At 61.5% G+C, this 55,698-nt stretch carries 58 protein-coding genes (1 of these 58 only partly in view); 37 read left to right on the top strand and 21 right to left on the bottom strand.

Annotated elements, in window-relative coordinates:
• From queE to DOM57_RS05760, 5 genes are all read right to left on the bottom strand, one after another.
• Positions 1-119: the beginning of a 7-carboxy-7-deazaguanine synthase gene (gene queE / locus DOM57_RS05780; protein ID WP_110648282.1), read on the bottom strand. 541 nt of this gene lie to the left of the window's left edge; the window shows 119 of its 660 coding nt (coding positions 1-119); its start codon is at positions 117-119; its stop codon lies off the left edge, out of view.
• 27 nt (positions 120-146) lie between these two features.
• The gene (gene queC / locus DOM57_RS05775) at positions 147-833 is read right to left on the bottom strand and encodes a 7-cyano-7-deazaguanine synthase QueC (protein WP_110648281.1); all 687 of its coding nucleotides are present in this window, start codon (positions 831-833) and stop codon (positions 147-149) included.
• A 9-nt stretch (positions 834-842) separates the two neighbouring features.
• Positions 843-1,913: an asparaginase gene (locus tag DOM57_RS05770; RefSeq protein ID WP_110648280.1), complete on the bottom strand. Its 1,071-nt coding sequence runs from the start codon at positions 1,911-1,913 to the stop codon at positions 843-845.
• Entirely contained in the window at positions 1,903-2,526 is a 624-nt protein-coding gene (locus DOM57_RS05765) for a CBS domain-containing protein (protein ID WP_110648279.1), read from the bottom strand. The genes DOM57_RS05770 and DOM57_RS05765 overlap by 11 nt, the downstream gene beginning before the upstream one ends.
• A gap of 73 nt (positions 2,527-2,599) precedes the next feature.
• On the bottom strand, positions 2,600-3,100 hold the full coding sequence (locus DOM57_RS05760) for a hypothetical protein (protein WP_110648278.1): 501 nt from the start codon (positions 3,098-3,100) through the stop codon (positions 2,600-2,602).
• A gap of 381 nt (positions 3,101-3,481) precedes the next feature.
• On the opposite strand from DOM57_RS05760, the gene fliD reads away from it, so the two are divergent.
• The 21 genes from fliD (at position 3,482) to DOM57_RS05655 (ending at position 25,276) form a co-directional block, all read left to right on the top strand.
• Positions 3,482-4,816, top strand: coding sequence for a flagellar filament capping protein FliD (fliD, locus tag DOM57_RS05755; RefSeq protein ID WP_110648277.1), 1,335 nt, complete (start codon positions 3,482-3,484; stop codon positions 4,814-4,816).
• A gap of 18 nt (positions 4,817-4,834) precedes the next feature.
• Positions 4,835-5,245: a flagellar export chaperone FliS gene (gene fliS, locus DOM57_RS05750; RefSeq protein WP_110648390.1), complete on the top strand. Its 411-nt coding sequence runs from the start codon at positions 4,835-4,837 to the stop codon at positions 5,243-5,245.
• A 5-nt stretch (positions 5,246-5,250) separates the two neighbouring features.
• On the top strand, positions 5,251-5,631 hold the full coding sequence (locus DOM57_RS05745) for a flagellar protein FliT (RefSeq protein ID WP_110648276.1): 381 nt from the start codon (positions 5,251-5,253) through the stop codon (positions 5,629-5,631).
• Positions 5,628-6,854: a flagellar hook-length control protein FliK gene (gene fliK, locus DOM57_RS05740; protein WP_110648275.1), complete on the top strand. Its 1,227-nt coding sequence runs from the start codon at positions 5,628-5,630 to the stop codon at positions 6,852-6,854. The genes DOM57_RS05745 and fliK overlap by 4 nt, the downstream gene beginning before the upstream one ends.
• Positions 6,847-7,128: an EscU/YscU/HrcU family type III secretion system export apparatus switch protein gene (locus DOM57_RS05735; protein WP_110648274.1), complete on the top strand. Its 282-nt coding sequence runs from the start codon at positions 6,847-6,849 to the stop codon at positions 7,126-7,128. The genes fliK and DOM57_RS05735 overlap by 8 nt, the downstream gene beginning before the upstream one ends.
• Positions 7,129-7,464: 336 nt before the next feature.
• Entirely contained in the window at positions 7,465-7,797 is a 333-nt protein-coding gene (gene flhD, locus DOM57_RS05730; protein WP_110648273.1) for a flagellar transcriptional regulator FlhD, read from the top strand.
• 3 nt (positions 7,798-7,800) lie between these two features.
• On the top strand, positions 7,801-8,385 hold the full coding sequence (gene flhC, locus DOM57_RS05725; RefSeq protein ID WP_110648272.1) for a flagellar transcriptional regulator FlhC: 585 nt from the start codon (positions 7,801-7,803) through the stop codon (positions 8,383-8,385).
• A 239-nt stretch (positions 8,386-8,624) separates the two neighbouring features.
• Positions 8,625-9,512, top strand: a complete 888-nt coding sequence (motA, locus tag DOM57_RS05720) for a flagellar motor stator protein MotA (protein ID WP_110648271.1) — start codon at positions 8,625-8,627, stop codon at positions 9,510-9,512.
• Complete coding sequence (gene motB, locus DOM57_RS05715) at positions 9,509-10,423, top strand: flagellar motor protein MotB (protein WP_110648270.1); 915 nt, start codon at positions 9,509-9,511, stop codon at positions 10,421-10,423. Before motA ends, motB begins: the two co-directional genes overlap by 4 nt.
• Before the next feature lie 53 nt (positions 10,424-10,476).
• Positions 10,477-12,588, top strand: coding sequence for a chemotaxis protein CheA (gene cheA, locus DOM57_RS05710; RefSeq protein WP_110648269.1), 2,112 nt, complete (start codon positions 10,477-10,479; stop codon positions 12,586-12,588).
• The gene (locus DOM57_RS05705; protein WP_110648268.1) at positions 12,585-13,085 is read left to right on the top strand and encodes a chemotaxis protein CheW; all 501 of its coding nucleotides are present in this window, start codon (positions 12,585-12,587) and stop codon (positions 13,083-13,085) included. Before cheA ends, DOM57_RS05705 begins: the two co-directional genes overlap by 4 nt.
• A 224-nt stretch (positions 13,086-13,309) precedes the next feature.
• Complete coding sequence (locus DOM57_RS05700; protein ID WP_162619455.1) at positions 13,310-14,941, top strand: methyl-accepting chemotaxis protein; 1,632 nt, start codon at positions 13,310-13,312, stop codon at positions 14,939-14,941.
• A gap of 115 nt (positions 14,942-15,056) precedes the next feature.
• Complete coding sequence (locus tag DOM57_RS22525; protein WP_110648266.1) at positions 15,057-17,216, top strand: methyl-accepting chemotaxis protein; 2,160 nt, start codon at positions 15,057-15,059, stop codon at positions 17,214-17,216.
• A gap of 14 nt (positions 17,217-17,230) precedes the next feature.
• Positions 17,231-18,118 carry a CheR family methyltransferase gene (locus DOM57_RS05690; RefSeq protein ID WP_110648265.1) on the top strand — a complete coding sequence of 296 codons (888 nt, stop codon included), beginning with the start codon at positions 17,231-17,233 and terminating at the stop codon, positions 18,116-18,118.
• A gap of 7 nt (positions 18,119-18,125) precedes the next feature.
• A complete protein-coding gene (locus DOM57_RS05685) occupies positions 18,126-19,193 on the top strand; it encodes a protein-glutamate methylesterase/protein-glutamine glutaminase (protein ID WP_110648264.1) in 1,068 nt (355 codons plus the stop codon).
• 70 nt (positions 19,194-19,263) lie between these two features.
• Entirely contained in the window at positions 19,264-19,653 is a 390-nt protein-coding gene (gene cheY, locus DOM57_RS05680) for a chemotaxis response regulator CheY (protein ID WP_110648263.1), read from the top strand.
• A 19-nt stretch (positions 19,654-19,672) separates the two neighbouring features.
• Positions 19,673-20,332, top strand: coding sequence for a protein phosphatase CheZ (gene cheZ / locus DOM57_RS05675; RefSeq protein WP_239496130.1), 660 nt, complete (start codon positions 19,673-19,675; stop codon positions 20,330-20,332).
• A gap of 169 nt (positions 20,333-20,501) precedes the next feature.
• Positions 20,502-21,674 carry a flagellar biosynthesis protein FlhB gene (gene flhB / locus DOM57_RS05670; protein WP_110648262.1) on the top strand — a complete coding sequence of 391 codons (1,173 nt, stop codon included), beginning with the start codon at positions 20,502-20,504 and terminating at the stop codon, positions 21,672-21,674.
• On the top strand, positions 21,671-23,755 hold the full coding sequence (flhA, locus tag DOM57_RS05665; protein WP_110648261.1) for a flagellar biosynthesis protein FlhA: 2,085 nt from the start codon (positions 21,671-21,673) through the stop codon (positions 23,753-23,755). Before flhB ends, flhA begins: the two co-directional genes overlap by 4 nt.
• Positions 23,756-23,933: 178 nt before the next feature.
• The gene (locus DOM57_RS05660) at positions 23,934-24,335 is read left to right on the top strand and encodes a flagellar protein FlhE (protein WP_162619454.1); all 402 of its coding nucleotides are present in this window, start codon (positions 23,934-23,936) and stop codon (positions 24,333-24,335) included.
• A gap of 242 nt (positions 24,336-24,577) precedes the next feature.
• Positions 24,578-25,276 (top strand): RNA polymerase sigma factor FliA, encoded by a 699-nt coding sequence (locus tag DOM57_RS05655; RefSeq protein WP_110648259.1) that lies wholly within the window; start codon positions 24,578-24,580, stop codon positions 25,274-25,276.
• A 47-nt stretch (positions 25,277-25,323) separates the two neighbouring features.
• Here DOM57_RS05655 and DOM57_RS05650 read toward each other — a convergent pair whose 3' ends face one another.
• From DOM57_RS05650 to DOM57_RS05640, 3 genes are read right to left on the bottom strand one after another with little or no spacing between them, the layout of a single operon-like run.
• Positions 25,324-25,950, bottom strand: coding sequence for a PqiC family protein (locus DOM57_RS05650; protein WP_239496129.1), 627 nt, complete (start codon positions 25,948-25,950; stop codon positions 25,324-25,326).
• Entirely contained in the window at positions 25,947-27,599 is a 1,653-nt protein-coding gene (pqiB, locus tag DOM57_RS05645; RefSeq protein WP_110648258.1) for an intermembrane transport protein PqiB, read from the bottom strand. Before pqiB ends, DOM57_RS05650 begins: the two co-directional genes overlap by 4 nt.
• Positions 27,592-28,947 carry a paraquat-inducible protein A gene (locus DOM57_RS05640; RefSeq protein WP_110648387.1) on the bottom strand — a complete coding sequence of 452 codons (1,356 nt, stop codon included), beginning with the start codon at positions 28,945-28,947 and terminating at the stop codon, positions 27,592-27,594. Before DOM57_RS05640 ends, pqiB begins: the two co-directional genes overlap by 8 nt.
• Positions 28,948-29,227: 280 nt before the next feature.
• On the opposite strand from DOM57_RS05640, the gene DOM57_RS05635 reads away from it, so the two are divergent.
• Entirely contained in the window at positions 29,228-30,202 is a 975-nt protein-coding gene (locus DOM57_RS05635; RefSeq protein ID WP_420820217.1) for a calcium/sodium antiporter, read from the top strand.
• A gap of 12 nt (positions 30,203-30,214) precedes the next feature.
• On the opposite strand, the gene DOM57_RS05630 is transcribed toward DOM57_RS05635, so the two are convergent.
• The 4 genes from DOM57_RS05630 to DOM57_RS05615 form a co-directional block, all read right to left on the bottom strand.
• Complete coding sequence (locus tag DOM57_RS05630) at positions 30,215-31,147, bottom strand: ArsA family ATPase (protein WP_110648256.1); 933 nt, start codon at positions 31,145-31,147, stop codon at positions 30,215-30,217.
• A gap of 11 nt (positions 31,148-31,158) precedes the next feature.
• Entirely contained in the window at positions 31,159-32,388 is a 1,230-nt protein-coding gene (locus tag DOM57_RS05625) for a multidrug effflux MFS transporter (protein WP_204352880.1), read from the bottom strand.
• A gap of 181 nt (positions 32,389-32,569) precedes the next feature.
• The gene (locus DOM57_RS05620) at positions 32,570-32,845 is read right to left on the bottom strand and encodes a cory-CC-star protein (protein WP_204352879.1); all 276 of its coding nucleotides are present in this window, start codon (positions 32,843-32,845) and stop codon (positions 32,570-32,572) included.
• Positions 32,842-34,581 (bottom strand): carbon starvation CstA family protein, encoded by a 1,740-nt coding sequence (locus tag DOM57_RS05615; protein ID WP_110648254.1) that lies wholly within the window; start codon positions 34,579-34,581, stop codon positions 32,842-32,844. The genes DOM57_RS05620 and DOM57_RS05615 overlap by 4 nt, the downstream gene beginning before the upstream one ends.
• Before the next feature lie 427 nt (positions 34,582-35,008).
• Here DOM57_RS05615 and DOM57_RS05610 point away from each other — a divergent pair, with 427 nt between their 5' ends.
• The 4 genes from DOM57_RS05610 to cydC are packed head-to-tail and all read left to right on the top strand — an operon-like array spanning position 35,009 to position 40,820.
• Entirely contained in the window at positions 35,009-36,421 is a 1,413-nt protein-coding gene (locus DOM57_RS05610) for a cytochrome ubiquinol oxidase subunit I (protein ID WP_110648253.1), read from the top strand.
• A 3-nt stretch (positions 36,422-36,424) separates the two neighbouring features.
• On the top strand, positions 36,425-37,426 hold the full coding sequence (cydB, locus tag DOM57_RS05605; RefSeq protein ID WP_110648252.1) for a cytochrome d ubiquinol oxidase subunit II: 1,002 nt from the start codon (positions 36,425-36,427) through the stop codon (positions 37,424-37,426).
• The gene (gene cydD, locus DOM57_RS05600; protein WP_239496128.1) at positions 37,423-39,135 is read left to right on the top strand and encodes a thiol reductant ABC exporter subunit CydD; all 1,713 of its coding nucleotides are present in this window, start codon (positions 37,423-37,425) and stop codon (positions 39,133-39,135) included. Before cydB ends, cydD begins: the two co-directional genes overlap by 4 nt.
• Positions 39,132-40,820: a thiol reductant ABC exporter subunit CydC gene (gene cydC, locus DOM57_RS05595; RefSeq protein WP_110648250.1), complete on the top strand. Its 1,689-nt coding sequence runs from the start codon at positions 39,132-39,134 to the stop codon at positions 40,818-40,820. Before cydD ends, cydC begins: the two co-directional genes overlap by 4 nt.
• Positions 40,821-40,960: 140 nt before the next feature.
• On the opposite strand, the gene DOM57_RS05590 is transcribed toward cydC, so the two are convergent.
• A complete protein-coding gene (locus DOM57_RS05590) occupies positions 40,961-41,887 on the bottom strand; it encodes a nucleotidyl transferase AbiEii/AbiGii toxin family protein (RefSeq protein ID WP_110648249.1) in 927 nt (308 codons plus the stop codon).
• Positions 41,884-42,456 carry a type IV toxin-antitoxin system AbiEi family antitoxin gene (abiEi, locus tag DOM57_RS05585; RefSeq protein ID WP_110648248.1) on the bottom strand — a complete coding sequence of 191 codons (573 nt, stop codon included), beginning with the start codon at positions 42,454-42,456 and terminating at the stop codon, positions 41,884-41,886. The genes DOM57_RS05590 and abiEi overlap by 4 nt, the downstream gene beginning before the upstream one ends.
• A gap of 168 nt (positions 42,457-42,624) precedes the next feature.
• On the opposite strand from abiEi, the gene DOM57_RS05580 reads away from it, so the two are divergent.
• On the top strand, positions 42,625-43,803 hold the full coding sequence (locus DOM57_RS05580; protein ID WP_110648247.1) for an acyl-CoA dehydrogenase: 1,179 nt from the start codon (positions 42,625-42,627) through the stop codon (positions 43,801-43,803).
• Between the two features lie 3 nt (positions 43,804-43,806).
• The gene (locus DOM57_RS05575) at positions 43,807-45,042 is read left to right on the top strand and encodes a CaiB/BaiF CoA transferase family protein (RefSeq protein WP_110648246.1); all 1,236 of its coding nucleotides are present in this window, start codon (positions 43,807-43,809) and stop codon (positions 45,040-45,042) included.
• Here DOM57_RS05575 and csiR read toward each other — a convergent pair.
• Positions 45,032-45,919, bottom strand: a complete 888-nt coding sequence (csiR, locus tag DOM57_RS05570; protein ID WP_420820215.1) for a DNA-binding transcriptional regulator CsiR — start codon at positions 45,917-45,919, stop codon at positions 45,032-45,034. The genes DOM57_RS05575 and csiR overlap by 11 nt on opposite strands.
• 2 nt (positions 45,920-45,921) lie before the next feature.
• On the opposite strand from csiR, the gene DOM57_RS05565 reads away from it, so the two are divergent.
• A complete protein-coding gene (locus DOM57_RS05565; protein ID WP_110648245.1) occupies positions 45,922-47,130 on the top strand; it encodes an AGE family epimerase/isomerase in 1,209 nt (402 codons plus the stop codon).
• On the opposite strand, the gene DOM57_RS05560 is transcribed toward DOM57_RS05565, so the two are convergent.
• Positions 47,122-48,939: a SulP family inorganic anion transporter gene (locus tag DOM57_RS05560; protein ID WP_110648244.1), complete on the bottom strand. Its 1,818-nt coding sequence runs from the start codon at positions 48,937-48,939 to the stop codon at positions 47,122-47,124. The genes DOM57_RS05565 and DOM57_RS05560 overlap by 9 nt on opposite strands.
• Before the next feature lie 181 nt (positions 48,940-49,120).
• On the opposite strand from DOM57_RS05560, the gene DOM57_RS05555 reads away from it, so the two are divergent.
• The 5 genes from DOM57_RS05555 (at position 49,121) to DOM57_RS22685 (ending at position 51,000) form a co-directional block, all read left to right on the top strand.
• Positions 49,121-49,375 carry a type II toxin-antitoxin system Phd/YefM family antitoxin gene (locus DOM57_RS05555; RefSeq protein ID WP_110648243.1) on the top strand — a complete coding sequence of 85 codons (255 nt, stop codon included), beginning with the start codon at positions 49,121-49,123 and terminating at the stop codon, positions 49,373-49,375.
• Positions 49,372-49,626 carry a Txe/YoeB family addiction module toxin gene (locus tag DOM57_RS05550; RefSeq protein WP_110648242.1) on the top strand — a complete coding sequence of 85 codons (255 nt, stop codon included), beginning with the start codon at positions 49,372-49,374 and terminating at the stop codon, positions 49,624-49,626. The genes DOM57_RS05555 and DOM57_RS05550 overlap by 4 nt, the downstream gene beginning before the upstream one ends.
• A gap of 90 nt (positions 49,627-49,716) precedes the next feature.
• The gene (gene mntA / locus DOM57_RS05545) at positions 49,717-50,157 is read left to right on the top strand and encodes a type VII toxin-antitoxin system MntA family adenylyltransferase antitoxin (RefSeq protein WP_239496127.1); all 441 of its coding nucleotides are present in this window, start codon (positions 49,717-49,719) and stop codon (positions 50,155-50,157) included.
• Positions 50,142-50,555 carry a type VII toxin-antitoxin system HepT family RNase toxin gene (gene hepT / locus DOM57_RS05540; protein WP_110648241.1) on the top strand — a complete coding sequence of 138 codons (414 nt, stop codon included), beginning with the start codon at positions 50,142-50,144 and terminating at the stop codon, positions 50,553-50,555. The genes mntA and hepT overlap by 16 nt, the downstream gene beginning before the upstream one ends.
• 319 nt (positions 50,556-50,874) lie before the next feature.
• Positions 50,875-51,000, top strand: a complete 126-nt coding sequence (locus DOM57_RS22685; RefSeq protein ID WP_420820214.1) for a PIN domain-containing protein — start codon at positions 50,875-50,877, stop codon at positions 50,998-51,000.
• Positions 51,001-51,053: 53 nt separating this feature from the next.
• Here DOM57_RS22685 and DOM57_RS05530 read toward each other — a convergent pair whose 3' ends face one another.
• From DOM57_RS05530 to DOM57_RS05520, 3 genes are all read right to left on the bottom strand, one after another.
• Complete coding sequence (locus DOM57_RS05530) at positions 51,054-51,431, bottom strand: flagellar protein FlaG (RefSeq protein ID WP_239496126.1); 378 nt, start codon at positions 51,429-51,431, stop codon at positions 51,054-51,056.
• 282 nt (positions 51,432-51,713) lie between these two features.
• The gene (locus DOM57_RS05525) at positions 51,714-52,211 is read right to left on the bottom strand and encodes a type II toxin-antitoxin system YhaV family toxin (protein WP_110648240.1); all 498 of its coding nucleotides are present in this window, start codon (positions 52,209-52,211) and stop codon (positions 51,714-51,716) included.
• The gene (locus tag DOM57_RS05520; protein ID WP_110648239.1) at positions 52,208-52,543 is read right to left on the bottom strand and encodes a type II toxin-antitoxin system PrlF family antitoxin; all 336 of its coding nucleotides are present in this window, start codon (positions 52,541-52,543) and stop codon (positions 52,208-52,210) included. Before DOM57_RS05520 ends, DOM57_RS05525 begins: the two co-directional genes overlap by 4 nt.
• A 196-nt stretch (positions 52,544-52,739) precedes the next feature.
• Between DOM57_RS05520 and DOM57_RS05515 the strand changes: the two genes are divergently transcribed.
• Together DOM57_RS05515 and DOM57_RS05510 are read left to right on the top strand one after the other, a co-directional pair.
• Positions 52,740-53,033, top strand: coding sequence for a BrnT family toxin (locus tag DOM57_RS05515; RefSeq protein WP_071230225.1), 294 nt, complete (start codon positions 52,740-52,742; stop codon positions 53,031-53,033).
• Positions 53,011-53,235, top strand: a complete 225-nt coding sequence (locus DOM57_RS05510) for a BrnA antitoxin family protein (RefSeq protein WP_083387167.1) — start codon at positions 53,011-53,013, stop codon at positions 53,233-53,235. The genes DOM57_RS05515 and DOM57_RS05510 overlap by 23 nt, the downstream gene beginning before the upstream one ends.
• Here DOM57_RS05510 and DOM57_RS22680 read toward each other — a convergent pair.
• Both DOM57_RS22680 and DOM57_RS05500 read right to left on the bottom strand, forming a co-directional pair.
• Complete coding sequence (locus DOM57_RS22680) at positions 53,181-53,327, bottom strand: hypothetical protein (protein ID WP_162619453.1); 147 nt, start codon at positions 53,325-53,327, stop codon at positions 53,181-53,183. The two genes, DOM57_RS05510 and DOM57_RS22680, sit on opposite strands and share 55 nt — an antisense overlap.
• Before the next feature lie 323 nt (positions 53,328-53,650).
• Complete coding sequence (locus tag DOM57_RS05500) at positions 53,651-54,310, bottom strand: hypothetical protein (RefSeq protein WP_162619452.1); 660 nt, start codon at positions 54,308-54,310, stop codon at positions 53,651-53,653.
• Positions 54,311-55,099: 789 nt separating this feature from the next.
• Between DOM57_RS05500 and DOM57_RS05490 the strand changes: the two genes are divergently transcribed.
• Positions 55,100-55,698: transposase family protein (locus tag DOM57_RS05490; protein ID WP_162619451.1), on the top strand; the 599-nt coding region annotated here is incomplete at its 3' end.

The following is a 55,698-nucleotide window of genomic DNA, read 5'->3' as shown; positions in this document are numbered from 1 at the left end:
CGGTCCTGTTCGCGCCCGGACCACAAATTGCAGCCGGTGAAGCGACAGAACACGCTCGCGCGACCGGTGCGGGCACCTTCGCCCTGAAGGGTATAAAACGCTTCCTTCACGCTATACATGCGTTGTTCTCGGGCCTCGAAAAACGATCAAGGGGTGGCGTAGGGCAAGGGATCGGTCATCCCGAGCGCGGCGAAGGCATTGAGTCGCTCGCGGCAACTGCCGCATTCGCCACAGGCGCGCTCCTCGCCCAGGTAACACGTCCAGGTCCGGGCGTAATCGAGCCCCATCTCGAGCCCTTCGACCAGAATGTCCGCCTTGCTCTTGTGCAGGTAGGGTGCCTCGATCCTCACCGGCTCGAAATTGGCGATGGCAGCGACGTCGTTCATGCGCTCGACGAAGGCCGGGCGGCAGTCCGGATAGAGCACATGATCGCCGCCGTGGGCGCCGTAGAAGCAGACCGGGGCTGCGATGTTCACCGCGTATCCGATCGCCAGCGACAGCAGGATCATGTTGCGGTTGGGCACCACCGTGTCGGCCAGGTTGTCTTTGGCATAATCCGCCTTGGGCATGGCGCGTTCGCTGTCGGTCAGCGCGGAATTGCCGATCAGTTGATGGATGGCGCGAATGTCCACCACCTTGTGCGGAATGTCCGCCTGGCGACAGACGTCTCGAGCGACGTCGAGCTCGCGCGCATGGCGCTGGCCGTAATGAAACGACAGTGCATGAACGGCATAGCCCTCGCGGCGGGCTCGGTGCAATACCGTGTAGGAATCCATGCCGCCGGAGTAGATCACCACGGCGGGAGTGGATCGGGAATCAGTTGTGGGAGTCATGCTGTCAACCTATGGCGTGAAAGCGCCTCTTTCGCCGACCAGCGACATCAGGAATCGACGTCTAAGCTCGTCGTGCGACAACCCTTGAGAAATCAAATGTGTAAGCTTGCAGCAAGCCGCTTCGACGGTCATGTCGTCAGCGGACAGGACGCCGATTTCGTTGAGTGCCTGGCCGTTGGCATAAGTGCCGGGTTCGATCCCGCCGACCGGGCATTGGCTGACGGCGACAAGGATCTTGCCCGCGGCCGCGGCGCCCGCCAGCACGCCGATCAGCGCTTCATCCTCCGGCAGGTTGCCGCTACCCCAGCACTCCAACACGAGCCCTCGTACGTCGTCGTCATCGAGCCAGCGCTCGATCAGGTCGGCTCGCATGCCTGGCCAGAGTGCCAGTCGCAGCACCGCGGCGGGTCGATGCGGCTGAAGGAGTTCGAATCTCGGCGCGCCCTGAGACACCCAGCCCCGAGCGGAATAGAGCACGGGAACGTGATCGACCATTTCGCCCAGTAGCGGCCAGTTGGGACTCTCGAATCCGGCTGCGTCGTGAGTATACCATTTCCGCGCCCGGCAACCTCGCATCAGGCGGCCGCCGAAGCTCAGGCCAACCTCGCGCAGCATCGGCTGGGCGGCAAATGCCAATGCTGCCTCCAGATTGTCCAGCGCATCGCCGCCCATGATGCCGAGAGGCTTCTGGGCCCCGGTCACGACGACCGGCTTGGTCAGCCCCTGCAACTGAAAAGCGAGACTCGAAGCACACCAGGCCAGGGTATCGGTACCGTGCAGCACGACGAAGCCGGCATGGTCGTCGTAGCGCTCGGCAATCAGGCCTGCCAGTGCCGACCAATCCCCCGGCGTCGCGCTACTGGAGTCGATCGGTCGCGGTGACTCCCATAGCGAATAGGCGGGAAGCCGTGCCAGGCGATCGGGAGGGAGCGCCGATAGCGCTGCTTCCAGTCGAGGGCCGAAGCTGGTGGCTGGTGCCAACCCGCGGGGGCTTTCCTGCATCCCGATCGTGCCGCCGGCATAGATGATCAGTATCGAACCGGGGAGAGAGGAGCGACTCGTGGTGGTCTCAGAGGTCATGTCCACGGATGACCTGACAGATCGAGGCGAAGGTGCGGGCTTCCGGCGGGCGGTTGAGATCGACCCCCAGGGCGCGGCTGATATCGGAGGCCGAGATCAGGCCCCGAATACGGGAAGCGCCGCTGCCGTCCGGCTCGGTAACGAGCACGTGCTGGTCGCCGGAAGACTTGAGGGTCTCGACCAGGTCACCGACACTGGCATGAGAGACCTTGGCATAGGAGAGTGAGCGCAGCTCGCTGCGTGGCGTCTGGATCATTTCCACCGTGACTTCGTCACGGCCGATCTGATGCTGCTGCATGGCCAGGGTGATGCGCCGGCCACCGATCAACTCGCGGGCGTTGACGACACCGGTGAAGTCACCGTTCGGGTTGATCAGCATCAACAGGCGAACCCCGGCCTGCTTCATCGTCTCCAGCGCCTGTGCAACGGAGCTGCTGGTGGGTAGTGTGTGCGGCCGGCTGACGCTGAAGTCGGTCACCAGCAGTGCCGCCGAGCTTTCGAGCGTAACGGTTTGCGCCTGGGTCGCCGGCTGCACGATACCGCTGACCCCGTCCAGATTATCGAGGGGCAAGGCCGTGAAATGCACTTTGGAAGGATGAGGCGTATGGGCCATCGCACAATCTCCAGGGACGAATGGTTGGGAGCGCAAGCGGTGAATGCGCTCTGTCGCGGATTACGGACATGGATTACAGGTATTGGCGCAGGTCGCCGCGAACGCTATCCAGGAACGTGATGAAGCGCGTATCGCGCTCGTCGTCGTGGCGATCGGTGCGGCAGCCGAGCGTCATGCTTTTTTGGACCACCAATTCGTCATAGATATCCAATGTGATCTTTTTGGGGCTCTCGGCGGACGGCGTGATGTCGCCTTCCTCGAGGGTGAAGGCCTCGAACAGCGTTGCTCGAACTCGCGTCGTGCCGCCTTCCGCAAGTACCCGGCGAACGAACAGCCAACCTTCGCAGGCCAGGTTTTCACCGCTGTCGCGCCGGCGCTGAAACAGGGTTCGATAGCTGGCGCCTTCTTTGGCGCCGCGGTCCGCCATGCTGCGGTAGGCTTCCGTGACACGGGACGCCATGGCACCGGTCTCCGCCAGCTTGCGCAGGGCTGCCTGGTGTTCGCGCGCCAATTGCTCCTGGCGTTGAAAACGCAGCCACAGACGATAGTTGGCATGAAGGGAGTTTGCGTCCATGTCTTCTCCATAGGGTGACGGATTGTCGAGGATGCTGACAAACGTCACGAGCGATGGCCAGGCAAGGCGAAATCGGCCGAAGAAGCGCAGTTTACAGAGAGTAAATGAGCATTTTGAGGCGGATTTCAACGCCGCATGGGCGAGCGCAGTAGTTTGTCAGCATTCTCATCGGCTGCCTATGATCGCCCATTCGGTCGCTGTCTGACCACCCGCGGTTGCGATTGGCAATCGTCGGCGATGCCAAGAAAATAGGATTTCGCGAACGCTAAAGTTTCCCGGGGTGTCGGCCGATGACCAGATTAGATCATCGAAAGTTCGCCTATTCCGCGTCTTTGGCGGCGAACGGCGTGTTAAAAAGGATACCAAGAACAGAGAGGCAACATGGCTACCATATCGTCCTTGGGAATTGGCTCCGGTCTGGATCTGAGCGGACTGCTCGATCAGTTGGAAGATGCGGAAAACGAGAAGCTCACGCCAATCACAGAGCAGAAAGAAAGCTACCAGACCAAGCTCTCCGCCTTCGGGACCCTGGAGAGCTCACTGAGTTCGCTGCGTGACGCCGTAAGCAAGCTGAGTGATCCGGAGACTTTCACTGCCGTCACCAGTTCCATGACTGGCGATGCCGTTGCCGTCAGCACGACCGGCGAGGCGGTGGCGGGGCGGTATCAGGTCGACGTGACGCAACTGGCTCAGGCACAGTCTCAGGCCTCGAATACGATCTTCGACAGCAAGTCCGATGAACTGGGTATCAGCGGCACGCTGGCCTTATCCGTGGGAGATGGCGATGCCGTCAGCATCGATTATGCTGAAGGTGACTCGCTGGAAGACATCCGCGACGCCATCAATGGGGCGGATGCCGGGGCGAGCGCTTCGATCGTCAACGATGGCAACAGCTATCGCTTGGTACTGACCTCGGAAAAAACCGGCACCGATTCCGAAATTTCCCTGTCTGGCGATACGGATGCCTTTGGATTCTCGACTACCGTCGAGGCCCAGGACGCCCAGCTCACGGTCAATGGTATCTCGATCACCAGCCAGTCGAATACCGTCGAAGAGGCGCTTCAGGGCGTCACGCTGAACCTGACCTCGACGACCAGCGGCGCGGAAACGCTCACCGTGTCGCAGGATACGGAATCCATGACCGAGGCGGTCAAGGCTTTCGTCGATGCCTATAACAGCTTCCAGAGTACCGCCGACAACCTGACCTCCTACGATGCCGAGTCGGATACCGCAGGTACGCTGCTGGGCAATTCCACCATGCGTAGCATCGAGTCGCGTCTCAGAAGTGCACTAAGCTTCGGCACGAGTGACGGCACCTACAATATGCTGTCTGACCTCGGCATCGAGCGACAACTGGACGGCACTCTCGAGGCCGATGACGACAAGCTCAACGAAGCGATCGCGTCCAACAGCGACGCCGTGAGCCAGTTCTTCGCCGGTGTCGACGGTGAAGGTGGTTTTGCCGCCAGTGTCGACGACACCATGGGGACGATCCTCGATGACGGCGGCTTGCTGGAGATCGCGACCGACGGCATCGATGCCACCCTCGAGCGTCTCGACGAGCGCTACACCCGCACGCAGGAGTCGATCACGGCCACGATCGAGCGTTACCGTACCCAGTTTTCGCAACTCGATCAGCTGGTTTCGCAGATGAACTCCACCAGCGATTATCTGACCCAGCAGTTCGAGAGCCTGAACGCGCAACTCAATCAGTGATAGAGCGATGAGAAAATGATGAATACCAGGCGCGGTGCCGGCGCGTATGCAAGAGTCGGTGTTGAGTCCGCGGTCATGTCGGCCGACCCGCATCAGTTGATCGTCATGCTCTTTGATGGCGCCCAGGCTGCCATCAACAGCGCACGACTGCATATGCAGGATGGTAACCGTGCCGCCAAGGGTATCGCCATTTCCAAGGCGATCGACATCGTCAACAATGGTTTGGCGGCGGCGCTCGATCACGAGCGTGGCGGAGAGGTCGCCGACAACCTCGGTCGTTTGTACGACTACGTCGGCCGTCTGCTGCTGCAGGCCAACCTGCGCGATGATGTTACCCAGCTCGATGAGGCCGCCTCGATATTGGAGACCATCGGTTCGGGCTGGCGGGAATTACGGCGCGATCCGGTCAGTCTGGCCGAGGGAGTCTGAGTACCATGGCACAAGCCTTGTCGATCACCGAGCATTACCGCCAATTGCTGGACGTATCGAGTCTGATGCTGTCGCATGCCCGTCGGCAGGAGTGGGAGGCTCTCATCCAATGCGAGGCCCGTTACGTGGTCGAGCTCGATCAGGCGCGCTTGCTCGACGGTCGGCTCGATCCCAGCGAGGCGGAGCGTCATGACAAACTGGCTCTGCTCGAGCAGATCCTCGAACAGGACGCCGAAACACGCCGGCTTCTCGACGCGCGACGAGATGAGCTGAGTCTTCTGATTGGCTCGTCACGCCGTCAGCACGCCTTGGGGCAAGCCTATCAAGGGGGTCACGGAAGCATTGCGTCCAGGCTTCGTTCTGTTCCGACAGATGGACGATCGTGAGTGGCATTACGCCGATTCTCGATACCCTGCTGCACCAGGTACTGGGCAGGCGGGTCGATACACCCGTCACCAAGGATCAGCCGGCCCCTGTCGCTCCGAGCGCATCTTCGGATGCCATACAGCCGGCACGCAGTGACTCGCGACTGCACCAGCAAAGCCAGGGCCGCCTGGGCGAAGCCTCATCCGAGCCGCTTCGTGCCAATGCCAGGGCTGTCGTAACGACAGCCTCGGTCCAGGTAGGGCAGCCCTCGACCCAGACGCATTTGAGTCGTGCGGCCACGGAAATCGCCGAGGTCCTATCGAAGTTTCCGCCGCAGACCGAATCCACGATCAAGCCTTCCGCGCCGTTGCTGCGGGCCACTCCGGCCAGCGCTGAAAGCGTGGCCAACGCACTATCTCGAAGTATTGCCGAAAGCGGTGCTTTCTACGAATCCCATCTCATGCGCTGGGTTGCGGGCAGCTATCCTCGCGCCGCTCTCTGGCGCGAGCCCCAGGCCTGGCTGGCGCTGAGCTTCCAGCCCCTGGCCCCGACCGTTTCGTCGTTGTCTCCCAGCCTTCATGCATGGTCACCGTTCTTACGCTCGGGTGATCAGGTGGCCAAGGGCGATGCTGACGGACAGCAACCAGGCACTGCGCCACGAATCGTCGAGCCATTGACGCCGTCGGCGTTGCAGGGACAGGCGCCGCCGGCAACCTTGCGTCCGTCGAGTCCGTGGCTGACTGAGCGTATCGACTCGTTGCTGTCGTCGGAATCCGCAATGAATGACGGGGGAGAGGCAGCTCCTGCCGGAACGCGGACACACCAGTTGTCGCAACACGCACCTGAATCATTGCAGGCGCTGGTTCGTCAGCAGTTGGAACTTATCGTGTCGCCCAGCGTGCGATGGGAAGGGCAGCTATGGCCGGGCGTGACGTTGACGCTCGTGCTCACCGAGTCAACTGACGAGCGCGTCGACGAGGAAAGCGCTCGCAGGGAAGGGGGCGAACCAATCCCTCACGGGCGCTGGCGTGCCGAACTTCATATGACACTGCCCAGGTTGGGTGAAATCACGATGACGCTGGAGACTGCCGGAGGCGAGGCGTGGCGAATCGCTATCGAGCCCCATCAGGAGGCCTCCCGGGATCCAGTCGCTGCGGGCCTGGCAAGTCTGCAAGAGCGTTTCAAGCAAGGCGGGGTCGCTGTCGACGTCAGTTTGGGCGAGAGGGGCGGCAGCCATGGATGAGCCGAAGGACGCTCGGCGCCGTGCCGTGGCCCTGGCTTACAACGGCGAGCAATCCGGCGCGCCCCACGTCGTGGCGAAAGGATACGGAGATATTGCCGAGCGGATCATAGAGGCGGCCAATGAGGCCGGGATCTTCGTCCATGACGCCCCCGAGCTGGTAGCCCTGCTGATGCAGGTCGATCTGGACCAGCGCATTCCCGAGTCGCTCTATCAGGTCATCGCCGAGTTGCTGGTCTGGATTGGGCAGATCGATAACAATGCAGATACGAAATAGCGTTTAAATGTAAAGGGTGTTTTCAACGATCATGCGCCCTCGGTACACCTTTCGACACAAATAGCCAGTCGACAGGGCTCGTTCCCTTTGTCAGTCCGTCGCAGTAACTTCCCGCCTTGTATTTTTGTTTTCAAAGACTTGCTGTTTCCTGACGGAAGGGCGGCGACGGCGCATGGATTACCATTAGATAAAATTAGTAACAAAGCTTGCTTTTTTTCATCAAAAAGACGCAAACTAGGTCCATCATAAAGATCTGATGTAAGTGCTGGCGCTTACAAACGGACGGAGCATCTGGCTCACAGATGCCAATAAAAATCCATACGCAGGGAACCCAACATGCAACCGAGCAGTCTTCTCGACGACATCCAGGATTTGAATCTCTCTTATCTGTTGCTGGTCCAGCGTCTGTTGAACAACGATCGCGAGTCGGCAATGTTTCGGCTCAATCTGGACGCGGAGATGGCAGACACCATTGCCGAGCTGTCGATCAAGCAGCTGACACAGCTGTCACGTACCAACCAGTTGCTCTGCCACTTGCGTTTCAGCGATGCCAATCAGCTGAAGCTGTTGATCCATAACCCGCGCGCCCAAAGCCTCAGCCAAACCCATGCAGCGCTACTGATGGCCGGCGCCAACCGGGTTTCCGCGAATTCGGCGCAGGGAGAATGAGTCATGGCTGACAAGAGTCTGGTTGGGGAGATGTTGCAGGTACAGCTCGCCATCGAGCTGATCGAGCTGGGCGCGCGCCTGCAGGTGCTCGAAACCGAAACCGCACTGAGCCGGGGGAGGTTGATCAAGCTCTATAAAGAAGTCAAAGGCATGTCCCCGCCCAAGGGCATGTTGCCGTTTTCGGCCGACTGGTTCGTGACCTGGCTTCCCAACATCCATTCTTCGCTTTTCTACAATATCTATCGCCGTTTCAGCGGAGAGTTGGGATGCGAGCGGATGACGGCTTTCGTCAAGGCTTATCGCCTTTATCTCGAGCAGGTCGGTCTCGACGATGCGGAGCCGACCTTGGGGCTCACGCGCGCCTGGACATTGGTTCGTTTCTTCGAGAGCGACCTGCTACAGCTTTCACGCTGCCATAGTTGTGGTGGTGATTTCGTGGCCCACGCCCATAGCCCCGCGCATGACTATGTCTGTGGCATCTGTCAGCCGCCTTCGCGGGCAGGCAAGACGCGCAAGGCCAAGGCCGCAATACGCGAGGCACAGGTCGAGCACGTCGAGCAGGGGCCGCTTCGACGTATGGCCAATTAAGCATTTCAATGCATCGATCAGCGGGCCCGAGCGGCCCGCTTTGCGTTAGGGGCTGTTGCCGTTTCGTGCCCGGCTGCGCCAAAACGGCAACAGTCCCTCGAATCTCTTCCGGAAATGTCTGATTTATCGTCAGTTTTGGTGCCTATTGTTTTTTCTGATACGTCAGACCTCAAGACTCGAAGCCGTACTGCCGATAGAGATAGCAGGTTCGCCATGCATTGTCCGCAGGAGCATGCTTCGTGTTGATTTTCATTGGTTACATCGTCGTCCTCGGTAGCGTGTTCGGAGGCTACGCCGCGATCGGCGGGCACTTGGGGGCGCTACTTCAGCCTGCCGAGTTCATGATGATTGGTGGTGCGGCACTCGGCGCTTTCATCTGTGCCAACAACGGCAAGGCGATCAAGGCCACGCTTCGCTCCTTCTCCAAGCTGAAACGCACCAAGCGCTACAACAAAATGATGTACATGGAGCTGATGGCGCTCCAGTACCGGCTGCTGACCAAGGCCCGGCGTGACGGCATGCTGGCGATCGAGCGAGACATCGACGCTCCGCAGGAGAGCGCCATTTTTGCCGACTACCCGAAAATTCTCTCCGATCCGATGATCATGGCGTTTCTCACCGATTACCTGCGCCTGATGGTCAGCGGCAACATGGATCCGTTCGAGATCGATGCGCTGATGGAGCACGAGATCGAGACCTTTCAGCATGAAGCGGAAGTGCCGGCGCACTCACTCTCCGCCGTCGGCGATGGCCTACCGGCATTCGGAATCGTTGCTGCCGTCATGGGCGTCGTTCACGCCCTTGGTTCGGCCGATCAAGGCGCGGCCATCATGGGGCAGATGATCGCCCAGGCTCTCGTGGGCACTTTTGCGGGCATTCTGTTGGCATACGGTTTCGTGACGCCTGTGGCTCACCACATCAATCTCCAGGTGGGTGAGGCAACCAAGATGCTGCAGTGCATTCGTGTGACCCTGATGGCCAGCCTCAATGGCCTGGCCCCCCAACTGGCAGTCGAATTCGGCCGCAAGGCACTGTTTACCGCTGTGCGTCCCTCGTTCAGCGAACTCGAGGAACATGTGCGTGCCAGCGGTCAAACCCTGAGAAGTACCGGGACGGATAATTCATGAGTGTGGGTGGCGAACGACGACCGATCATCGTCAAACGCAAGCGCGTTCAGAGCCCCGCGCACCATGGCGGTTCCTGGAAAATCGCCTATGCCGACTTCATGACCGCGCTGATGGCGCTGTTTCTCGTGCTCTGGATTCTCTCCACGGTGAGCGAGCACGAGCTCGAGAACATCGCGGAATATTTCCGTACCCCGTTAGCGGTGGCGCTGACGGGCGGCGACAAGAATACGGCGAGCACCAGCGCCATTCCCGGTGGCGGCGATAACCCTACCAAGACCGATGGCGAGGTGCGCCGTATCAACATGCAGGAACAAACCCGTCCTAGCGATGAGCAGCGAAGTCTTCGCTATCTGCGCGACCGCCTCCAGAGCGTGATCCAGAGTGATCCGCAGCTTAGAGAGCTTCGCTCGCAGCTGCGCATGGATTTCTCCCCGGAAGGATTGCGGGTGCAGATCGTCGATAGCGAGAAGCGGCCGATGTTCGAGCTGGGCAGCGATCGACTGGAACCTTACATGCTGACGATCCTTCACCGGATCGCGCCCGTGCTCAATGAAATGCCGAATCCGATCAGCATCAGCGGCCATACCGACAATTTGCCGTACGCCGGGGGCGAGAAGGGCTACAGCAACTGGGAGCTCTCCACCGATCGCGCCAACGCTTCGCGCCGCGAGCTGATTGCCGGGGGATTGTCACCGGACAAGTTGCTACGAGTCGCCGGTATGGGGTCGCGCGTCACCTTGCCGAACACGCGCCCCAGCGATGCGGTCAACCGTCGGATCAGCATCGTCGTGCTCGACAACCGCGCGGCCAGCACGATCGAGCAGCAGGGTGAGATATCGCTGCCGTCGAACGTCAATGCCGCCGATGAAGATTTCGATGCCGCGGGCGTTCGAGGCAATATTACCGGCTGACGCGCCGCGTCACGCCGATTGACTAGGGATCATTCCCACTGGCAGGTGCTGTCATGGACATTTCCGATTTTTACGACACTTTCTTCGAAGAGGCCGAAGAGCTGCTGGCGGACATGGAGCGCCTGCTGCTCGATCTGGATGTCGATGACCCCGACATCGAAGATCTCAACGCCATCTTCCGTGCCGCTCATTCGATCAAGGGTGGGGCGGGTACCTTCGGTTTCACGGTACTCCAGGAGACGACGCACTTACTCGAAAATCTGCTGGATCATACCCGGCGTGGCGAACTCAATCTGCGGCGCGACATCGTCGACACGTTTCTGGAAACCAAAGACATGCTTCACGACCAGTTGGATGCCTACCGCAACGGCAACGAACCCGATGCCGATGCGTTCGAACGCATCTGCCGTGTTCTCCAGCAGATGGCGTTGGAGGAACTCGGCCAAGGCCAGGCAGTGGAAGCGGCCACCCCCGCCGCGCCCGAACCGGAGCCCGAGCCCGAAGCCGTCGATTCGGCACCGTCAGCGGAGTCGAACTCGCAGAGACTCGCCATCACGTTCGTCGGAGTCGGCGACAAGGATCGTGGCTTACTGGTCGAGGAACTTCAGCACTTCGGCCAGGTCATCGCGCAAGCCGGCGACAACGAACGTTACCGCATAGAATTGGAAAGTGCCGAGTCCCGCGACGATATCGAGGCCGTGCTCTGCTTCATCATCGAACCCGAGCAATTGGTCATCGAGCCGATATCCGCACCGGCCGTGATAGCGGAAACCACGACCAGCTCCGAGCCTGCCTCGTCGGGAAGTGGCGGAGCCGGCGATGTTCCGCCTCCAGCGGCGACCGGGACGGCACCGGGCACGTCGCAGGCCGATTCTCCGAAGGCCGAGCCTGCGACCCGGGAAAAAGGCAAGTCCAAACCGGCCGCCAAGCCCGCGAAGGGCGCCGAGTCCAGTACCATTCGCGTTCCCGTGGACAAGGTCGACCAGATCATCAATCTGGTAGGCGAGTTGATCATCACCCAGTCGATGCTGGAGCAGACCGCCAGTGACATGGATATCGTCTCTCACGGTCCGCTGGTCAACGGAATGAACCTGCTGCAGCGCAACGCCCGCGACCTGCAAGAGTCGGTGATGTCGATCCGCATGATGCCGATGGACTATGTGTTCAGCCGCTTCCCGCGGCTGGTGCGCGACCTGGCGGCCAAGCTGGGCAAGGATGTCGAGCTGGTCACCGAGGGCAAGTCGACCGAGCTCGACAAGAGCCTGATCGAGCGCATCATCGATCCGTTGACTCACCTCGTGCGCAACAGTCTCGACCACGGCCTGGAGTCGCCCGAGAAGCGCCAGGCGGCGGGCAAGTCGCCGACCGGCCGGTTGACGCTGTCGGCCCAACATCAGGGCGGCAATATCCTCATCGAGGTCATCGATGACGGTGCCGGACTCAACCGGGAAAAGATTCTCGCCAAGGCGAAGTCCAACGGCCTTGCCGTCACCGACACCATGAGCGACGACGATGTCTGGCAATTGATCTTCGCGCCGGGCTTCTCTACCGCCGAGCAGGTGAGCGATGTCTCCGGCCGCGGCGTGGGCATGGATGTCGTCAAGCGCAACATCCAGGAAATGGGCGGGCATGTCGAAATCTTGAGTCAGCCCGGGCAGGGTACGACCACCCGGATCGTACTGCCGCTGACGCTGGCGATTCTCGACGGCATGTCGATTCGCTGCGGCGGGGAGACGTTCATCCTGCCTTTGAATGCGGTACTGGAGTCGCTTCAGCCCCAGATCGAGGACATCTACTCGATGGCTGGCGACGACCAGCTACTCAAGGTGCGCGACGAATATCTACCGATCATCACTCTGCACCAGGCCCTGGATGTGGCGGGGGCCAAGACCGAGGTCACCGAAGCGATCGCCGTCATCGTGCAGGGGGAAGGCCGGCGTTACGCTCTGATGGTCGACGACCTGATCGGTCAGCAACAGGTGGTGGTCAAGAATCTGGAAACCAACTACCGCAAGGTGCCGGGAATCTCTGCCGCCACCATCCTGGGTGACGGCAGCGTGGCGCTGATTCTCGACATCGCCGACCTGCATCGGCTGGATCGTCGCAAATCACAGCAGCGTCACGAAGAGAAACGTAACTACCTACAAGAGGTATCGCCAGCATGACAACGCAAGCGAGTGCCGCTACTACCGTCAATGACGCGGCAAGCAGTGAGTATCTGGTCTTCTCCCTGGGTGAGGAAGAGTACGCAGTCGATATTCTCAAGGTCCAGGAGATCCGGGGATACGAAAACGTCACCCGGATCGCCAACGTGCCCGACTTCATCAAGGGCGTAACCAATCTGCGTGGCGTGATCGTGCCGATCATCGATCTGCGGCTCAAGTTCAATCTCGCCAAGGTCGAATACGGCGGTCAGACCGTGGTCATCGTGGTCAACGTGGCCGAACGTATCGTCGGCATCGTGGTCGACGGCGTCTCCGACGTCATGAGCCTGACGCCGGATCAGATCAAGCCGGCCCCGGAATTCGGCGTCACGCTGTCTTCGGACTACCTCAACGGTATCGGCAGCCTGGATGATCGCATGCTGGTGCTGGTCGACATCGAAAAGCTGCTCACGCACAACGAAATGCAGCTGATCGAACACACCGCGGAACATGCCTGACGCGTGTAGGAAGGGCAGAGAGAACCGCAGCCCCGGCTGCGGTTTTTTTGTGGTGCGCCGTGGAGTTAGACGTTTTACCGCGCTTATGCGAGAGGGCTTCAGATAACGCTTTCTTTGCCGATAAACCGAGCATCACGTAACGAATGGCGTTAGCGCTTCGACTTCCAGCCAAGCCTGGATTCGAGAAGCGTAGTAATCGATGGCACAACACTGGTGGGCAGACAATGAATTTTCGTGAATGGACGATGCGACGCAAGCTATGGACGATCTTGGTGCTGATGTGGGTGGGGCTGGTACTGGTTGCCGGCTGGTCGCTCTATTCGATGCGTACTTCGATGTTCGACCAGCGCATTCAGAGCCTCGAGTACTTCATCGGCAGCGCCCACCAGCTGGTCGAGTCCTACGTCGAGCGGGCGCAGAGTGGCGAGTTGACCGAGGCGGAAGCCAAGCAGCGGGCATTGCACGACCTCTCCCATTTGAGCTTCGGTAGCGATGGCTATCTGTTCGCCTTCGATTCCAACCAGGCGATCGTGTATCACCCACGCCGCCCACCGGGCGATAGCATGCGCGACTATCAGGACCCGAAAGGTACATACGTCTACCGGGAGATGTCGGCCCTTGCCACGCAACCGGATGGCGGACTCTTGCGCTACGTCTCGCGTCGGGGCGAAGGGGAAAAACTCTACGCCAAGATCGGCTATGCGATGAATGTGCCGGAATGGGACTGGACGCTGGCAACGGGTGTCTACGTCGATGATATCGACGCCGCGCTGTTGTCTCGTCTACTGACCTACCTGGTATTGATCGTTGCCATCGGTGCCACCCTGTCGCTGATCGTCGCCTGGGTGATCCGCAACGTGCTCGGCCGTCTCGGCGGCGACCCCGGCCACGCCCGCGAGAGCATTCAGCGTATCGCCGAAGGGGATTTCACCCGGGCGCTGAGCCTCAAGGCCGGGGACGACAGCAGTCTTCTGTTTGCCATCGAAGGCATGCGCCAGCGGCTTTCCGAGACGTTTGGCGATATCCGTGCCAGTGCCGAATGGGTCAACGTCGGGGCGGGGCAGATCGCCAGCGGCAACCAGGATCTGGCGGTGCGGACCGATCAGCAGTCGTCGGCGATCGTCGAGACGGCCTCGAGCATGGAGCAATTGACCCAGACCGTTCGCCACAATGCCGACAATGCGGAAGCCGCGACACAGGCCGCGACCCAGACTCGCCAACGGGCGCAAGAGGGTGGGGAGATGATGCGCGACGTCGAGTCGACCATGGCGCGCATTCAGGAGAGCTCACGGCAGATGGCCGAGATCGTGGACATGATCGACAACATCGCCTTTCAGACCAATATTCTCGCCCTGAACGCCTCCGTGGAAGCAGCACGCGCCGGCTCGGCCGGTCGAGGCTTCGCCGTGGTCGCCGAGGAAGTCCGCAACCTGGCGAGCCGCAGTGCCGAGGCTTCGCGTGACATTCGTGCCCTGATCGGCAGCTCCGGAGAACAGGTCGACAGCGGGGCGGCGCTGATCGGTCGCGTCGGCAAGGCGATGGAAGAGATCGTGTCTTCGGTCACGAGTGTCAGCGGCCTCATGGAGGAGATCGCCAACGCCTCCCGTGAACAGCGCAGCGGTATCGAGCAGGTCAATCAGGCGATCACCGAGCTCGACCAGGTCACCAGCCAGAACGCGGCGCTGGTACAACAGACCGCCAATGCCTCGCAATCGTTGGTGAGCCAGGCCAAGCATCTCGAAGCGGCTCTCGAGCGCTATCAGGTGGCGCCGAGTGACAGCCGCGATGCCTCGCCTTTCGGCCATTGGCAGCTCTCCTCCCAGGCCGACGCGCAGCTCGACGGCGCGACGGCGTGAATCCTGCCAATGGCGTGCTCAAGTCTGTGGCGAGTCGGCCGATAGCTAGTCATACCGAAGGGCCGGACAACGGCCACGACCAGCCGCGGAAATGCATAACAACAGGGGAGCAGCGATGCGCAACAATCAGCCGGTAATCGACCAGGAGTTCGCGCTGACGGATGAGGACTACCTCATCTCGCGAACCGATCTCAAAGGCAATATCACCTATGCCAACCCGGCCTTCGTCAGAGTCAGTGGCTTTACCCAGGAAGAGCTGATCGGGGCGCCTCATAACATCGTGCGCCATCCCGACATGCCGCCGGCGGCCTTCGCCGATCTTTGGCAGACGCTGCAGAAGGGCAAGAACTGGTCGGGTACGATCAAGAATCGCCGCAAGGACGGGCGTTACTACTGGGTGCAGTCCACCGTGACGCCAATCCTCGAGAACGGCGAGGTTGCCGGTTTCACCTCCGTGCGGGTCAAGCCGTCCGCGCAGGAGCGCAAGCTTGCCGAAACCTACTATCCACGCCTGCTTGCCGGACGCAAGCGCGGCGTGAGACTGGATCACGGCCAGCTGAAGCCTCGTGGCATCGTCGCCGGCGCCAGGCGCCTGAGCCTGCGCTCGCTGAAAGGCCGCCTGATCTCGATGATGGTGCTGGCGCTGCTGGTGTTGGGTGTCAGTGGCGGCGTTTCGCTGTTCGCGTTGCAAGCCGACGGCGATCGTCTGGAACAACTGACCACGAATGGCATGGAAGACCTGGCCCGCCTGCAGAAGATCGACCAACTAATGTCGAAGGGGCGCGGGCTGGTCGACAAGCCGGTGAGCAACCCGATGGCGACCGATCTTGCCCCGGTCAATGACCAGGTCGAGGCGCTGCTGGCCAATCTCCAATCCACCTGGGACAGCTACTACCAGGACCGCGCGGTCAACCAGACGCTGGCTGCCGAAGCCTTCGCCGCCGATCTGGAGCGTTATCGTGAGGAAGGCCTCAAGGCGGTGATGGATGCGCTCAATGGCGGGGATTTCTACCAGTCCTACGTTGCCTATAACGATGTTCTGCAGGCCGACAGCGACAAGGTCAGCGCCGATCTCAACGCGCTGGTCGAGGAAAAACGTCAAAGCGGTGCCGTCATGGCGGAGAATGCCTACGCCGCACAGCGGACCACGATGATGGTACTGATCGGATTGCTGGCCGTCGGCGCGATCCTGCTGCTGTTGCTCGGCCTGACCACGATTCGTTCGACGCTGAAGCCGGTTCGCGAAGCGCTCGACTTCGCCTTGCAGATCGCCGCTGGAAACCTGGGCGCCCAGCTGACTCAGCGGCGTAACGATGAAGTAGGACGCCTGATCGGCGCCCTCAACCGCATGCGTCAGAGCCTTGGCACCATCGTTGGTGATGTCAACGCCAACGTGGCTGTGGTCAAACCGGCCACTCACGATATCGCCAGCGGTAACGAGGATTTGTCATCACGTACAGAGCAGCAGGCGGCATCGCTGGCCGAGACCGCCACCAGCATGGAGCAGATGACCGCCACGGTGAAGCAGAATGCCGACAATGCGCGCCAGGCCAGTCAGTTGGCGGACGGCGCCACCGATACCGTCAGACGCAGTGGCACCATCATGGGCCAGGTCGTCGATACCATGGGTCGAATCACCGACAGCTCACGCAAGGTCGCCGATATCGTCGGTGTGATCGATTCCATCGCCTTCCAGACCAATATTCTGGCGCTGAATGCCTCCGTCGAGGCGGCACGAGCCGGGGAACAGGGGCGCGGTTTTGCCGTGGTGGCCGGCGAGGTGCGCAACCTGGCCAGCCGCAGCGCCCAGGCAGCGAAGGAGATCCGCGATCTGATCGACAGCTCGACCCAGGAAGTCGGGCACGGCGCCGATCTGGTGCGCCAGGCGGAAGGCTCGATCGAAGAAGTCGTCAACGCCGTGACGCGCGTCAACGACATCATCAGCGAGATCTCCGCCGCTTCCGAGGAGCAGACCAGCGGTATCGAGCAGATCAGCCAGGCCGTTGCCCAGATGGACGAAGTGACCCAGCAGAACGCCGAACGCGTGCAGGCGACGGCTTCCTCCGCCGCAGAACTGCGCGCCAGCGTGGAACAGCTGGCTAGCTCGATTGCCGTCTTTCGGTTGGCTGGTAGCGGCGAAGAGCGTGTCGTGGCTGTCGAGACACCATCCATAAGCCAGGAAAACCGTAGGCCACCCGCACCCAAGCCGCTGCTGTCGGCGAACGGCGCGCGCCAGCCGGTGACGGACGATAACGAGGAGTGGGAAGCGTTTTGAAACCCGAGGGTGTCATGTTCGCAGACTCTGGGGAGCCGCACGATAACGCCGCGCGTTTCGCTCGAGACCTCGACTTCACGCCACGCGATTTCGAACGCGTGCGTGAGTTGATCTACCGGCGCGCGGGCATCGTGATGGCCGACAACAAGCGTGAAATGGTCTACAGCCGGCTGGCCAAGCGTTTGAGATTGCTTGGCATGAACCGGTTCAGCGACTACCTGGCGCATCTGGACGCCACGCCCGATTCGCAGGAGTGGGAGGCGTTCACCAATGCATTGACGACCAACCTGACCGCGTTCTTCCGTGAGGCGCATCACTTTCCAGTGCTGGCCGAGGAGATCCGCCAGCGCGGTCCGGGGATCAGGATCTGGTGTGCCGGAGCATCCACCGGCGAGGAGCCCTACTCCCTGGCCATGACCGTGCACGAGACGTTGGGCGCCGCGGCTTCGCAGGTGCGGATCGTCGCCACCGACATCGACACCGAGGCGTTGGCCAAGGCGCGCCAGGGTATTTATACGATGGATAGTGTCGCCAAGCTGAGCGAGGAACGCCGCCGCCGCTTCTTCCTGCGCGGCAGTGGCGCGCGCTCCGGCTTTGCGCGGATACGCCCGGAAATCGCGGCGATGATCGACTTCCGCCCGCTCAACCTGGTGAGCAGAAGTTGGGCTCTCAATGGCCCCTTCGACATTATCTTTTGCCGCAACGTCATGATCTATTTCGACAAAGAAACGCAGACCGAAATTCTGCGCCGCTTTGCTTCCCAGCTGAAACCGGACGGATTGCTGTTCGCGGGACACTCTGAGAATTTCTCGTTCCTGAACCAGACCTTCCGCTTGCGGGGGCAGACCGTCTACGCATTGGCGTCATCATCGTCTCGTGCGATGCCGGGCCACTCGCGCTGAAGGATAGATGATGAAACCCAAGATCAAGGTGCTCTGTGTCGATGACTCGGCACTCATTCGCGACCTGATGACCAAGATCATCGACGCGCAACCGGACATGACCGTGGTCGCCACGGCACCGGACCCCCTGGTGGCGCGAGACCTGATCAAGCGCCACAATCCCGACGTGCTCACGTTGGACGTCGAAATGCCGCGGATGGATGGCCTCGATTTTCTCGAGCGCCTGATGCGACTGCGGCCAATGCCGGTATTGATGGTCTCGTCGCTGACCCGGCGCGGGTCCGAGATCACGTTGCGGGCGCTCGAACTGGGAGCGGTGGATTTCGTCGCCAAACCCGAGGTGGGCATCCGCGAGGGCATGTTCGAGTACGCCGACACGATCGCCGACAAGATCCGTGCCGCGGCCCAGGCCCGGCCTCATCGTCAGGGGCGTATGGCGGAGCCGGCAGCGCCCCGCGAGGCACTCAAGGCGCCGATATTGTCGAGCGAAAAGCTGATCATCATCGGTGCCTCGACCGGCGGCACCGAAGCCATACGCCAGGTGATCGAGCCACTGCCCGCCAACAGCCCGGCGGTATTGATTACCCAGCATATGCCGGGCGGTTTCACGCGCTCCTTCGCCGAACGCCTCAACAAGCTCTGCCGGGTGACCGTCAAGGAAGCCGAGGCCGGCGAGCGGGTGCTGCCGGGGCACGTCTACATCGCGCCGGGAGACTGGCACATGCGTCTGACCCGATCCGGTGCCAACTACGTCATCGCGCTCGACGATGGACCGCCGGTGAATCGCCACCGGCCGTCGGTCGACGTGCTGTTCGACTCCGCCGCCAGTTGCGCCGGGCGCAACGCGCTAGGCGTGATTCTCACCGGGATGGGCAAGGATGGCGCGGCGGGGCTGTTGAAGATGCGTCAGGCCGGCTCGCATACGGTGGCCCAGAACGAGGACAGCTGCGTGGTGTTCGGCATGCCCAAGGAAGCCATCGCCCTGGGCGGCGCTGTCGAGGTGGTGGCGCTTCAGGATATCGCCCAGCACCTGATGCTGCAGATGCACGCCGTGGGACGCGCGCAGCGGGTATAAAGCTTGCGGGTGGGCTGCCGATAACCTCGGCATCGCCCCCCCCCGGATATTGAATCGACGAGGATTGACGATGTCAGACAAGAACATGAGCATTCTGGTAGTGGACGATTTTCCGACCATGCGTCGGATCGTGCGCAGCCTGCTCAAGGAACTGGGGTTCGAGAACGTCGAGGAGGCCGAAGATGGTCAGGAAGCGCTGACCAAACTGCGTGGCGGTGGCTTCGAATTCGTGGTCTCGGACTGGAACATGCCCAATCTCGACGGCCTGGAGATGCTCAAGGAGATCCGCCAGGACCCCGCGCTGTCTTCATTGCCGGTGCTGATGGTGACCGCCGAGGCGAAGAAGGAAAACATCATCGCGGCGGCGCAGGCTGGCGCCAACGGGTACGTCGTCAAACCGTTCACGGCCGCCACCCTCGAAGAAAAACTCAACAAAATTTTCGAAAAACTGGGCAAATAAAGCCTTCGGAGGGTAGATCATGAGCGGTGCCAACCCTCAAGCCGGTATGGCGGACAACGTGGCTCCCGACGATCTCATTCGCCGCATTGGCCATCTTACCCGCATGCTACGCGAGAACATGCGGGAGCTTGGGCTCGATAAGGAAGTGGAAAAGGCGGCTCAGGCGATTCCCGATGCCCGCGACCGTCTCAGCTACGTGGCTTCGATGACCGAGCAGGCCGCCGAGCGTGCGCTCAACGCGATCGATCAGGCCCAGCCGATTCAGAATGCGCTGGAGAGCGATGCCAAGGCGCTGGACAAGCGCTGGGGAGAGTGGTTCGCCGCGCCCCAGGAGCTCGACGATGCCAAGGCGCTGGTCACGGATACCCGGTCCTTTCTGCAGACGGTGCCGCAGCAGACCGGCGCGACCAATGCGCAGTTGCTCGAAATCATGATGGCGCAGGACTTTCAGGATCTGACGGGCCAAGTCATCAAGAAGATGATGGACGTGATCCGCGAGATCGAGCAGCAGCTATTGCAGGTGCTGATCGACAATGCGCCGGATGGGGTCGAACGTCGCGAGCCTTCCGGCCCCAATTCCGGTTCGCTGCTCAACGGCCCGCAGGTCAATCCCAACGCGGCCGATGTGGTGAGCAATCAGGATCAGGTCGATGATCTGCTCGACAGCCTCGGCTTCTGAACCCCGGTATCGCTCTGTCGGTGCCCGGCGATCCGGTTTTCGGGCAATACCGTAGCCACCTCCGGAAATAGCAGGACTAAGTGCCTGCTATTTCCGCGTTTGACCGATCCTCCTCCCGCGCAAAATGTCGTCCACACGATGATGTCCCCGACCGTGGCGGAGTGCGCGCTTGGCCGAACAGAACGACAGTGATCAGGAAAAGACCGAACCGGCGACTCCGAGGCGTATCGAAAAGGCGCGCGAGGAGGGGCAGGTCGCGCGCTCGCGCGAACTGGCGACGTTCCTGCTGCTGATCAGTGGTGTCTTCGGCCTTTGGGTCATGGGCAATAACCTCTATGACGAGTTGGGTCTGGTCATGGAGCAGGCCTTTCTGTTCGATCGCGGCCTGGTGTTCGACAGTGCGCGCATGCTCAGCCATATCTGGTCGCTCGGCCAGCGTACGCTGGTCGCGCTGCTCCCGCTGTTTCTGCTCTTCTCCGTTGCCGCGATACTCGGGCCGACGCTGCTGGGCGGTTGGCTTATCTCGGCGAAGTCGTTGAAACCGCAGTTCGGCAAGCTCAACCCACTCAAGGGGTTGAAACGCATGTTCTCGACCCAGGCGCTGGCGGAGCTGACCAAGGCGATCGCCAAGTCGCTGCTGGTCGGCAGCGTCGGCGTGATCTATCTCTGGTCGCAACGTGATTCCCTGCTCGGGCTGATGGACATGCCGATTCAGCAGGCGCTGGCGACAGCGATGAAGCTGGCCGCACTGGGCTGTGCACTGATCGCGACCTCGATGATCGTGGTCATTCTGATCGACGTGCCGTATCAGCTCTGGAGTCATCACAAGAAACTTCGCATGAGCCGCGAGGATATTCGCCAGGAGCACAAGGAGACCGAGGGCGACCCGCACGTGAAGGGGCGCATCCGTTCCCAGCAGCAGGCGATGGCACGCCGACGCATGATGAGCAAGGTACCCGAAGCGGACGTGATCGTGACCAACCCGACGTACTACGCGGTTGCCCTGAGCTACCAGCAGGACTCGATGTCGGCCCCGAAAGTGGTGGCCAAGGGGGCGGATCACGTCGCCGCGCGCATTCGCGAACTGGGCGAAGAGCACCGGATACCACGACTGGAAGCGCCACCGCTGGCCCGGGCGCTCTATCGCCACGTCGATCTGGAGCAGGAAATCCCGGCCGATCTGTATACCGCCGTCGCCGAAGTTCTGGCGTGGGCGTTCCGGCTCAAGCAGGTGGAGAGCGAAGGCGGAGAAATGCCGCCGACGCCCCGCGATCTGCCCGTCCCGCCCGAGCTCGACGATGCCGGCGAGGGCACGACTGATTCATCCAAGGAGAGTGAATGAACGCGCTCACCCAGTGGTTCGGCCGACGTAACTGGCCGGGCGACTCGCAATTCAAGGTGCTGGCGGGGCCGGTGCTGATCATCATGATCCTGACCATGATGATCCTGCCGTTGCCGCCGTTCGCGCTGGATCTGTTCTTCACCTTCAACATCGCGCTGTCGATCATGGTGCTGCTGGTGAGCATGTTCACCCAGAAGCCGCTCGACTTCGCGGCTTTCCCGGCGGTGCTGCTGTTCTCCACGCTGCTGCGCCTGTCGCTCAACGTGGCCTCGACCCGAGTGGTGCTGATGAATGGGCACGAGGGCGGCGACGCGGCGGGCAAGGTGATCGAAGCCTTCGGGGAATTTCTGATCGGCGGCAACTTCGCCGTCGGTTTGGTCGTCTTCGCCATCCTGGTCGTCATCAATTTCATGGTCATCACCAAGGGCGCGGGGCGTATCGCCGAGGTCGGCGCACGCTTCACGCTCGACTCCATGCCCGGCAAGCAGATGGCGATCGACGCCGATCTCAACGCCGGCCTGATCGGCGAGGAGGAGGCACGGGCCCGTCGCAGCGAGATCAACCAGGAATCCGAGTTCTACGGCTCGATGGATGGTGCCAGCAAGTTCGTGCGCGGCGATGCCATGGCCGGGTTACTGATCATGGTGATCAACCTGATCGGCGGGTTGATCATCGGGGTTGCCCAGCACGGCTTGCCGTTCAGCGACGCCGCACGCACCTATACGCTGTTGACCGTGGGCGACGGCCTGGTCGCACAGATTCCGGCACTGGTGATCTCGACCGCGGCCGGCGTCACGGTTTCCCGCGTCAATACCGATCAGGACGTCGGCCAGCAACTGTTGAGCCAGCTGTTCAACAATGCCCGCGTGATGTTCCTGGCGGCTGGTGTCATGGCACTGCTGGGAATGATCCCGGGGATGCCCAACCTGGTCTTCCTGCTGTTCGCGGTGGTGCTTGGCGCCCTGGGGTGGTGGATGTCGCGGCGTGACCAGCAGCAGGCGGCGCAGGCCGTCGAGGCGAAGGCGCCGCCTGCGGTTCAGGAGACGCCGGAGGCGAGTTGGGACGACGTCCAACTGGTCGATACGCTGGGCCTCGAGGTCGGTCATCGGCTCATCCCGCTGGTCGATCAGCGTCAGAAGGGCGAGCTGCTTGGCCGCATCAAGAGCGTGCGCAAGAAATTCGCCCAGGACGTGGGCTTCCTGCCATCCGTGGTGCACATCCGCGACAACCTGGAACTCGGCCCCAATACCTACGTGATCACGCTCAAGGGCGTCGAAATCGGTCGTGCCGAGGCGTTTCCCGGCAAATGGCTGGCGATCGATCCCGGCCAGGTCTCCGGCGCGATCGACGGCACACCGACCCAGGACCCCGCGTTCGGGCTGACCGCCTACTGGATCGAGACCGCCCAGCGCGAGCGGGCGCAAATCTATGGCTACACGGTGGTCGATGCGAGTACCGTGATCGCCACCCATCTCAACCACCTGTTGCATGAACACGCCGGCGACATGCTGGGCCGGGCCGAGGTGCAGCAACTGCTGGACAAGGTCGCGGAGAAACAGAAATCGCTGGTCGAGGACGTGGTGCCCAAGCTGCTGCCTTTGACCACCGTACAGCGAATTCTGCAGAACCTGCTGGCCGAGGACGTGCCGATCCGCGACATGCACACGATTCTCGACGTGCTGGCGGAATTCGCCCCGCAGCAGAGCGATGCCAACGAACTGACGGCGATCGTCCGCGTGGCCCTGGGCCGGGCGATCACCCAGCAATGGTTCCCGGGACGCGAGCCGATGCATGTGATCGGCCTCGAACCGCGGCTCGAGCAGGTCCTGACCCAGGCGCTCAACAATGGCGGGGCGCTGGAACCGGGGCTGGCGGAAACCCTGATGCAACAGACGGCGGCGGCGGTCGAACGCCAACAGAGCCGCGACGAGCCGACCGTGCTGGTGGTTCAGCACTCGCTGCGGGCGTTGCTGGCGCGCTTCCTGCGGCGCCAGATCAAATCGCTGGTGGTGCTGTCCCAGGCCGAGATCCCCGACGACCGCAACCTGCGCGTCACGACGACGATCGGAGGGGGAGCATGAATGTGAGAACCTGTTTACGATCTCGCGAGCTAGAGCCAACCAAGGCAAAAACACTTGAGGAAAGGACCGGGCTCGCGTACGAGTTTACGGGGGGTAAATGAGCATTCCGAAAGTGTTTTTAACGACGTGTGGCCGACGCGCAGCAGATCGTAGACAGGTTCTGAGGCGCTGGCACGCCTTGATTGCCTGGGTCTGGCTCGCTGCACTCTCGTTCACTGCGTCCGGGCCGGCGCATGCCGCTTCCGGCAGCTGGATGGCAACGCTGCCGCGCCAGACGCTCGCCGCCAGCGAGCGGCCGCTGGAGAGCGCTGCCGTCGCCGCGCCCGCGCACGTCGATGCCGGCGTGATCACGCGGGTGCACTGGTCGTTCACCGTCAGCGCGCCGAATTCGCCCCTCGAGGCATGGCTCTGTCAAGGTAGCCTTTGCGTGGCGCTGTCGAGTACGCAGGGGAAAACCGAACGTTTTCAGGGGCGCTCCGCGACCCAGGCGTTTCGTTTTCGCTTTCGGCGACCGGCCATCACTGCTTCGGGCACGGCGGTCGTCTCCCACGGCCGGCTCATCGTCGATTACGAACACTGAGCTACGGGCTTGCGCCGGCTTCGGGGCGCTGTAAAAGCGGCTACGGGCCACGGGCTACGAGTGGCGGCCAGGAGCGGCGGCAGGCCATGCATGGAAAGGTCGGCTGGCATCGAGACCATAAAAAGGCGAAATAGCCCTTTCGATGCCGGGAATTTGGCCTCTAGCGCTGGTCGTGGCGGGTCATAATGAATTGACTGGCCACGGCTCGCGGTGGCTTTTTCGGTTAATCACGAGGCGATTCGATGTATACCGCACAGGGCAAGATCGATCAGCAGGCACTGATTGAGCAGTACATGCCGATGGTGAGGCGTCATGCGCTCTCGCTACAGGTACGCCTGCCCGCGAGCGTCGAACTCGACGATCTGATCCAGGCGGGCATGCTCGGTCTGCTCGACGCCATGGGCCGTTATGACAATTCGCACGGCGCCAGCTTCTCGACCTACGCCAATCAGCGCATTCGCGGAGCGATGATCGATGAATTGCGCAGTCGCGACTGGATGCCGCGCAGCGTGAGGCGCAATGCGCGCGCGCTCGACCAGGCTGTCGGACGTCTCGAACAGCGTCTCGGACGGGCTCCGGACGAGCGCGAAATCGCCCAGGAGATGGGCGTTACCCGGGATGAGTATCATCGGCTGCTGGCGGATGCCAACAACGGCTTTCTGCTGGCCTACGACGAAAGCGATAGCGAGAACGGCGTCGGGGCCGTCAGCGAAGGCGGCCCGCCGTCGCCTTTCGAAGCGTTGCTCGACGACGACAATCGCGAGCGTCTGATGGCGGCGATCGAAGCCTTGCCGGAGCGGGAAAAGCTGTTGTTGGGTCTGTATTACCAGGAAGAACTCAACTTGAAGGAGATCGGCGCGATTCTCGGCGTCAGCGAATCCCGAGTCTGCCAGCTCCACAGCCAGGCCGTTTCACGCCTGCGCGCCCGTCTCGTCAACTGAAGGTTGCCGGGCACGCCGCGATATGGCGGCGTCCCGGCACGCTGCCGCTAACTTCCCAACGTGTCGCTGTCGGCGGTTCTGATACCGTCGGCGATCTGCTCGCCGACGCGCTCCCAGACTTCCCCCAGCGTGCGCACGAGCGCCGGATAGCCGTCTTCGCCGAGCGCTCGAGTGACATCGAAGCGGCGCTGAGCGAGCAGGCGATTGCCGTCATACAGCTGCCACTCGCCGGAAGCGACGGCCCGACCATCGTAGCGACCCTGGAACTGGTCGACGCTGATGCTCAGTCGCCAAGCATCGGCGTCGCCCTGGCCGCTGCCCAGCACCGTGACCCGGGGTAGATTGGCCGTCAGCGACTGGCGCAGGCGTCGCGTCAGCTGTTGGCCGAGGTCTTCCGCCCACAGATTCCGATTGGCGGCGTTGAGCTCGATGTCGCTCAGTTGCATGACGATACCTTCCTGATCCAGGTAGATCGCCACTTCCACCGGACTCACCCGCAACTGGCGCGGATGCAGCGCGCCGGCATCGGATGCGCGCTGGACGCTCGGTTCGGGCAGGGTGTAGCGGCTGGCCGGCGTCGACTGGCCGGCGCAGCCGACCAGGGCCACGGCGCCGGCGGCCAACAGTAGAACGGTGGCGCCACAGCGGCGCCAGCGGGTCGTCGGTGACATCATTGCGGTGCCCTCGGCAGGGGATCGGCTTGGACTTCACGATCGAAGATCAGTGCGTTCGGCTGCTCGCGCAGGGTGCGCGCGACCGGCTGCAGGTCCCGCATCAGCACTTCCAGCTGCTTGAGCGTGTCGTTGAGCTGGCGGTAGCCGGAGGAGCCGGACGAGAAGCCGTTCAAGGTGTTCTGCAACTCCCGCAGGGTATCGTTCATGCTGGCGGGCAGTTGCTGTGTCGCCGGGTCCGAGACGAGCGCGTTGACCGACTCGGCAATCTGGCGGACCTGTTCGAGCGTCTGCTGCGAGGTCTGCATGGTCTCGTCCAGGCGGTCGAGAATCGGCTCGACCTGAAGGTCGTTGAGCTTGTCGAGCAGATTCGACACTTTCTGCTCGATCTGTGCGAAGCCTCCGGAGGTCGTCGGGAAGACCGGTTTCCCCGCGAATTCGAGCGGCTCGTAAGGGGCGGCATCGTCGTTGAAGCTCAGATCGACGAATAGCGCGGCAGTCAGCAAGTTGCCCGTCTTGAGCGTGGCGCGCAGGCCATAGTCCTGGAACATTTTTTCGAATCGCTTGCGGACTTCCTGCTCGTCGATCTCCTGATTGATCGCTTCACCGCTCTCCAGGCGCTGGGGTTCGATGCGAATCAGCACTGGAATCGCAAACTGGGCCAGGGTGTCGGGCTGCGGTGCGGTGAAGTGCCAGGGCACGGAGACCACGGTACCCACGCGCACGCCGCGATACTCCACCGGCGCGCCGCGGCTTAGGCCGCGCACGGTATCGTCGACCAGCAACACGTACTCGATGTACTGATCGTAAGTGCCTTCGCGGGCGCTCTCTTCGCTGTTGTAGAGGGTGTAAGTGGCGTCCTGCTTGGCCGGCTTGCCTGCGGCGATGTCCTCGGGCACGCCGAAAGTCACGCCGCCGCTGATCAGCGTCTCGAACGAATCCAGATTGACGCTGACCCCCTCGGAGTTGAGCTGCACGTCGATACCGGAGGAGCTCCAGAAACGGGTGGTATCGGTGACCAGGCTATCGTAGGGCGCCTGGATGAACAGACGATGGCGCATCTCCTTCTTGTCCGGATCGAAGTCGGTGCTCTCGACGCGGCCGACGGTATAGCCCTGATAGGTGACCGGGTCGCCGGCGCTCAGCGAATTGCCCACCTGGCTGACCAGGTTGATGCGCAGTCCCGGGGCATCGGGCGGCGCCACCGGCGGCTGGTCGAGCACGTCGAAGCTGGTCTGCGCCTCGTCGCTATCGCCGGGGGCCAATTGGATGTAGGCACCGGAAAGCACCGTGTTGAGTCCGCTGACGCCCTCGCGTCCGATACGCGGCTTGACCACCCAGAAGCGTGAGCCCTGGTTCAGCATGCGTTCGGCATCGCGGGACATGCGCGCGGTAATCACCGTATGGGAAAGGTCGTCCGACAGGCGTACGGCCTCGACATGGCCGACCTCGACGTTGCGCGTCTTGATCAGCGTCTTGCCGGCTTCGATGCCTTCGGCGTTGTCCATGTTCAAGGTGATCAACGGCCCGCGACTAGAGATATTGTCCCAGACCATCCAGGCGCCGATCAGCGCAGCCAGCAACGGCACGATCCAGATCGGCGAAAGGCGCGATTGGGACAGGCGCTTGGCGCGCTGCATCGAATCAGACATCGTCGACTTCCTTGACGGGAGAGAAGGGGGATTGCCGCTTGAGCGAGGCCGGCATCCTCGGCTGGACATCGTGGCTGTCCCAGATCAGCCGGGCATCGAAGCTGTTGGCGGCGAGCATGGTGACGACCACCACCGCCGCGAAGGCGAGTGCCGCCGGCCCGGGCGTGATCGACAGCAGCGATCCGGCATGCACCAGCGCCACCAGGATCGCCACCACGAAGACGTCGATCATCGACCAGCGCCCGATGAACTCGGTGATGCGGTAAAGCTGGAGCCGCTTGTGGCGATAGCGTGGCTCGTCCTGGCGCTTGACGACGATGCACAGCCACGCCAGGGCAAACACCTTGCCGATGGGGACCACGATACTGGCGGTGAAGATGACCAGGGCAATCGGCCAGTCGCCGTGACCGAGAAAGATCATCACCCCGCCGATGATGGTCGAAGGGGATTCGCTGCCCAGCGACGTCGTGGTCATGATCGGATAGAGGTTGGCCGGGATGTACAAAATGGTGGCCGCCAGCAGCAGGGCCCAGGTTCGCTGCAGACTGTGCGCTTCGCGAAAGCGCAGGCGTTCGCCGCAGCGTCGGCAGCGACCGCGGCCGAAGTGGCTCAGGCGGTTGACCAATCCGCAGGTGGGGCAGCCGGCCAGACCCTGTTCCGCGGCGGGGCGACCGATCTCGCTGTCGGCGGGAGCCAGCGGCTCGCCGGCCAGCGAAAACCACATCCAGTCGGTATCCAGCGAGCGCGTGGTCCACAAAAGCAATAGCGCGTAAGCGCAGAAGGACCAGAAAGAGAGCCCCAGATCCACCGATGCCATGCCGGCGATCTTGATCAGACTGACCAGCGCGCCGATGACGAAGACATCGGCCATCATCCACGGCGACAGGTGCGCCAGGGCGCGAGCGATCTGACGGCTGCGCGGCAGCGGCTTGCGCCTCGACAGCCCGACATGCAGCCAGATCACGGCCAGCAGGTAAAACACCGGCAGCACGACGATCGTCAAAAGCACCAATATGCCGACGAAGGGCTCGTGAAAATCGATCAGGCTGATGGCAGTGTCGGTCAGTTGGATCGAATTGCTGACTCCCCGTGCCTCGAAACGGATGAACGGAAAACCGATCGCCGCGAGCAGGGCAATCAGCGCCGTGATGGCCAGCGCCAGGCTACGCTGCGCCGGGCGGTGGTGACGGCGGCTCAGGGTATGACCGCAGCGCGGGCAACTGGCACGCTCGTGTGCCCGCAACGGCGGTAACGCCACCAGCAGATCGCATTCGCGACAGGCCCGCAATCGACGTCGCGTTTTACGCGGGGTTGCATAGCGGGGGCGATTTGCCGTGTCGTCAGCGATGTCGTCAGAGGGATGGGCCAAGAAAGCTTCCTTCGAAAACACGAGCCATGTTGCTCATATACATACATTCTTGCATGTTTGTCGAGTGGAGCGTACCGGCACCATTTGCATGGCTCTAGGTCCAGCCGCTTGGATACTATAGTAAGTGAACCGCTGGATGCCGGATAAATACAATCGTTTACCGAAATTTTAGCGGACTTTGAAGCAGCCGATTAAGTGCTGTCTTTTTGAATCATATTTGCCGTTTCGAATCTTTGCATAAGGAGAGCCTAGCGTGATGATGGCGTTGGTGGCCATAGTGGCCGGTTTGATCGTATTGGTGTGGAGCGCCGACCGTTTTGTGGATGGCGCTGCGGCCACTGCAAGACATCTCGGTTTGCCACCGCTGTTGATCGGAATGTTGGTCATCGGTTTCGGAACATCGGCACCGGAATTGATGGTTTCGGCACTCGCGGCAATCCAGGGTAACCCGGGGCTGGCGCTCGGCAATGCCTACGGTTCCAACATAACCAATATTGCACTCATCGTGGGAGTGGTGGCGCTGACCAGTCCGTTGCTGGTTCATTCGCAGGTCATTCGCCGAGAATTGCCAGTGCTCGGCGGTGTGACGCTGCTGTCGTTATGGTGTCTGCATGACGGCACGATTTCGCGTTGGGATGCCAGCGTACTGCTGCTGGTACTCGCGGGAGTGCTGACTTTCAGCATCATCCGCTCGCGTCGGCAGGGCGCGGATGCCCTGGCCTCCGATGTCGACGCGGACATGGCGGGAGAGTCGATGTCGCTGACACGTGGCCTGACCTGGACGCTCATCGGTTTGGTGCTGCTTATCGTGAGTTCACGCCTGCTGGTATGGGGGGCCGTCAGTGTCGCTGAAGCTTTCGGTGTCAGCGATCTGGTCATCGGCCTGACCGTTGTCGCCATCGGCACCTCGTTGCCGGAATTGGCCTCGTCGATCAGTGCCGTACGCAAGAACGAGCATGATCTGGTGCTGGGTAACGTGGTGGGCTCGAATCTCTTCAACACGCTCGCGGTAGTGGGGCTGGCTGGTGTCATCCAACCGATCGATATCGATCACGAAGTCCTGGTTCGGGACTGGCCGGTCATGGCGGGGCTCACCTTGCTGCTGCTGGTTTTCGGTATCGGCCTCAAGGGACAGGGACGCATCAATCGCCTGGAAGGCGGCGCGCTGCTACTGAGCTTCATTGCTTACACGAGTTGGCTGGTGATGAGTGTCATCGCGACCCGCGGTGGCTGAACCGCCAGTTGATCAGCCGGCCCTGGCAAGTGGCGCCAGGGCACTCCTGAGCGGTGTCAGGGCCGCGATGCTGTCCGGGGCGCGGGCGAGATGATCCAGGACGAAGCATCGGCGATCGCTGAAGTGGCTCGTCAGGCGTTCGATCCAGGGGCGTTGTTGTTCGCGCCAGCCGCGCAGCCACTCGCCGTCGACGGCGGCGGGCAGGCATTTGTTGATCGCCACGCCGAGCACGGGCAGGCCGTTGTCCTCGAGAAGGTGCCGGGTGCGTTCGGTCTCGTGCACCGGCAAGGGTTCGGGGTTGGCGACCAGTAGGATGGCGCTGTGCCGCGCATCGGTGAGCCGCTCGCGTACGGCTGCCAGTCGGCCCCGCCGGCGCATCAATACCTGCTGAATCGGATCGTCGACCACCTCGCCGTCGCCCAGCCAGGACTGATAGTCGCTGCGTACCTTGCGTCGACGCTCGAGCAGGCCGTCGACCCATGCGCCCATGATTTCCGGCAGTGCCAGCAGGCGGATGGTATGCCCGCCTGGTGCGGTATCGAAGATCAACTGGTCGTAGTCGGCATCGCGGTCGAGCAGCAGCGAGGTCAGCGCATCGAACAGTGCCGCTTCCTCGGTGCCCGGTGCGTGGCGTGCCAGATCGAGCTGACGATAGACCTGCTGGCTCCGTTCACCATTGACCCAGGGGCGCAGGTTGGCCTTGACCTCGTCGAGATAGCGAGTGGTCTCACGCTCCGGGTCGAGCTCGATTACATCCAGATTGGCGGCTGCCCGCGTGGCCTGGCCATCCAACCGGCGCTCGAAGATATCGCCCAGGTTATGGGCCGGATCGGTGGAGACCAGCAGCGTGCGCTGGCCTTTCTCGGCACAGTTGAGCGCATGCGCGGCGGCACAGCTGGTCTTGCCAACGCCGCCCTTGCCACCAAAGAAGAGGGTATGGGCCATGTGCCTTGTCCCTAGCGGGATGTCTGAGGATCGTACCGCAGCGCGCTGCGTAGCGCGATCTGGCCGATGATGGCAGCGCTGATCAGGACGATCGCCGCCGCCAGCGCGGGATTGTCGCCCAGGCCTGCCAGTGCCGTGCACAGCGCGCCGATACTCATCTGCGCACAGCCGTAGAGTCCCGCCCCGGACCCCACCACCTTCGGATTGACGCCGATCGCCAGCGTCAGCGCGGTGGGGCCGACCATGCCCACCCCGAGAGTGAACAGCAGCATCGAGGCTTCCAGCGTCCATGCCGTCGCCCAGCCGGCCAGCACCACGATCAGCAGCGAAGCCGAGCCGAACAGGCTGAGCAGGCTGGCGGACAGCATCAGACGCGCCATGCCCAACCGGCGGATCGTGCGGTTGGTGATGAAGTTGCCCAGCGAGATGCTGACGATCAGCAGCGACAGATAGAAGGCGACATGCCCGGGTGGCTCGCCGAGTTGATCGACGAAAATGAACGGCGCCGAAGCGATGAAGGCGAACATCGCCGTCGTTGCGCAGCCTCCGCCGATGGCGTAGCCGATGAAGGCGGGGGAGCGCACCAGCAAGCGATACTCGTGTCCCAGCCTGGGCAGGTCGAGACGTCCCTGGATACGGCCGGTTTCCGGCAGCAGCCGCCATACGAACAGCAGGTTGCACAGGCCCATCACGCTGAGCAGCAGCAGGATCGAGCGCCACCCGAGGGTGTTGGTCAGCAGGCTGCCGACCAGCGGCGCCATGGCCGGGCCGATGGCGACGACCAGATTGAGGATCGCCAGCCGCTGGACCGCTGCGTCCGGCGCCGAGGTATCGCGGATCATGGCGCGTCCCAGCGCCAGTCCGGCGCAGCCGCCGAATGCCTGCAACAGGCGCGCGACGATCAGTACCTCGACGCTCTGGGCCTGCCAGGAGACGACACCGGCGATGCAGTAGATCGCCATCCCCGCCATCAGCGCCGGTCGCCGGCCGACCGCATCCGAAAGCGGCCCGTAGAACAGCTGACCGGCGGCCAGACCCAGGATGTAGAGGCTGATGGTGAGTTGCATCAGCGATTTGTCGGCATCCAACTCGCGCCCGGCGACCGGCAGCGCGGGTACGAAGATGTGCATGGCCAGGGTACCGGCCAGTGTGATGGCCACCAGCATCCAGAGGGCGGGTACGGCGCGTGGTTCGTCGCTTTCGAGGGGCGTGGCGTCGGTCGACGAGGCGGGTTTGGTCACTGAGCTCCTCATCAGAAAAGGGGAAAGAGCAGGGGCTGTCATTCACGCCGAAACGGGAATGGATGACAGTCTCTAGCATGCTGATGATTAAGACCTTATGCGAAATGAAGAGCCATGACTAGTTGGCCAAACCGCTAATACCGGTATTGGCGGGCCGACGAAGATGCGTGAAGCTGCGGTTTCAACAGCAGCGGAAACTGTCCAGCGGGGAGCGTGCCATGCCCTGGCGCAGATGCCATTGGTGAAAGCGTTCCAGCATCTGCGGATAGAGCTCCAGCGTCATCGCGCTGACGGGATTGGGAATGCCCATCATGTCGCAAAAACAGAGCAGCATGAACAGATCTTCTTCGTCCTGCAGCTCGCGGGCGATCTCACGCTGATGCGGCAGGCGCAGCACGCGGTCGTAGCCCTCGACCGCGCGCCGGACCCACACGAGCGGCGCGGCGTGGCGAATCACGGGTGGGTCTCTTTGGGAACCGGCGCAAACGGCTGGCGAAAGCTGCGACCGGCCTCGAGCAGAATCCACAGCGTGAACACCAGGATCAGGCTGCCGAACGCGAACAGCAGCAGATTACGATCGCCGCCGGCGAAGCCCGACCAACTGAAGACCACCTGCTGGGTCATCGCCCACAACGTCATCACCAGCAGGAACAGCATCGGCGCCAGGGTGAAGACCACCGGCCGTCCCTGGCGCTTGAGCCAGACCGAAACCAGCATCAGCGTGATCCCGGCGAGCAACTGGTTGCTGGTGCCGAACAGCGGCCACAGCAGGTAGCCGCCGGAGCCGAAACCTTTGGGCCCTTCCGGCAGGATCACCAGCGCCGCGCTGGCGAGTACCGCGATGCTGGTGGCGACGTGTTTGCGCGCCAGTACCGGCATGCCGTAGTCGACGCCCAGCTCGGCGATGATGTAGCGCATCAGCCGCACCGCGGTATCGAGGGTGGTTGCGGCGAAACTGACCACAATGACCGCGACCACGGTGGCGCCCATGCTGGGCGGCAGGCCGAGGTTGCCGATCAGGTGACCGGCGCCCTGGACGAAAGAGGTCAGGCCGTTGGCGGCGGCGGCGCTGAAGCTGGAGTAGGTGGCGGTGAAATCGCCGGTGGTGGCGAACAGCGTGCCGACCGCGATGATCGAGATCAACGCCAGCATGCCTTCGCCCAAGGCACCGCCATAGCCGATGAAGCGTGCCTCGGTTTCGTTGTTCAGCTGCTTGGAGGTGGTGCCGGAGGCGACCAGGCCATGGAAGCCGGAGATTGCGCCGCAGGCGATGGTGATGAACAGCAGCGGCATGAAGCTGCTATCGGCGTTGGCGTTGAAGGAGGGCGCGGTCATCGTCGGCGCGCCGATCAGCAGGCCCGCATACAGCAGCCCCAGGCCGACCACCAACTGGTGCGCGTTGATGTAATCGCGGGGTTGCAGCAGCATCCACACCGGCAATGTCGAGGCGACATAGACGTAGGTCATTAACACCGCGATCCAGCACAAAAACGCCAGCGCGGTGGCGCTCATGCCGAAGGCGCCGCCACCCTCGCCGCCGAAGGCACCGACCAGGTCGACTTGCAGCCAGCTCACCTCGCTGGCCAGCATGGCGGTGCCGTACATGACCGCCAGTGCCACCAGCGATGGCCACAACATCGAGCCGGAATGGCGATAGACCCGCAGTCCGATCCATACCGCCAGCGGGATCTGGATCATGATCGACAGTACGCTGGCGGGGAAACTGACGAACAGGTTGGCGATCACCCAGGCGAAGACCGCGTTCACCATCAGCACCAGGATCAGGATGATGAAGATGAACAACAGCTTGGCGCGCTGACCGATCAAGCGATTGGCCAGGGTGCCGACGGAGTGGCCCTGATGGCGCGCCGATAGCACCAGGGCGCCGAAATCATGCACGCCGGCGGCGAACACGGTACCGAGCACGACCCAGGCCACGGCGGGTATCCAACCCCAGTAGATGGCGATGGCCGGGCCGACGATCGGTGCGGCACCGGCCACCGAAGTGAAATGGTGACCCCAGAGTATCCACTTGTTGGTCGGCACATAGTCGACGCCATCGCGATAGGCGTGGGCGGGAGTGGTGAAATCCTTGTCCAAGCGGTAGATGCGCTCGGCAATGAAGCGGGAGTAGAAGCGATAACCGAAAAAGAAACAGACGGCCCCAAACACGGCGATCCAGATGGCGTTCATCGGACTCTCCTCATGGTCGTTCGGTGCGTTTCGGCGCCGTCATTACCTCGGCATATTGTCGCACCTTATCACTGCCCTCGAGGGCGACCGAATTGGACCATCGGCGAAGTCACGCGCCCGGAAACCGCATAATTGGCGACTTCTTACACTATTGCCTAGGGTATGAACACGCATCGGCGGAGCCCTGATGGCGCGACTGCGACGCCGAGTGCGACATCGCGACACGGTGATGTTTGGGAACGCATGCTTATGATTGTCGACGTTAACCGAACGCAACGATCGGCTAACGAGTAGATAACACGATTCAATCGGCCGTCGATCGATTCGGGTATGGCGCCCGCAGGATTCGACGGATATCGCTGCCGCGTCTTTCGGTGGGAACCCGCTGGACTTTCCGAACGATCGGCGAGCTTGCAAGGAGTCAGCCATGGCGCTAGATCCGATTCTCCTCTCGCGACTGCAGTTCGCATTCGTGGTCTCGTTTCATACGATCTTTCCGGTCTTTACGATCGGCTTGGCTTCATACGTGGCCTTGCTTCAGGGCCTTTTCGTCGCAACCGGCAATGCCGTGTGGGATCGTCTGGGGCTTTTCTGGACCAAGATCTTTGCTGTCGTCTTCGGCATGGGCGTGGTTTCCGGCATCGTCATGGCATTTCAGTTCGGCACCAACTGGAGCAACTTTTCCCAATTCGCCTCGAACTTCATCGGGCCGATGTTGAGTTACGAGGTCATCACGGCATTCTTCCTGGAAGCGGGCTTCCTCGGTGTGCTGCTATTCGGCCGTCATCGGGTGTCGCCTTCGGTGCACTTCTTCGCGGCGCTGATGGTCGCCATGGGAACCTTCATCTCGGCGTTCTGGATCTTGGCGACCAATAGTTGGATGCAGACGCCGCAAGGCTACGAGATTCGCGAAGGTGTGGTTCACGTGACCTCCTGGCTGGAGGCGATGTTTACGCCATCCTTCCCGTATCGCTTCGCGCACATGGCCTTGGCGGCATTCTTGACCGGCGGTTTCGTGGTCTGCGGCGTCAGCGCCTGGTTCCTGTTGCGCAAGCGCGATGTTGATGCGCACAAGCGGGCGCTGTCGATGACCATGTGGCTGCTGCTGATCCTGACCCCGCTGCAAGCCTGGGTCGGCGACGAGCACGGGCTGAACACGCTCGAGCATCAGCCGATGAAGATCGCGGCAATGGAGGGCAATTGGGATACCCAGTCCAACGTGCCGCTACTGCTGTTTGCATTGCCGGATCGCGATCTTCAGGCCAATCGGATGGAAATCGGCATTCCCAATGGCGCCAGCCTGATCCTGCGGCATGACGCGAACGGCGTGGTGCCGGGGCTCAAGGATATTCCGGCCGCACAACAACAGCCGGTGTGGATGGTGTTCTTCAGTTTCCGCGTCATGGTCGGGCTGGGCTTGCTGATGATCGCCTTCGCGGTAGCCGGCCTGGTGCTGCGCCGGGGTGGCCGGCTCTATACCACGCGCTGGTTTCTGCATGGCTTGCAGGGCATGAGCCTGGCGCCGTTCGTGGCGGTGCTGGCGGGCTGGTTCGTGACCGAGATCGGTCGTTCCCCCTGGCTCGTCTATAACGTGCTCTCCTACGCCGACGCCGTGACACCGTCGCTCTCCGGATGGATGGTGCTGTTGACCCTGATCGGCTACATCGCGGTTTACGCGGTGATCTTCTGGGCCGGTGTCTACTACCTGTTCAAGGTCGTGCGCCAGGGCCTGGACGATCTCAGTGAGGACGAGGAAATGCACGATTACGATCGTCCCGAGCGTCCGCTTTCCGCTACCCGCGTTCCCTTCGACGACAGCACCGCCGCGTCCAGGAGTTAAGCCATGGAAATGTTCGATCTCTCACTGTTTTGGGCCGTCATCATCGCCTTCGGCATCATCATGTATGTATTGATGGACGGTTTCGACCTGGGGCTTGGAGTGCTGTTCCCATTCGCTCCGGACGAGGAAGCCCGCGACGTGATGATGAATTCCGTCGCGCCGGTTTGGGATGGCAACGAGACCTGGCTGGTACTGGGTGGTGCCGGCTTGATTGCCGCCTTTCCGCTGGTCTATACCATTTTGCTCCCCGCGCTCTACATCGGAGTGTTCCTGTTGCTGGCGGGCCTGATCTTTCGCGGCGTGGCGTTCGAGTTCCGCTTCAAGTCAAAGCGCACGCGTGGCTGGTGGAACGCCGCCTTTGCCGGAGGTTCGTTCGTCGCCGCCTTCGCCCAGGGTTGCGTGGTCGGCGCCTACATCCAAGGATTCGAGACTGCCGATCGCGTCTATACCGGCGGTGCCTTTGACTGGCTGACGCCATTCTCGGTGTTGACCGGCATCGGCCTGGTGATCGGTTACAGCCTGCTGGGCGCGACCTGGCTGGTGCTGAAGTCCGAAGGCCACGTGCGTGAATGGGCGCGCGCGCTGGTGCCGAAACTGCTGCTTGGCGTGCTGGTCGTGTTCGCTATCGTCAGCCTGTGGACGCCTTGGATCGACCGCGGCGTGTTCGATCGCTGGTTCGATCATCTGCACGTGATCTGGCTGCTGCCGTTCGGCGCGCTGCTCTGCGCATTGGGAATTTTCCTGGCCAACCGGCATCGTCGCGAAGGGCTGGCGTTCCTGCTGACGCTCGGCATGTTCATCTTCACCTATCTCGGCTTGCTGGTCAGCCGCTGGCCTTACGTCATTCCGCCGGATTACACCTTGTGGGATGCCGCCTCGGCGCCGGAGTCGCAATTCTTCCTGTTGGTCGGGGTACTGTTCGTGGTACCGATCGTCCTTACCTATACCGCATGGTCCTATTGGGTCTTCCGGGGCAAGGTGCGTGTGGGCGAGGGGTACCATTGAGCGGCGCCAGGCGACCGTCCAACCCCTCCCGTGCATGGCTCGACCGGCAAACGGCCACGGTTCGCATCTGGTATCGGGGAGCGGTCGGTTGCGGCCTGGCGGCCGGTGTCGCCACGCTGATTCAAATGGGCGCGCTGGCCTGGGTCGTCGACCGCGTGGTCTCGGACCGGGCCACGCTGGCGCAGGTCGCCGGTGGACTGGCGCTGATCGTCGCCGCGATCGTGGTGCGGGCGCTGGCGCAGTGGGGGCAGGAAAGCTGCGGCCAGGAGTGCGGACTGCGGGTGCGTCGCCAGGTGCGAGCGCGTCTGCTGGCGCGGCTGCATGAACTCGGGCCGGTGCGTTTGGCGTCGCGCCATAGTGCCGGTCTCGCCAGCCAGCTGGTGGATCAGGTCGAGGCGCTGGAAGGCTACTACTCGCGCTTTCTGCCGCAAATGGTGCTGGCGGCGGCGATTCCGCTGATCTATCTGGTGGTGGTGTTCTGGCTCAATTGGCTGGCGGCGATCTGGCTGTTGATCGCCGCGCCCTTGATACCGCTGTTCATGGCGCTGATCGGCATGGGCGCGCAGCGCTTGAACGAGGCGCAATTCCAGGCGGTAACCCGGCTTTCCGGCCATTTCCTCGATCGCGTGCGCGGCATCGCCACGCTGCAACTCTTCGGCCTGGGCGAACGCAGTATCGCCGAGGTCGGGGAGGTCGCCCACGACTATCGCCGTCGCAGCCTGAAGACGCTGCGGGTGGCGTTTCTGTCCTCGGCGGTGCTGGAATTCTTCGCCGCCGTCTCCGTGGCCGTGGTCGCCATCTATATCGGTTTCGGCCTGCTGGGCTATATCGACTACGGCCCGGCCGAGCAACTCGACCTGTTCTCGGGGCTTTTCATCCTGCTGCTGGCACCGGAGTTCTTCCAGCCGCTGCGCACGCTCTCCCAGCACTATCACGATCGTGCCTCGGCGCTGGGCGCGGCGGAAGGGCTGGTCGAGCTGCTGGATGCCGGCGCCGAGACCGTGCAGCCGGCGCACGAAACGCCCGATTCCTCGTTGGAGACCGGTGAAATCCGTCTCGCGGACGTCGAACTGAGCCACGCGGGACGCGAGCGGATTCTGGGGCCGCTGTCGCTGACGGTGACGCCGGGGGAAGTCGTGGCGCTGGTCGGTCCTTCCGGCAGCGGCAAGTCGAGCCTGCTGCAGTTGATTGCGGGATTCGTCGCACCGGATCGCGGCCGGGTGATGGTGCGGCGCGACCCGGCGATCGCCTGGCTCGACCAGCGACCGCTGATCATCCAGGGCACGCTGGCGGAAAACCTGCGCCTGGTGGCGTTGGATGCCGATGATGCCGCCTTGACTCGCGCGCTCGAACAGGCCGGCCTGGGAGACTGGCTCGCCGCCGCGCCGGCCGGGCTGGAGACGCCGTTGGGAGAGCGCGGCGTCGGGCTTTCCGGCGGGGAGGGCCAGCGTCTGGCGCTTGCCCGCATCTTTCTGTCGCCGGCGCCGCTGGTGCTGCTGGACGAACCGACCGCAGCGCTCGATCCCGAAACCGAGCGCCGGGTGATCGCAGGGCTGGCCCGGCTCGCCGCGAGCGGCCGCACGCTGGTGATGGCAACCCACCATCCCGCTGTCATGGCGATGGCGCATACGGTTTACGCCATCGAAAATGGCCAACTGAAACGCACATCGCGCGCGGAAGTCGCGCCTCGCGTGGAGATGGAACCATGAAAGCCTTGAGCCCGCTGTTGCCCTGGCTGGGCGTGATGAAAGAGCGGCGAGGTCGCCTGCTGCTGGGCGGCGTACTGATGCTGGCGACCCTGGCCAGCGCGCTGGGGCTGTTGTCGCTCTCCGGCTGGTTCATTACCGCCACCGCCGTGGCGGCGATGACCGGCGCCTACCTGGATGTCTTCGCCCCCGGTGGCGGCATCCGCTTCTTCGCCGTGTCGCGGACCGTCAGCCGCTATCTCGAACGTCTCTATAATCACGACACCGTGCTGCGCTTGCTGGCCGACTTGCGCAGCCGGGTGTTTCGCGGCCTGGTCGTGCTCGACGCGCGAACCTTGTCGCGGGTGCGTGCCTCGCAGTGGCTCAACCGGCTGACGGCCGACATCGACACGCTCGACAACCTCTACCTGCGCCTGCTGGCACCGCCGCTGGTGGCGTTGATCGGCATCGTCGGCTTCGCGCTGTTCGCAATGGCGTTCTTGCCCAGCGCCGGTATCGCCATTCTCGCGTTGCTGTTGCCGCTGTGGCTGGCGGTGACGCTCGGCTGCGCCTGGTGGGGCTGGCGTGCCAGTCATCGCCGTGTCGAGCGTCAGGAACGGCTACGCGTGCGTACCATCGAACAGATCGAGGGGCTGGCGGAATTGACCGCTTACGGCGCGCTGGAAACCCATCGCCGGCACTGGCGGCGCGAAGAGCGAATCCTGCTGGACGATCAACGCCGCCTGGGGCGGCGCACGGCGGCGGGCAACGCGCTGATGACGTTGGGCGTCCAGTCGACCACGCTGCTGGTGCTGATGCTTGGACTGCTGGCGTTCCAGCAGGGCGCGGTCAGCGGCCCGGTGATGGTCATGCTGGCGCTGGGTACGCTGGCCGTCAGCGAAGGGCTGGGCAACCTGCCGATGGCATTCGTCCAGTTCGGGGCGACGCAACGCTCAGCCGAGCGCCTGAACGAGCAGACCGCGCTGCGCCCCGCGCTCGTCGGGGAGCCGCTGACCACCGGTGGCGCCGCGCCCGCGTTGGCGTATCTTGAGGTCGATGTACGCCATGGCGAGCGCCGGGTGTTCGTAGACCTGACACTCACGCTCGCCGCGGGCGAACGGGTGGCGATCGTCGGTACCTCGGGCAGCGGCAAGTCGACCCTGGCGCAGCTGGCGGTGCGCGCCTTCGATCCCGATGCCGGCAGCGTGACCTTCGAGGGGCATGATATCGCCACCATCGATCCCGACTCGCTGCGTGCGCGCATCGGTTATCTCACCCAGCGCAGCGAGCTGTTCCACGACACCCTGGCGGCCAACCTGCGCATGGGCGCGCCGGAGGCCAGCGACGAGCGGCTGTGGTGGGCGCTCGAACAGGTCGAATTGAGGGCCTGGGCCGAAACGCTGCCGCAGGGGCTGGAAACCTGGATCGGCGAGCAGGGGCGTCAACTTTCCGGCGGGCAGGCGCGGCGCGTGGCGCTGGCCCGCGTGATGCTGCGCGATTCACCACTGGTGATTCTCGACGAACCCCTGAGCGGACTGGATAGCGGCACGGCCGAGCGGCTCAAGGCGACGCTGGACGATTGGCTGGGCGAGCGCACGGCGCTGTTGCTGGGCCACGACGAAGCGGCGCTGCCACGCTGCGACCGCTACTGGCGGCTGGTTCCCGGTGCGGAGGGGACGCGGTTAGAGGGCGACGTGTCACATCCTTAGAGGGTGTTTACAAAAGGGCTGCATTCGGCAATACGGCGTTGAAATCGTCCTCACAATGCTCATTTACGACTTGTAAACTGCGCTTGTTCGGTCGATTTCGCCTTGTCTTGCCTTCATTCGCCTGTTTTGTAAACACCCTCTTAGAGAACGAATTCCGGCCCCGCTGGTTTTTGCCCCTCGAGCGCGTCGACGATTTGCGTGAAAGTACGCTTCAATTCCCGTGTCAGATAATCCGCAAACTTCGGGTTGTTCAAGGTTCGATCGAGCACATCGGCCGGAAGGAATCGCTGCATTTCCTGCTGAAACTCGGCGCCTTGGATGATTCCAGAGAGGTGTTCGATCAGGCGTCGTGCCTTGACGGTATAATCCGTTATCCGGTAGTCGGACAGCTTCTTCCGTACCAGCTCGACGTCTGGTTGCGCGCCTTGCTGCTTCAGCCATTGCAGATCCCAAATATCGCGGTTGCGGACATAGCGCTGAGTGTTGACCAGCGACACCAGTTTATCGGCCATGATCTCGTCCAGTGTCTCCGTGAGGATCAGCAGATCCGTATAGCCGTCCGGCAGGAAAGGGTAGTGTAGCTGCAAGCCGTTTGCCTGCCGCGTGTAAGCCGGGATATTGGCGATCTCCAGCTTGATTTTCTGCTTGGCCAGGTCGCGTCTAGCCGGTGCGGTAGTCACGGCAATCTGCCATTTGTCGACTTTCACTTCGGCATAGCGAGGATCTTCGCGGAGCGTTTTCGGCTGCTTGACGGTGACTTCCGGTCGATAGCGTCGGCTGACATAGTCCTCGATGCATGTCTTGATGCGCGAGACATCCTGACGGGTAAACTCCGTCCCACCCACGAAGTCGAGATCTTCGCTGAAACGCGGGGCGCCGTAGCAGAGTCTCAATGATGTCCCGCCTTGAAATGTCAGCCCTTCGAGTAACCGCTCACGATCGAGAGCGAACAGAATATCGAAATGCAGCAATTCCTTTTCGACCACCGGTCGCATCGCGCGACGGTTGGGATCTTCCATGGCTCGATCGACAAGAGCCGCGAAGTCCGCAGGTTCAATACGTTTCATGGAATATCCTGCTCCCTGTCAGGCGCCTGATATCCATCCGGTAAAAGCGCCTCGGTATCTACCAGATGAGTATTGCGGCCGACGCGCTTGAGGTCGGCCCAAGCCGCCTCCGGAGTCGCAACTTTCAACGGGCGTCCGACATCCCGCATCCGCTGGAGCAGTTCCTGTAAAGGTCGCTTGGTGTGTGTGAATTCTAGCGTGCCATAAGGCGTCCGATAGACGCCTTTTCGCCCTGTGGTCATGATCGTCAACCGATCGACCGGGATCTGGGATATCGCGCCGTAAGCCGATAAGGCCGACTCCAGGCTGACGTAACTATACTCGCCACGCCGCATGGCCTTGGCGATTTCCTCGAGCCGATCGGCTTTTGTCCGTCTTGATTGAGCATAAACATAGATCCCCCTAAGAACGCCTTCGAGCACACCGAAGCGGCGTAGTCGCCCAATGCTTTCTTGCAACGTCTTGGGGCTATCCTCGGGAAATAGCTTGGCCAGATCGGCCAGGGTATAGACGCTTCGCCCTTGCCTATCCCAGCGATCCAGCCGCTTACGAGCGGTATTTAGGTCCATAAGTGAACACCAAATCTATTTATGGATAGATTAAGTGTCCACTTGTTCTATTGCAATATTGCAAAAGGATTTAAAACGTAGACATTTTGCTAATAGTATCGACATTCATGCTGGCGCTATCGTGGAGCTTCCACAGTCTTGCCGATACGCCTTGAAGGAGCGCCAGCCATGTCCGCTTTCCAGTGGGAAGATCCATTGCTCTTCGACCAGCAGTTGAGTGAAGAAGAGCGCCAGATCCAGCAGGTCGCGCGCGACTACTGCCAGGAGAAGCTGCAGCCCCGGGTGCTGGAAGCCTTCGAGAGCGAGCGCTTCGACCGCGACATCCTGCATGAAATGGGAGAGCTGGGCCTGCTGGGTGCCACGGTCGCCGAGGAGTACGGCGGGGCGGGCGTCAATCATGTTGCCTATGGCTTGATCGCTCGCGAGGTCGAACGGGTCGACTCCGGTTACCGCTCGGCGATGAGCGTGCAGTCGTCGCTGGTGATGTACCCGATCGAGGCTTACGGTTCCGAAGCCCAGAAGCGCCACTATCTGCCCAGGCTGGCCAGCGGCGAGCTGGTCGGTTGCTTCGGCCTGACCGAGCCCAACGCCGGTTCCGATCCCGGCGGCATGCAGACCCGGGCGCGCCGGGTGGAGGGCGGCTATCGTCTCAGCGGCCAGAAGATGTGGATCACCAACAGCCCGATCGCCGATGTCGCCGTGGTCTGGGCCAAGTCGGAGGCTCACGAGGGCAAGATCAAGGGATTCCTGGTCGAGCGCGGCGCCGAAGGATTCTCGACGCCGACGATCCACGCCAAGGCCTCGCTGCGCGCCTCGCTGACCGGCGAGATCGTGCTGGATGACGTCTTCGTGCCCGACGACGCGTTACTACCGGGAGCCACTGGCCTGGGCGGTCCGTTCGGCTGTCTCAACAAGGCGCGCTACGGTATTGCCTGGGGGACCATGGGCGCGGCGGAGTTCTGCTGGCATGCGGCGCGCCAGTACACCCTGGATCGCCAACAGTTCGGACGCCCGCTGGCGGCGACGCAACTGGTGCAGCTCAAGCTGGCCAACATGCAGACCGAGATCGCGCTGGGATTGCAGGCCTGTCTGCGCGTCGGGCGCTTGCTCGACAGCGGCCAGGCGACGCCGGAGATGATCTCGCTGATCAAGCGCAATCACTGCGGCAAGGCGCTCGACATCGCGCGCGTCGCGCGGGACATGCACGGCGGCAACGGCATTTCGCTGGAGTTCGGCGTGATCCGCCACATGATCAACCTCGAGACCGTCAATACCTACGAAGGCACCCACGACGTGCATGCGTTGATTCTCGGCCGCGCCCAGACCGGCATCCAGGCGTTCGGGTGATCCGTGGGCGAATTCACGCAGCCCTTGGCGGGCCTCAAGGTTCTGGACCTTTCCCGGGTGTTGGCCGGCCCCTGGTGCACCCAGCAACTGGCCGACCTGGGTGCCGATGTGATCAAGATCGAGCGCCCCGGGCGTGGTGACGACACCCGCGCCTGGGGGCCGCCGTGGCTGGAGGATACCCGCGAATCGGAAAACACCCGCGAGTCGGCCTACTTTCTCAGTGCCAATCGCGGCAAGCGCTCGGTTGCCATCGACCTCGCCTCGGCCGAAGGGCAGCAACTGGTACGCCGACTGGCGGCGCGGGCCGACGTGGTGATCGAGAATTTCAAGGTCGGCGGGCTGGCCGGCTACGGGCTCGATTACGCAAGCCTCAAGCGCCTCAAGCCGGATCTGGTCTACTGCTCGATCACCGGCTTCGGCCAGGATGGTCCTTATGCCGAGCGCGCCGGCTACGATTTTCTGATCCAGGGCATGGGCGGCCTGATGAGCCTGACCGGCGGCGCCGATGCCGCCGGCGGCGAGCCGACCAAGGTCGGCGTGGCGATCACCGATATCTTCACCGGGCTCTACGCCGCCAACGCGATCCTGGCCGCGTTGCGTCGCCGCGATGCGAGCGGCGAGGGCGCCTACATCGACATGGCGCTGCTCGACGTTCAGGTCGGCGTGCTGGCCAACCAGGCACTCAATTACCTGACCAGCGGCCAGGTGCCCCGGCGGATGGGCAATGCGCATCCCAACATCGTTCCCTACCAGGCGTTCGCGGCCGCCGATGGTCACCTCATCATCACCGTGGGCAACGACGGCCAGTTCCGGCGGCTTTGCGAGGCGCTGGGAGAACCGGCCCTGGCCGACGATCCGCGCTTCGCCACCAACGCCGAGCGCGTCGCCCATCGCGATCTGCTGATACCGCTATTGAGCGACCGGCTGAAGACTCGGGCGCGGAACGAGTGGCTCGAGCGACTCGAGGCGGCGGGCGTGCCCTGCGGGCCGATCAATACGCTGGATCAGGTATTCGACGACCCGCAGGTGCGCCACCGTGGCCTGGAGATCGAACGGCATTACGCCGATGGACGGCGAGCGAGGCTGGTCGGCAACCCGGTCAAGCTGGATGGCCGGCGGCTTTCGGCCGAGCAGGCGCCGCCACGGCTCGGCGAACATACCGACAGCGTGTTGGCCGACTGGCTGTCGATGGAGCCGGCCCGGTGCCGGGCGCTGCGTGAGCGTGGCGTCATCGACTGAGCGCGGCGGCCGGGCGGTCCGAGGCCCAGCCGCACTGCGCCAGCCGCTCGCGGATGATCGGCACCGGCGTCATCAGGTGCTCGCGCATGAGTTCGCTGGCGCTGCGAGCGTCGCGAGCCATCACTACCTGAACGAGCTGCTCATGCTCGGCATGCTTGGCCGCCAGCGCTTCCGCCGAGAACACCGTCTGGCGTAGCCATAGGTGACGGTAGCGCTGCGCCTGGTCGAACAGTGCCGCACGCGACTGCAGCAGCGGTTCGGACGCGCAACCGGCGACGATGGCGTCGTGCAGCGCCTGGTGCCGGGTGTCCCAGAGTTCCAGCATCTCGTTGCCATCCTGGACCCGCGTGACCTTGGCCAGGCGGTGCGCGCAGGCGACGATCATCGCCTCCCAGTCGTCATCGCCGCGTTCGATGGCGAGTCGCACCAGCAGCCCCTCCAGCTCGGCGCGGGCGTCGTAGATGGCTTCCAGTTCGGCCAGCGACATCGGCGCCACCCGGTAGCCGCGCTGGCTGACGCTCGTCACCAGCCGCTCGCCGACCAGTCGCGTCAGCGCCTCGCGCAGCGGGCCGACGCCGATCCCGTAGCGGCTCTTGAGATGGCTCATCGCCAGCTTTTCCGTCGGTGCGTAGGTGCCGCGCACGATGTCCCGCTTGAGGTGGCGGTAGGCTTCGAGAGCGGTCTGGGATTGGGCGGCGTGGGTCATGCGAATAGCCATTGCGGGGATCTGTCGATATTGAACGGGAATATCGACGCCAAGGAAAGTTCGAGAGGTGGCTTGCCAACGTTCTCGTTCGACCAGTGGCGGATTGTCGCTCCATCGACGGCCACCCAGAATGGTGGCGAGGCCGTCCACGCCGTGATCCCGGGGAGGCATCCATGCCACTCACCACGCCGCACCAGATCGAACAGCACATCGACAAGATCATGTCGTTCTACCATCCGCGCTGCATCGACCCCCAGGCAGGCTTCTACCACTACCTCACCGACGATGGCCACGTTTACAACCGAACTCACCGCCACCTGGTTTCCAGTGCCCGTTATGTGATCGTCTATGCGCGATACGCGATGCACAGCGGCAATGCCGAATATCTGGCCTGGGCGCGGCACGGCCTCAAGTATCTCGAAGAGTCGCACTATCAGACGCGTACCCAGGGTTATGCCTGGACGCTGGACCACGGCAAACCGGATGACACCACCCAACACTGTCAAGGTCTGGCCTGCGTGCTGCTGGCCTATGCCACGGCGCTGAAAGCCGGCATTCCGGAGGCGCGCGGGAATCTGTATCGGGTTCACGAGCTACAGACCAGACGCTTTTTCGAGCCGCATCGGGGGCTTTATGCCAGTACGGCGGACGAGCACTGGCATGTGAGCGGCTACCGCGGGCAGAGCGCCAACATGCACAGCTGCGAGGCGCTTGTCGCCGCATTCGAGGCGACGGGCGATCGGGCCTTCGTCGAGCGTGCGTTCGATATCGCTCGCGCACTGTGGCTCAAGCTGGCTCCGATGGGTAATGGCTGGCTCTGGGAACACTACGACAGCAACTGGCGGATCGACTTCGATTACCACCGCGACAGGCCGGACGACCTGTTCCGGCCGTGGGGCTTTCAGATTGGCCATCAAACCGAATGGGCTAAACTGCTGGTGATGCTGGCGCGCCATTTTCCGGAAGAGCAGTGGCTGGTCGAGACCGCCGAACGGATTTTCATCGAAGCGGTCGAGGCCGGGTGGGACACCCGGCATGGCGGCCTGGTCCGAGGGGTCGACTTCAACCGCGAGTTTCTCGATCGGGACAAGCTCTACTGGGCGCAGGCGGAAAGCCTGGCCACAGCGGCGATGCTCGGCGATCTCACCAGCGAGTCGCGCTATTGGCGCTGGTACGACAAGCTCGCCAACTACGCCTGGCAGCACATGATCGATCACCAACACGGCGCCTGGTACCGGATCCTGACGCCGGATAACCGGCGCTATTCCAAGGAGAAGAGCCCGGCGACCAAGACCGATTACCACACCCTGGGAGCCTGCTACGAGATTCTGCCGATCATGCGACGCCAGCACGGGGAGCCGGTCCGGGTCGGTCTATCTTGATTCCGATTCCGGTTCGGTGCCGTTCGCTTCGGCGGCCCGCTCCTCGAGCCGGTGGCGCAGGTCGGTCCAGGCCGCGTAGGTGCTGAGATAGACATCGCCGCTCAGATGATCGAGAAAATCGCTCTTCTTCAAGCGGTCCATGACCGGCCCCTTCACCTCGGCCAGATGCAAGGTGATCTGGGAATCCTTCAGGCGGGAGTTGATCGCTTCCAGGCTTTCGAGCGCCGAGGCATCGATCAGGTTAACCGCGGAGCAGATCAGTACCATGTGCTTCATCGCCGGGCGATCGGCCAGTAGCCCGTAAACGGTATCTTCCAGGTAACGGGCATTGGCGAAATACAGGCTCTCGTCGATGCGCAGAAGCGCAATCTCCTCGTCGATTTCGGCCTCGTGGCGGCGGACGTTGCGGAAGTGCTCCGTTCCCGGCAGCCTGCCCAGGACTGCGGTATGGGGTCGGCTGGTGCGATAGAGATAGAGCGCCAGCGACACTCCGACCCCGGCCATGACCCCGGCCTCGACGCCTTCGATGAAGGTCAGCGCGATGGTCATCAACATGGCCAGGAAGTCGCTGCGCGAATAGCGCCAGGTGCGCTTGAGCCCGGGCAGGTCGACCAGCGTCATCGCCGACACGATGATGCTGGCCGCCAGCGTGGCGATAGGAAGATAGGCGATGAGCGGGGAGAGAAACAGCACCACCAGCCCGACGCCGAGCGCCGCGAAGGCACCGGCGGCCGGTGTTCGCGCGCCGGCATCGAAGTTGATCACCGTGCGCGACAGGCTCCCGGTGACCGGCATGCCGGAACTGAAAGCGGCCGCCAGGTTGGCGCTGCCGAGGCCGATCAGCTCCTGATCCGGCGAGATGCGCTCGCGCCGGCGCGCGGCCAGCATCTGGGCTAGCGACACGGACTCGATGAATCCCACCACGCTGATCAGAAACGCCGGCAGCAGCAGTTCGCGCAGCAGGCCGGGATCGAACGAGGGCAGACTGAGCGGCGGCAAATGCGCGGGAATATCGCCCACCACCTTGACCCCATGCGCCGGCAGGTCCATTGACCAGGAGACCAGCGTCGTCACGGCAACGGCGATCACCGGCCCCAACCGCACGATAAAGGTCGCAGCGCCGGCCGTCAGTCCCAGTTTGCGCAACAGTGGCGCCGCCCGGCGCATGAACAGCAGGAACCCGAGCGCGGCCAGCCCCAGTATCAGCGTTGCCCAGTGCAGACCGTTCAAATGCCTGAACAGGTGGGCGAGTTGATCGATCAGCGTGAATCCCGAGCCGCCGATGCCCATCAACCCGGCGAACTGACTGGCGGCGATCAGCACGCCGGAGGCGGTGAGTAACCCGGAGACCACCGGATGGCTGAGAAAGTTGGCGAAGAATCCCAGGCGCAGCAGACCCATGACGCCGAGAATCAGCCCGGAGAGCATCGCCAGCGTCATCGCGCCCTGGCTGTAAGCGACGCTACCGGGAACGAAAAGCGGCGAGAGCGCCGCCGCCGTCATCAACGAGACGATCGCCATCGGCCCGACGGCCAGGGTACGGCTGGTACCGAACAGGGTGTAGGCGATCAGCGGCAGCATGCTGGCGTACAGGCCGGTGATCGCCGGCAAACCCGCGAGGATGGCGTAGGCCAGCGCCTGCGGGATCACCATCAGCGTGACGATGACCGCCGCCACCAGATCGTCGTTGAGCAGGTGGCGGTTATAGTAGGGGAGCCAAGTCGTAATCGGGAAATAACGCGCCAACCGGGCACGAAAGTGGATCTGTTCTCGCGTATCGTTGCCCGTCAGTCGGCGCCAAAGGCTCATCGTGCTGTGCGACTCCCTTGCATAAGCTTATCGTTCGGAACGATAAATGGTGCGCTCCCAGGTGAAATGGCGCAAGCCGGGAAGCGACCGGATCGCAGTTCTGAAATGCGGCGACGCTTGCGTACTCATTGTTGTACATGTACCTTTATGAGTACGTTTATGAGTTGATGAGGTAGCCTCAATGGATACGCTGAGTTATTCGGCCTTTCGCAGTCATCTGGCCAAGACGCTGGACAAGGTCAATGACGATCACACGCCGGTCCTGATTACCCGTCAGAATGGCAAACCGGCTATCGTCATGTCAGTGGAAGACTTCAAATCCTACGAAGAAACCGCCTATTTGATGGCCAGCCCCAAAAATGCCGAGCGCTTGAGCCAGGCCATCGCCGAGGCCGAGGGCGGTCAGACCAAGGCCCATGGGCTGATTGAAGAATGATGCTCACTTGGGCCGAGAAGGCGTGGGAAGACTATCTTTACTGGCAAGGCAGGGACAAAAAGACGCTGAAACGAATCAATACGCTGATCAAGGACATTCAGCGGCAGCCCTTTAACGGCCTTGGCGATCCCGAGCCATTGCGGCATGGCTGGTCCGGCTACTGGTCAAGGCGCATCGATCGGGAACATCGCTTGGTCTACAAGCCGACCGAGCATGCGATCGTTATCGTGCAGTGCCGGTATCACTATTAATGCGGCGGCTGTGTATTGCACTCATCCATTCGTAACATCGCCTGAGCCGAACGCCGGCTTAGGAATGATACGGATTACTCCCATGGAAAGATGCTATTGGGCACTCGCATGAACGGCATGGAAGAGCACCGGGAAGGCATTGACGAGATTGGCCAGCGTATCGTGACGGCATTGGCGGGTTTCGAGGAAATCAAACAGCTCGTGCTGTTCGGCTCCCTGGCGCGTGGGGCCGGGCGGGCGGACAGCGATGTCGACCTGGCCGTGGATGCCGGTAGTCCGCTGACGCCCGAGCAGAAGATCGCCATGATCGAAGCCCTGGCACTGGCGCTGAACCGCCCCGTCGATCTCATCGATCTGGGAACGGCAGGCCAACCGCTGCTGACGCAAATCGTGACGACGGGACGACGGTTGCTGGGCAGCGACAGTGACTGGGCCGCGGTCATCTATCGCAACATCATGGATAATGAGGATTTCGTGCCGCTGCAACGTAGAATTCTCAAGGCCAGGCAACAGGCATGGATCAAGCACTGATCAACCAGAAACTCGAATCCCTGAGACGCTGCGTCGTGCGTCTGGAGGAGCGCTGCCCTGCAAGCGCCGATGCTCTGCAGACCGATGTCGATGCGCAGGATATCCTGGCGCTGAATCTGACACGGGCGATTCAACTCTGTGTCGACATCGCATCGCACTGGATCTCTGAACACCATGAACTCACCTCGCCGATCACGATGGGGCAAAGTTTCGAGGTACTGGCCGAGCGAGGGATCATTGCGCGTGACCTAGCCGATGACATGAAAAAGCCGGTCGGTTTTCGCAATATTGTGATTCACAACTACGAAGCCATTGACTGGCGGATCGTCTACGCGATTTGCCATCGGCATCTCGACCAGTTCCGACGGTTCGCTTCGGTTTTCATGGACACTGAGTGATGCCTCGTCGCACCGATTTCTCAAGCCGAGGTAAGCCCAAAGCCGTGATGGAATCTTGGCGTGAGCAGGGAGCCAATGAGGGCGAGGTTTTGCAGGCTCGGACGCAGAAGCGTAATCCCGCCTGGGGTATCTGGCGAGACAAAGCCAAGAGCAGCGTCGATGAAACCGTAAGAGAACTGAGACAGCCGCGTCACCCTCATGAAACCCAAGGTTAAACTCTATCCGAAATGCTGCTGGTAGATACCGATATCCTGACCTGGAACCTGCGCGGTGACGAGCAGGCGGCTGACTTGCTGGACTCCACCCCTGGGTTCCTCAGATGGCCGACGCCCTGATAGCGGCCACCGCACTGGACCTTGGCGCTACTTTGATTACGGCGAACGATCGCCACTACCGCCACATCGATGGACTCGACATCCAACTGTTTCGACCGGAAACCCGATAAAGCCGGCCCTGTGCATCAGCGCTACAGGAGTCCGATGCTATTGAAAGGCTCTCTCACACGGAAGCATCAACCAACCGTCCTCCCTGGTCACTGGCAAACGCCTCTGCGATTCGCAGCATCTCTTCCGCCGGAATCTGGCGGATCACCTCGCCGGTTTCCCGATCCACCACTTGAGTGATGACGCGGCTATCGAACTCGCTGAGTTCGAAGCGCAGACCATACTGACGCATGGCCAGGTTGAGCTGATCGAGCTGGTCGCCGAGGTAACCGCTGCCGATATTGGCCGCTTCGGTGCCTGTGGCTGCCGTGATCGGCTTGTTGCCGATCTGACCCAGCCCCGCCCGGCTCAGCAAGGTATCGAGCCGTTGTTGGGGCGAGCTGTTCGACGACAGGTTCAGATTGAGTGCAGCCATATCGATTGGCTTGGTCATCAATATGCTCCTCGAAGCATCATTGAAATCGTTGATAGTTGGAATCCATAGCGGCTTTTCGGCGCTAAACAGTGTTCTCGACGATCCGGCTGCCATTAGGCAATGAAAGATCACGAAGCGACGGATCGTGTCTTGGAAACTATCGGCGGTTAAACGGCAAACTGAAGAACAAGACGGGTTTTGAGCAATATTATGCGTAAACAATCACGGCTAGCTTGAATTTGAGCGATTTATTGCGCATTCGTGTAGTGGTCAACTGAGCCGCCAGTCCTGGCCATCAGATTAACCTTCCTCTGTTCCCAAAAGCGTCTTGATGCGTTCGCTCTCTTGGCTCGCCGCTTCCCACAACTCGTCCCAGCTATCCGGTGGGTTACCGTTCTCGATCATCTTGCGAAAGATGGAATAAGCATCGTGTTTGCTGCCGTAGGCGCGTTTGGTGGATTCATCGTTGATCCAGGCGTAGATGAGTATCTTGTTGGCGAGGTCGTAGCGAAAGAACAACCGATACTGCTGGTAGAATTTTGCCCGGTGCCAATGGGTGTGAGTGGTTCCGAGCGTATTCCCCTGATGATACCGAGAGCCTGAAGGATCCTGTGAAATATCGTTCAAGGTCAGTTTGACAATGGCCGCCAGACGCTTGGTGGCGGGCTTGCTGCGATAACTCTCTGGGTCTTTCGCTCGTAGCTGCTTCACCTTGGCGGTCAATGCCTCGACCTGTGCCAGGAAGAGTGGATGTGCATAGACCGCCCATCCATTGATTCTCAGAGGGCGGGGGCTCATGTCTCGTCATCATCCTCTGGCAGTTCCTCGTCGAGGTTTACCTCGATACCCGCCGTCAGGCGTTCAGCCTCAGCAAAGGTGCCGGCAGTGACAGGACGAATATGCTCCGGATGCTGTTGTAGATCGCACTCCAGAAATGCCAAAAAGTTGGTTATCACGGGGTCTGCGCTGGGCTCATCGCTGGCACGGGTGAGCACTACCTCCCCATTGGGGCGAACCGTGTAGTGAAGGCGGTCGCGGCGCTTTAGATTCAGTGCGCGCCGAACCGATGCCGGCACGGTCGTCTGGTAGCGATCCGTCAGGGTGGAATCATCCTCGATGACTGTGTTCATGATGGGGCTCCGCTCGATGACAATGCAAGGGTAATGTAGAGAAGGTAATGCAATTGCATTGTTCGGTCAATGACCCACCCCTTACTGAGCGGCGCTGACGTCTGTGCAGCTTTGGAGGATACCTTGGTTCCGTGTTGTGGCCTCTTCTGGGAATGCCATCATTGACGATCCACATGCTATAACTACAATGTAATGCATGAGCCATCTTACCTTTGACTGGGATCCCCGCAAGGATGCCGCCAACCGCAAAAAGCATGACGTCTCGTTCCACGAGGCCAAGACTGCCTTCACCGACGAGTTCGGTCGGCTGATAGCAGACCCCGACCATTCTGAAGAGGAAGACCGGTTCATACTCCTCGGGATGAGCATTCATTCACGTCTGCTGGTGGTATGCCACTGTGTTAGAGAGGGTGAAACAATTCGCATCATCTCGGCGCGTAAGGCGGACAAGCGAGAACGAAAGACATATGAAGGGTATAGACATGCGTGATCATTACGATTTTTCCCACTCTATCCAGAACCCATACGCCAAAAAGCTCAAGAAGCAGGTCACGATCCGGCTCGATGAAGATACCGTGGCGTATTTCAAGAAGCTTGCCGAGGAAAAAGACCTTCCATATCAGAGCCTCATCAATCTCTATCTGCGCGATTGTGCACAGTCACATAAAGATCTCAAGATTGAGTGGCTATAAGTGGCCTCGATCCAGCCTTTGCACTCGGAGACAGTGAGGGCATGCTGGCGAGCCATTTCAGCGACCGTGGTCTTGCCCTTGAAGATGTCCATGACCACGACGGCCTTGCGCTTGGCGGTCCAGCGTTTGACGGGGGTTCGTTGCTCATTTCGTCCTCCTGATCGCTGCACTATAGCCTGTGCAGCTATGGAGGGGGGCATTTCACTGCTGCGATTTCACCGCGTGCTGATAGAGTTCCTGCAAGGTGTCGTATTCCGCCGCCATAGGCTCATCGGATTCGGCTTCCTCGATTTGCTACTAAAGCCTTGGTTATCGCTCATGCAGGAATGATAAAAAGGCCGGCTTGTGCCGGCCAGAATATGACTATTGCTGTGAGAGTTGACTGTAGTAGAGGTGCAGTCACGGTAATTAGAGCTTACTCTGATCGCTTGATGTTCGAATATTCCTGTTTTATCCAATCTCTTGGATCGATGTTCCAAATGTACTTGAAACCTTTCAGGAATAGCGCCAAGAAGATCAGCGGCATGATCAGGGTTTTGAACAAGAATAGCGCGATCAACGTCAGCATGGTATCGATTAGGCCATCGAGCGACTTCTTGATGTTGGCAATACGTGCAGCATCGGTCATTTCTGAAATTTGTTTCTTGAAACTGCTAAACCAGCTTTGATCGACATCCTTGCCTTCCAACGTCGCCACGGTGTTTTCGATATCTTCATTAATTTCTTCAATATCTTCTTCGAGGCTTTTGACTTTATCCTGGGATTCTGCCAGGCGTTGCTCCAGCGTTTCCTCTTGCTGAATGGCTTTATGATACTTTTCCGTTCTTTCTAGAGGGTTTAGTCTTTCCATGGTGCTCATGCTTTCTTCGATTTTTTCGACTTTTGCATGAGCTGCGTTTATTTGATACTTCAGATCAGGGATGCTCTCATTAAGCTTTTCAAGCTCTGATTTTTTGGCATTATTCTGTGCTGCCAATTTTTCTTTCAAGAGAATTAGTGCTAGTCTTTTATCATCATCCAGTTCTGACTTAGAAGAATCATCTATCTCCATTGCTGTCGATTCGATTTCTTTCATTTTCGGTTTCGTATGGGGATCGACAAAGGCCTGGTCCACCATGCTGTTTAATAGCAAGGTCAGTACGAATAGGAATCGTACCATCCCGAAAAATGTAAAGAGCCTTAAAAAGAAAAATGAATAGGCTCCCCGCTTAATAAAAAGAGAAAGTATGGTGAAGGCGCCAAATCCAGTTAGAAGGAGTTTAAATAGATGTGTGGAAACAATCTCAATCAGTATTTTTGTGTGATCAGAGAGCCGATGGAGAATTTCATGGCTGAGCTGTATTGCTCAACCAAGTCATTGATAGGAGCTAATAATTGTAGGGGCTCGATTCCTGAGCCAGCGACCAGCGGGAGTTTGACCTCGATCGTAAGTGACGACGCGACCGAGACAATAGAGTTGATCAGCCGGGCGGTTGCGAATGCGGCCAATGCCTGAACCGTGGAACTATCTATATAATTTTTTGATATCTCATCGATAAGTCCTGACTAGGAAATGGCTATAATCAGAATAATGGCTACCGCTATGATGTATCTTCGCCTGTCACTGAGTTGGTTGAAACCGATCATCTTTCACTGTGCCTCCAATTGCCAGTAAACCTTTATCGGCTGCTCTGAAACGTTCTTTAATGGAAAGATAAAGCGGCCCACTATAAAGATTGATTTTAAATAATAGGCAGCATGGCTTTTTCTACGCAGCCATGTCGTATCCCTAGGTGTAAGAGGCCGGATGATAGATTAAGCCGTAGGAGCTACCCTCTGCTGGCAGCGCGTGAACTCATTGCTCAATTCATCCAGGAGCAGCGAGATGGATATCAAACTGCATAAGACGGCGACCACCACACCGCGCATCCGCAAGGAGATCCAGCAGGCACCCGCCTCGGTCAGCGATAGCGAACTGGCGCGGCGTTATCATGTCTCGTGTCCCACTATTGCCCGGTGGCGTTACCGCAACACGCAACATGACCGGTCCCACACGCGACACAACCTGCTCGCGACGTTGTCTCCCGTCCAGGAAGAGATCGTGGTGGCCTTGCGCGAATATCTGCGTCTGAGCGTCGATGACTTGCTGGTCGTAGCCAAGGAGTTTCTTCACCCCGACCTCTCACGTTCAGCGCTGCAACGCCTGTTGAGACGACGGGGCATGCCCAGCCTGGCGGCGTTGGAAAAGCAGGAGAAAGCGGCTCAACAGTCACCCCATAAGCCCTTCAAGGCCTATGAGCCGGGCTATGTCCATGTCGACGTCAAGCATCTGCCCCAGATGCCCGATGAAGACCACAAGCGCTATCTCTTCGTGGCGATCGACCGCGCGACGCGCTGGGTCTACCTGGAGGTTCGCCAGCATCAGTCCGCACAGGATGCCGATGCCTTTCTGCAACACGTTCGTGAGCGGGCACCCCCGACTTC

It is taken from the genome of Salinicola peritrichatus (assembly GCF_003206715.1).
GTDB lineage: Bacteria > Pseudomonadota > Gammaproteobacteria > Pseudomonadales > Halomonadaceae > Salinicola > Salinicola peritrichatus.
This window is presented reverse-complemented; position numbering and strand designations above follow the sequence as displayed.

Bases quoted from the DNA above. Each gene is read 5' to 3' on its own strand.
- queC (WP_110648281.1), bottom strand. From the start codon at position 833: ATGACTCCCACAACTGATTCCCGATCCACTCCCGCCGTGGTGATCTAC.
- DOM57_RS05770 (WP_110648280.1), bottom strand. From the start codon at position 1,913: ATGACCTCTGAGACCACCACGAGTCGCTCCTCTCTCCCCGGTTCGATA.
- DOM57_RS05765 (WP_110648279.1), bottom strand. From the start codon at position 2,526: ATGGCCCATACGCCTCATCCTTCCAAAGTGCATTTCACGGCCTTGCCC.
- DOM57_RS05760 (WP_110648278.1), bottom strand. From the start codon at position 3,100: ATGGACGCAAACTCCCTTCATGCCAACTATCGTCTGTGGCTGCGTTTT.
- fliD (WP_110648277.1), top strand. From the start codon at position 3,482: ATGGCTACCATATCGTCCTTGGGAATTGGCTCCGGTCTGGATCTGAGC.
- fliS (WP_110648390.1), top strand. From the start codon at position 4,835: ATGAATACCAGGCGCGGTGCCGGCGCGTATGCAAGAGTCGGTGTTGAG.
- DOM57_RS05745 (WP_110648276.1), top strand. From the start codon at position 5,251: ATGGCACAAGCCTTGTCGATCACCGAGCATTACCGCCAATTGCTGGAC.
- DOM57_RS05735 (WP_110648274.1), top strand. From the start codon at position 6,847: ATGGATGAGCCGAAGGACGCTCGGCGCCGTGCCGTGGCCCTGGCTTAC.
- flhD (WP_110648273.1), top strand. From the start codon at position 7,465: ATGCAACCGAGCAGTCTTCTCGACGACATCCAGGATTTGAATCTCTCT.
- flhC (WP_110648272.1), top strand. From the start codon at position 7,801: ATGGCTGACAAGAGTCTGGTTGGGGAGATGTTGCAGGTACAGCTCGCC.
- motB (WP_110648270.1), top strand. From the start codon at position 9,509: ATGAGTGTGGGTGGCGAACGACGACCGATCATCGTCAAACGCAAGCGC.
- cheA (WP_110648269.1), top strand. From the start codon at position 10,477: ATGGACATTTCCGATTTTTACGACACTTTCTTCGAAGAGGCCGAAGAG.
- DOM57_RS05705 (WP_110648268.1), top strand. From the start codon at position 12,585: ATGACAACGCAAGCGAGTGCCGCTACTACCGTCAATGACGCGGCAAGC.
- DOM57_RS05700 (WP_162619455.1), top strand. From the start codon at position 13,310: ATGAATTTTCGTGAATGGACGATGCGACGCAAGCTATGGACGATCTTG.
- DOM57_RS22525 (WP_110648266.1), top strand. From the start codon at position 15,057: ATGCGCAACAATCAGCCGGTAATCGACCAGGAGTTCGCGCTGACGGAT.
- DOM57_RS05690 (WP_110648265.1), top strand. From the start codon at position 17,231: ATGTTCGCAGACTCTGGGGAGCCGCACGATAACGCCGCGCGTTTCGCT.
- DOM57_RS05685 (WP_110648264.1), top strand. From the start codon at position 18,126: ATGATGAAACCCAAGATCAAGGTGCTCTGTGTCGATGACTCGGCACTC.
- cheY (WP_110648263.1), top strand. From the start codon at position 19,264: ATGTCAGACAAGAACATGAGCATTCTGGTAGTGGACGATTTTCCGACC.
- cheZ (WP_239496130.1), top strand. From the start codon at position 19,673: ATGAGCGGTGCCAACCCTCAAGCCGGTATGGCGGACAACGTGGCTCCC.
- flhA (WP_110648261.1), top strand. From the start codon at position 21,671: ATGAACGCGCTCACCCAGTGGTTCGGCCGACGTAACTGGCCGGGCGAC.
- DOM57_RS05655 (WP_110648259.1), top strand. From the start codon at position 24,578: ATGTATACCGCACAGGGCAAGATCGATCAGCAGGCACTGATTGAGCAG.
- DOM57_RS05650 (WP_239496129.1), bottom strand. From the start codon at position 25,950: ATGATGTCACCGACGACCCGCTGGCGCCGCTGTGGCGCCACCGTTCTA.
- pqiB (WP_110648258.1), bottom strand. From the start codon at position 27,599: ATGTCTGATTCGATGCAGCGCGCCAAGCGCCTGTCCCAATCGCGCCTT.
- DOM57_RS05635 (WP_420820217.1), top strand. From the start codon at position 29,228: ATGGCGTTGGTGGCCATAGTGGCCGGTTTGATCGTATTGGTGTGGAGC.
- DOM57_RS05630 (WP_110648256.1), bottom strand. From the start codon at position 31,147: ATGGCCCATACCCTCTTCTTTGGTGGCAAGGGCGGCGTTGGCAAGACC.
- DOM57_RS05615 (WP_110648254.1), bottom strand. From the start codon at position 34,581: ATGAACGCCATCTGGATCGCCGTGTTTGGGGCCGTCTGTTTCTTTTTC.
- DOM57_RS05610 (WP_110648253.1), top strand. From the start codon at position 35,009: ATGGCGCTAGATCCGATTCTCCTCTCGCGACTGCAGTTCGCATTCGTG.
- cydB (WP_110648252.1), top strand. From the start codon at position 36,425: ATGGAAATGTTCGATCTCTCACTGTTTTGGGCCGTCATCATCGCCTTC.
- cydC (WP_110648250.1), top strand. From the start codon at position 39,132: ATGAAAGCCTTGAGCCCGCTGTTGCCCTGGCTGGGCGTGATGAAAGAG.
- DOM57_RS05590 (WP_110648249.1), bottom strand. From the start codon at position 41,887: ATGAAACGTATTGAACCTGCGGACTTCGCGGCTCTTGTCGATCGAGCC.
- abiEi (WP_110648248.1), bottom strand. From the start codon at position 42,456: ATGGACCTAAATACCGCTCGTAAGCGGCTGGATCGCTGGGATAGGCAA.
- DOM57_RS05580 (WP_110648247.1), top strand. From the start codon at position 42,625: ATGTCCGCTTTCCAGTGGGAAGATCCATTGCTCTTCGACCAGCAGTTG.
- csiR (WP_420820215.1), bottom strand. From the start codon at position 45,919: ATGCCTCCCCGGGATCACGGCGTGGACGGCCTCGCCACCATTCTGGGT.
- DOM57_RS05565 (WP_110648245.1), top strand. From the start codon at position 45,922: ATGCCACTCACCACGCCGCACCAGATCGAACAGCACATCGACAAGATC.
- DOM57_RS05560 (WP_110648244.1), bottom strand. From the start codon at position 48,939: ATGAGCCTTTGGCGCCGACTGACGGGCAACGATACGCGAGAACAGATC.
- DOM57_RS05555 (WP_110648243.1), top strand. From the start codon at position 49,121: ATGGATACGCTGAGTTATTCGGCCTTTCGCAGTCATCTGGCCAAGACG.
- DOM57_RS05550 (WP_110648242.1), top strand. From the start codon at position 49,372: ATGATGCTCACTTGGGCCGAGAAGGCGTGGGAAGACTATCTTTACTGG.
- mntA (WP_239496127.1), top strand. From the start codon at position 49,717: ATGCTATTGGGCACTCGCATGAACGGCATGGAAGAGCACCGGGAAGGC.
- hepT (WP_110648241.1), top strand. From the start codon at position 50,142: ATGGATCAAGCACTGATCAACCAGAAACTCGAATCCCTGAGACGCTGC.
- DOM57_RS22685 (WP_420820214.1), top strand. From the start codon at position 50,875: ATGGCCGACGCCCTGATAGCGGCCACCGCACTGGACCTTGGCGCTACT.
- DOM57_RS05530 (WP_239496126.1), bottom strand. From the start codon at position 51,431: ATGACCAAGCCAATCGATATGGCTGCACTCAATCTGAACCTGTCGTCG.
- DOM57_RS05525 (WP_110648240.1), bottom strand. From the start codon at position 52,211: ATGAGCCCCCGCCCTCTGAGAATCAATGGATGGGCGGTCTATGCACAT.
- DOM57_RS05520 (WP_110648239.1), bottom strand. From the start codon at position 52,543: ATGAACACAGTCATCGAGGATGATTCCACCCTGACGGATCGCTACCAG.
- DOM57_RS05515 (WP_071230225.1), top strand. From the start codon at position 52,740: ATGAGCCATCTTACCTTTGACTGGGATCCCCGCAAGGATGCCGCCAAC.
- DOM57_RS05510 (WP_083387167.1), top strand. From the start codon at position 53,011: ATGAAGGGTATAGACATGCGTGATCATTACGATTTTTCCCACTCTATC.
- DOM57_RS22680 (WP_162619453.1), bottom strand. From the start codon at position 53,327: ATGGACATCTTCAAGGGCAAGACCACGGTCGCTGAAATGGCTCGCCAG.
- DOM57_RS05500 (WP_162619452.1), bottom strand. From the start codon at position 54,310: ATGAAAGAAATCGAATCGACAGCAATGGAGATAGATGATTCTTCTAAG.